The following is a 57,671-nucleotide window of genomic DNA, read 5'->3' as shown; positions in this document are numbered from 1 at the left end:
AAGAATATAGAGGAACTTATAAAGCTGTACTATATGCAGCCAATAAAAATATAAAACAATTTAAGGATTGGAGCGAGCTTTATGCTTCTTGGCTTGAGGCTAATTATAAAAATGAAAAGAGCGGACTTTACGGTTATAAAGGATATATAGAAACAAAGCCTAAAGTTATTACAGCACAATATAATTGTCCTATGGCTCCGGGTTCTGCAATTTATGTTAAGGGTGATTTTATGTCTGATGATACTCTTTTAAGATATGTTGAGCTTGGCGATGATATTTATATTGTTTATAATCCTGATATAAATACTAAAGGAAAGGATAGATATTTGATAGTTAATTCATCATTTTATTAAATTTTTATTAAATTGTTATAAATATGAATTTTTGAATCTTCAGCTATTTTTATAACTCCTAAAAATAATTAATATAAAAAACTAATGCATATTTATAGTATCTAATATGCATTAGTTTTATTATTTTTTTAACTAATAATTCTAAATACATTATTTTTTACAAATTTATAAATAATAAAAATTTTATGATAACTGCAATGCATAGAACTAATAATAAATACTGACAATAAAGAAAGATTAAATATTTTTTAATATTCATTAGTATTAATTATATATAAATTAAGTAGTGCATTAATATTATATTTTGATTTGTTTTTATACTTGCAAATATATTAGAAAAAATATTGACATAAGTATAAATTATTGATAATATGTTATAATATCAAAAAAATTAAAAAAATCAAGAGGTAATTAAAGAATGTTCACAGCTACATTATATGCACAAGGAGCTCAAAATCAGGCAGCAGGAAGCCCAATAGCTTCAATAGGTATGATGATTGCAATATTTGCTATATTTTATTTTTTATTAATAAGACCGCAAAAGCAGCAGCAGAAAAAACTTGCTCAAAGTATAGCTGATTTAAAGAAAGGCGATAAAATAGTAGTATCAGGCGGAATAATAGCTGAGTATGTTTCTGATAAGGAAGGGGGAAGAGTTGCAGTAGTTAAAGTCGGCGAAAATACTAAAATGGAAATAATAAAATCTTCTATATCAGCAGTTGTTACAGAAGAGATGTTAAATCCGCCTAAAAAAGAAGAAAAGAAAAAAGATGATAAAAAAGCTATAGAGGATAAAAATCAGATAAAAGAAGATTTAGAGAAAGCTCAGTCAGAAGATAAAAAGTAATGATTTTCATTTAAGAATTAATAAATAACAGGATAATATATATGAGTCATAATTTAAGATTAGCATTCATTATTATAGGGCTTGGCGTAATGGCTTGGTTTATTACTCCTACAGTAAGATGGTATTTTTTTACTCCTGAAGATAAAAAAGAGGAAAGTAATTTATCTTTAGATGAGATGATAGCTAGAGGATATACTAAAGAACAAATAGATAATATACAATCTCTTAAACGCTTAAGAGGAGAATCTGTAAATATGGGATTGGACTTGCAAGGCGGCATAAGAATAGTGCTTCAGGCTGATTTTGAAGAATATGCAGACAGACTTGAGAGAAATGCTGCATCTCTTAGTGCAGAAGAGAAAAATGATGCTATGGAAAGACTTATATCAAGACTTAGAGGCAGAATAGATCAGTTCGGAGTAAGCGAAGTTGGTATAAGAAAGCAGGGCGATGACAGAGTGGTAATTGAGCTTCCCGGTGCAAGAGATCCTGACAGAATAAAAAATGTGGTATTAAGTCAGGGAGCTTTAACATTTAATTTAGTTGATGAACAGGCTACAGCTTCTTTAACTACTAATGATATGCTTATGGGAGTTTTTACTAATACAGCTAAAGTGCCTGAATATGGAAAACAGCTTTATTTCTACAGTGAAAAAGATGATTTCGGAAGAAGAATAAGAGGTGCTCCTGTTATAGTTAATAAAGAACCTTCTCTTGAGGGAAATGCTTTGATTAATGCACAGGTAGGAGGAGGACAATTCGGAGAAGTTACTGTAGAGTTTGAGCTTAATAATGACGGTGCTCTTCAATTTGCTGAGGTTACTGCACAAAACAGAAATAGAATGCTTGCTATAGTTTTAGATGATAAAGTTATAAGTGCCCCTAATATTAATGATGAAATTAGAGGCGGAAGGGGAGTTATTACAGGAAGATTTAATTTAGAGGAAGCTCAGGATTTGGCTAGAATATTGAAAGAAGGTGCTTTGCCTATTAATGTAAGTATAGTAGAAGAAGAGGTTGTAGGTCAGTCTATAGGTGCTGACTCTGTTAAGTCTGGAGCTTCTGCTTTGCTTATGGCTGCTGTTTTGGTAGCTTTATTTATGATTTTGGTATACAGAGTTTCAGGAGTTTTAGCTTCCATTGCTATGCTTGTAAATATTGTACTTATTATAGCAGTATTATCTCCTTTAAGATTTACTTTAACTTTGCCCGGCATAGCAGGACTTATTCTTACTATAGGTATGGCTGTTGATGCTAATGTTATCATTTTCGAGCGTATAAAAGATGAATTAAAAATAAAATCTAATGCTGCTGATGCTATTATATCAGGTTATGACAGGGCATTTGCCACAATATTTGACTCTAATATTACTACCATTATAGTAGCTTTGATATTATGGATATTTGGAAGCGGTCCTGTACAAGGCTTTGCTATTACTTTGTTTTTTGGTATTTTGATAAACCTATTTACGGCTGTTTTCATTACCAGATATATTTATGAAGAACTTATAAGAACTAAAATAGTTAAAAAAGCAGGGTTCTTTTTTATATAATATAAGGATTGCATAAAATGAGTGAAAATATTAAAAAAGAAAATAATGATTTAACAAAAAATAAAATACCATTTGTTAAATTTATGCCTATTGCAGCTGTTATATCTTCTATACTATTTATAGCTTCTATATGTTTATTTATAAATAAGATAAGTACTAACAGTTTTAATATGGGCATTGATTTTGCAGGCGGTGTAGAGTTAAAAGTAAAGATAGATAATCCTGAAGTTATAAATATTGCAGATATAAGAACATTATACAGTAATTTCGGAGATGAAACTGTTAATATACAGGAATTGGAAGGCGAAGATAATATTAATGCTTTTCTGCTTAGATTCAAAGGCTCTAATGAAGAATCCGACAGAGCTATGAAGATACTTTATGATAAATATACTCAGCAAAAAGTTACTCTTATTGGAAGCAATATTATAAGCGGCGTAATTTCTGCTGATAATTTGAAATTGGCTTTTATACTGATAATTGTTTCTTGGGTTATAATTATGATTTATATTACTATAAGATTCAATTACAGATATGCATTTCCTGCTATAATCACATTGATACATAATGTAGTTATAGTATTCGGCATACTTTTATTCTTAAATAAAGAGTTTTCTGTACTTGTTTTATCATCAATGCTTACTTTAATAGGATATACGATTAATGATATAATCGTTGTATTTGACAGAATAAGAGAAAATGCTGATTCAAAAAAACCATTTAAAGAGATTGTTAATATCAGCTTAAATAATGTTGTAGGAAGAACCGTTATTACTAGTATATCTACGCTTTTAGCTGCTCTTGCCATAATGATATGGGGCGGATTTATACTTTATGATTTTGCATTTACATTCTTCTGCGGTGTTATTGTAGGTACTTATGCAAGCAACTTTATAGCAAGCGGGCTTTTAATATTATTTATGAAAACTAAAAAAGACTGAAAATTATAAATATAGAAATTTCTAAAGAGTATGTTTATGCATGCTCTTTTTATTTGCATTATTTTTTCATTTTGACAATATATTGATTTTAGTATATTATTTTTTACTATTATTATATTAAAAACAAAATAAATATTATATTAAAAACGGAATAAAAATTATGAATGATATACAAATACCAAATATTAGTATAAGCAATTTTAAATGCTTCAAAGAATTTTCTATTGATAGTTTTAAAAGATTTAATTTAATATTCGGCAAAAACAGTGTAGGAAAAAGCAATCTTTTAGAGGCATTATATTTATATTGCAATATGTATAGGAGTGATATAGTTTTATCTTAATGATTTAATTAATTTCTTAAGTACAATGTTTAAATGAAAATTTCATATAGGATTTATAATGACTGAAAAAATTAATAATTTAAAACAATACATAAATGAAAGTTTTCTTCTTACATTAACAAATAAAGGAATATATAACCGTTCTGTAAAAGATATTGATAATATTATAAATAATACTCCTGAAAAAATAAAACTAGAAGAGACTGACGGAAAAATAAAAGTAATAATAGAGGCAGGCGAAAAAATAGAAGTAATACTTAATGATGAAGATATAAAATCAAGTAAATGCTCCTGTCCTTCAAAGGATATTTGCAAGCATATTATAATGTCGCTTTTATATATAAAAAATATAGAAAGTTCGGCATCGGATAAAAAAGATAATGATAAAGCTGATAATGAATCAGAGAAAGATAATAATTTTGATGAAGTAAAAAATATTACTTATGATGATATAAAAAAACTCAGTACAAAAAGAAATTTTGAATATGCTTTGGATAGATTTTATGAAGATATTGAAGTGCTTATAAAAGAAGATGAAATGCTTGAAATTATCATACCTGAAGAAAATATCAATATTTATTTTCCAAAAAAAGACAGTATAAAAAACTCTGTATGCTATTGCAAAGATCCTTTATTATGTTCTCATAAGATAATAGCTATTTTAAAATATAAAAAAATGTATGGAACTTTAGAAGAGATAATAGAAGATGATAAGGAGATAGATGAAAATATATTAAAATTTTCAAAAGAGTTTATTGAAAATATTTTTGAAAAAGGATTTTATTCATGCAGTGAAAATGATTTTGATATAGCAGAACAGCTCAATATAAAACTTCAAGTAAAAAATATGCCTGAAATTGCTAAAATGTTCAGAAGTATTGCTGAAAGTATTAAATCTATGTTAAATAAAAAAGCATCTTTTAATAAATTATTTTCATTTGCTATACTTTCAAGACTTTATAATACAATAAAATATATAGAGAAATCAAAACTTGAAAATGATAATAAAATGGTAAAATTACTTACAGGAGAGATTAGAGGCAAATATATAAATAAAAGCAGAGCAGAATTAATAGGGCTTGGAGCTTATCCTTGGATTTCTTCTTCAGGATATTTAGGAGTGAGTTCTTATTTATATGATTTAAATACTAAGAAAATATCATTTTTCTCTTATGTTATGCCTACATTTTATGATAATGCTAAAACTTCTTATGATGATGTTAAAAGCAATTATACAAAAAAAATTCATTTTGAAAATAATGTATCTATAGAAGAAGTATCTAAGTATGAAATTAAATTTGTTAATTATAAAATAAATAATGAGGGAAGAATATCATCTAGTAAATTTACTTCTGTTTTTATGAATAAAAAAATAGATTATAATTTCTTGAAACAAATAAAAGATTCTAGAGATAATGAAGAATTATTTGCAAAAAGCTATGATGATATAATAAATATTGAGTTTCATTATAATTATTTTAGCAAAAATGAAAGAAGCAGAATTATTATAGCAAAATTTCAAAGAATAGATAATATTAATTTTAATAAAATAGAACAGACGCTTTATTTTGATATAGTTGATAACTTTGAAGAAAGCAATGAGGAAAGATTAACCTTAAATATAAAATATAATTATATTCACTCAAATGGTATTAAATATATAATGGATTATAAAAACTCTGATATTGATAAAGACAGATTTATGCTTATTGAAAAAAATAAATATTATATACGCCCTATAAGCATAATAAATATCAATGCTGTTATAAATATATTTTTTGAAGATTAATATAAATTTTATACTGCTTAATTTACTTATGTACAAATTCTCTAATCTTTTTAGCAGCTTCTTTTAATATAGGTATATCCTGAGTTAAGGCTATTCTAAAATAATTCTCGCTTCCGAAAGCAATGCCAGGCACTACTGCAACGCCTGTCTCATCTAATAATCTCATAGCAAAATCTAAAGAAGGTTCTTTTGAAAATTTTTCATATCCCACAAATAAATAGAATGCACCTCTAGGCTCTATAACATCAAAACCCAAATCAGTTAATTCTTTAGATAAGAAAAATGCCCTCTCTTTATAAATATCTCTGAACTCTTCTATTACAGGATATTTTTCTAAAGCATATTCTGCAATAGCACATGAAAGCGTTACCATACTTCCTACATTATTAAAGCTTGAATTAACTAAATATTTTCTCACATATTCAGGAGATATACTGTATCCTATTCTCCAGCCTGTCATAGAATGAGATTTTGAAAAGCCGTTAAGAATTATAACTTTATCTTTTATAGAAGGATAAGAAGCAAAAGAAGTAAATGGATAAAATGATATAGCAGAATATATTTCATCGGCTATTATAAATATATCTTTCTTCTCAAAATATTTTACAAGCTCGTCCATCTCATCTTTTTTCAGCATATATCCTGAAGGATTGCATGGATTACTAAAAAGTATAGCTTTAGTTTTATTTGTTATTACTTTTTCTATAGCTTCAGGCTTTATTACAAGATGATCATCTCTTGTATCCATAAATACAGTTTTGCCATAAGAAAGGTTAATAGACTGTTCATAAGGTGAGAAAAAAGGAGTAGGTACTATAACCTCATCATCTATATTTAAAATTGTTCTGAATATAGAAGAAATACCTTCCATAGAACCTATATGCATAGTAACATTATCGGCATTTATATTTGAATTATAATATTTATTATAATGATTAGCTACCAATTTTCTTATATGTTCGCTTCCGCCCGAATGCGTATATCCTAATGTATGAGTTTTAGCATATTCGCATCCGTATTCAATAAGTTCTTTAGGAGGCTTTAAATCAGGCTCTCCTATTGTAAGCATTATGGAATTTTCTTTTTTTTGTGCTTTTTCTGTAAGCTCTCTTATAAGCGAATAAGGTACTTTAAGTATATTTTTATTAAGCTCCATAATGATTCTCCGTAATTATAAATATTACAATAAATTATTATATACAATAATATTATATATAATAATTTTTATATTCTATCAAATATATTTTATTTGTCAATTTATAATTATTAAAAAATTGATATAATTTTTTTTAAAATATAGATTTTTAATATAATTCGTAGTTATTGCATTATGCTGTTTTTATAGTAATATACTAATGTAAAAAATTATGTTTATATATTATTATCTGGAAAATAGATTTAATAGAATTTGATTATTTAAAATTTAAAAGTAATTCCAATAATAATAATAAATTTATAAAAGAACAATTATATATATTAAAAATTTAATTTATAAAGAGAACTAAATAATGAAAAAAACAAATAAAGATAATAATAATTTTGAAGAACATTTTTCTGAAAGCATAAAAGAAAATATAATATTTTTTCCTATAAGACACCATTCTCCTGCATGCTCTTATCATTTAAAAAAAGTTTTTGATGATTTTAAGCCTGATGCTGTACTTATAGAAGGTCCGAGCGACTGTAATAATTTGATGAAATATATGATAGAAGAAGATACTAAAGCCCCTTTTTGTATTTATTCAAATTATATTGATAATAATAATTCTAAATATAGATGCTATTATCCTTTTTTGAATTATTCCCCTGAATTTACCGCTATAAAAGAATCTCTAAAAAATAATATACACTGCAGTTTTATAGATATGCCTTATGCTTTTATGATAGAAAATTCAATATCTGATGAAATAAATGATATAGATAATGATAATACAGATGATACAGATAATAATAAAGAAACATCTAAAAACAGACTGATATCAATATATGATAATGATGATAATAAATTTAATATTAATGCATATACAGTTGAGCTTACAAATAAGTCAGGGCTTAGAACTTTTTCTGAGCTTTGGGAGAGAGATTTTGAAATAAACGGAATATCTAAAGAAACTAAAGATTTTATAAGAAGTGTTTATGCTTTGGGCTATTATATGCGTTTGATAGAAGATGAAGATTTTGAAACTAGAAACAGAGAATATGTAATGGCTAAAAATATTTATGAAGCATTAAATAAGTACAGCAGAGTTTTAGCAGTTACAGGAAGTTTTCATACTAAAGGCATAATAGATAAATTAAAAGAAAATGAAAAAAATAATAAAATATTAGATAAAAAATATAAGAGTTTAAAAAAATATATTGCTTCAAATACTTCAAGCTATTTAATACCTTATTCATTTGAAGAGGCAGACAAAAGAAAAGGATATCAGGCAGGCATAGAGTTTCCAGCCTTTTATGATTTTGTTTACAGAGAGCTCGAAAAATATGAAGATAAAAATAATGATATAGGCAATACTTTTTTAAATGTAGTTATGTCATTTATAATAAAAGCTTCAAATATAGACAGACATAATCATAATGTAAGCATACCAGACTGCATTAATGCTTATTATATGGCTGTTAATCTTGCTAAGCTTCGTAAAAAAAAATCTGCAGGTGTTTATGAACTTATAGATGCCGCTAAAAGTGCATTCGTTAAAGGCGATATATATTTTGAAAATACAAATAATCTTGATTTGATGATGAGGCTTCTTTCAGGTATTGCAAACGGAAAGGTATCTTCAAAAAGTATTGTTCCTCCTGTTGTAATAGATTTTAGAAATAAATGCAGGGAATATAAAATAAAAATTGATAAGAAACAGGAAATAGAATCTGTACTTGATATAATAAAGGATAAAAATCATTTTGAAAAGAGTAAATTTTTTCATAAGATGCTTTTTTTAGATGCAGATTTCTGTAAATTAGAAAAAGGACCTGATTATGTGAATAAAATTAATAAGAACTTAGCACGCGAAGTTTGGAAATATGAATATAAAGCATCAGTTGAATCTTCTTTGATAGATAAATCTGTTTACGGAGTAACTATAGAAGAGCTTGCAGGAAATATTATAGCCGACAGACTTATAAATAATATAGATTCTAATGAAGTTTCAAAACTAATGATAGAAGCTAATGTTATGGGTATTTATAGTTTTTTTATAGATAATTATAAAAGAATAGAAGAAATTATATTAAATGACAATGATTTTGTAAGTTTATGTTTATGCTTAAATAATTTATCATATTTAACTAATATGGAGGCTATCAATGATAATTTATCTAAAGAAAGAAAATCTTTATTTGATAATTATGATATTATGCCTGCAGTTGAATCACTGTCTAAGCATACATTTATACTTGCTGTTGTTAATATGGAATCTATGAAAAATTTAGATGAAAAAGAAGCATTAAAAAATTCTCATTATATAAAGAACTTATATTCATTTACATTAGAAAATCCAAGCTTCTGCGATATAGACATATTTAATGATAAAATAGATTCAATGCTTGATAATACATTCGGAAGCTCTCATATATATGCCGTTTGTCTTTCTATTAAATATAAATCAGGAAGATTAAGCGGTGATGAGTTTTCTCATATAGTATCAAGTTTTTTAGAATCCTCAGACAGCGAAGATGCTTCATATTTTTTAAATGGCATACTTTTGGCGGCTAGGGATATATTATTTATTAATGACAGTATTATAAAAAGTATTGATAATATTATAAAAAAATTAGATGAAGACAAATTTATAGAAATTTTGCCGAATTTTAGATATGCATTTACAAATTTAAGTCCTATAGAAATAGAAAATTTATCTAAAACTATATTATATATGTATAATGCAGATGAAAATAAATTGCTTGTAAATTTTGATATGTCAGATATGTCAATAGAAGATATTAAAACAGCTTCTTATATAGATGAATCGGTTTTTGATTTGCTTGTAAAAATTTTATAAAAAATACGAAAATAAATATAAGAGGAACTATTTTTATATTTATTCGTCTAATTATTATTATTTTATTGTATACTATGATTTGATATTTTTAAGTTTATAATATTAAATAAATATTATAAATTATACAGGAGCAGATTTTGAAATTTTATTCTCGTTTGATTTTTGGTTTAATTTTGAGTTTTAATTTGAGTTTTAATTTGAGTTTACATTCGCAGGATACAAATTTTACAGAATATATAAATAGAACAAATGATAAAATATCTATAACATTAGAAGATGCTTTAATCATAGCTTTCGATTATGATAAAACATTAAAGCAGGCTGAATATGATGTTCGTATAGCACAGGTTCAAAAGGATGCATCATTTTCAGATTTATTTCTTCCTTCTTTAACTATAAGCGGCGGACTGAATTTATCTGAACCCAGAGAATACAGTATAAATAATACTTCAACAGGTATTTATTCAAGTCCTGATACTTGGAATGCTTCAGCATCATTATCAAAAACATTGTTCACAGGATTTAGAAATTGGAATACAGATAGGGCAAGAGATATTAATCTGCAGATGAAAAAAGATATATATTATGACGAAAGGCTTAATGTTGATTTAAATACAAAACTAAATTTTTATAATACTTTCGTAGCTCAGGAAAACTATAAAGTATATTTACAGCAGCAGCTTAATTACAGCAATAGAATGAGAGAAACTTATTTAAAATACAGAAACGGACAAGTATCAGAATATGAATATTTAAACTCAAAAGTACAGTATGAAAGTACAAAGCCTCAGGTTATAACATTAAGCAATCAGTATCAAAGTTTGAAATTAACATTTATAAGGCAAATAGGACTTACAAATGCGGGAGATGAAGTAGATTTAGTAGGAAGTATATTAGATGCCACCAATATATCATTACCTGATATACCTTTTAATGATCTGCTTACTATTATAATGAATAATAATATAGAATTAAAAAGTATGGGTAGCAATTTAAAAATGTTAGAGTATAATAGGAAAGTAGCAAGAAGCTATTTATGGCCCACATTATCAGCAAATGCTAATGTAGGAATAACAACTATAGATAAAATAAAAATGGAAAACGGCACATTCAAAAAAAATAGAGAAGGCGAGTTTAATTGGGGTGTAGGTTTTTCTCTTAATTATGCTCTTGATTCTCTTCTGCCTTTTTCTTCTACTGCTAAGGGAGCAGAAGAAATTGAGCTGAGTATAAGGCAGATGGAAATAAATTATGAACAGTTAAGGGATATTATAGAGATAAACAGCAGAGATTTGATTTCTACTGCAAAATCTCAGGCATTAAATTTAGAGTCGCAGGCTGAAAATGCAAGAACTGCAGCTTATGCTTTGCAAATGGCTCAAAGGCAGTATAGAGGCGGAACTATATCTACACTTGAAGTTAATGATGCTGAAATTACTTATTTGAATGCACAGCTTGCATATTTACAGGCTATATACGAATATTTTTCAAGCACTTTGCAAATATTAAAACTCTTAGGTGCTTAAATTAAGATTATTATAGGCAGATTAAGGAGATTATGATGATAAGAAAAAGATATATAATTATAAAAAAAATAGATATTAAATTTTTTTTAATTATTTTATTATTTATTTCTATTATATTTGTTTCATGTAAGAAAAAGCAGGAGGATTTAAAAAGAAAAGAGAATCCTATAAGCGTTTTAGTGGCAGCCCCTATAAAACAGCATTTAGATGAATATTTAGATCTTTCTGCTGAAATTAAAGCAATAAAAGAGGTAGAAATATCATCAGATGTACCCGGAAAAATAGCTAATATACTAAAATATGAAGGCAGTTTTGTAAATAAGGGAGATACTATAGCTTTAATTGACAGATTTGTAATAGGTGCTAATTATTCTTATGCTCCTGCAAGAACACCTATATCAGGTTATGTTACAACTACATATATGGCGGTAGGCTCTTCTATAGCAGCAGCTACACCCATAGCCAATGTTGCAGATATTAGTCAGTTAGAAGTTGAAATACAAGTTCCTGAACGATCTATTTCAGGCATAGTATTAGGACAGAAAGTTTTAATAAGAGTTCCTTCCGCTCCTAATAAAGAAATAGAAGCTGTTATAACAAAGAGAGATTATGCTGTTAATCCTTCTACCCGTACTTTAATGGTTAAGGCTTTAATAGATAATAGAGAAAAACTGCTTTTACCTGGAATGTTTTCTGATGTATCAATACTTTTAAACTCTGCTGATAATGTATTTGTTATACCAAATAGTGCTATGTTCAGCGATGATTTGGGAAAAAATTATATATATGTAGTAAAAGAAGATAATGCTGATAATATTCCTTCGGAAGTAAATACTGTAAACTCAAATACTGCAAGATATAGAGCATATACAAGAGAAGTTAATGTATTATTTACTTCCAAAGATAAAGTTGCATTAAGCAGCGGACTTGAAGAAGGAGAAGAAGTTGTTATGTTCGGACGCGAGTTTTTAAGAAACGGCTCATTAGTCAATAGAATAGAAAATGATCCTACAATTTTGGAATATATTACTCCGCCTAATGCATCTGCAGAAACTAATAATGCATTATCTTCAAAAGTTACTAATATAGAACAATCTAATACTGTACAATCAAAAAAACCAAGTACTTTATCATCAAAAACTAATGCTGCACAATCAAAACAGAATACTGCACAATCAAGCAGAAATAATAATGATTCTGCGGATAAAAAAGATAATACTGCCGAAAAACCTAAAAATAATAATACGCAAAATGCTTCTGACGGCACTTCTGATAATAGTATTTATTCAGTAGGCAGTTAATTTTAGGGAGTGATTATGAGAAGTTTTATTGAATTAATAGTAAAAAGACCTGTAGCAGTTTTTATGGGTATAGTTGCTGTTGTTATACTTGGAGCTGTTAGTTTATCTAGGCTTCCTGTTGACTTTCTGCCTGATTTGGAGCTTCCTTTTATAAGCATAAGAACTGAGTATAAAAATGCAGGTCCTGAGGAAGTTGAAAAATCTGTTTCTAAATTAATAGAAGGTGCTGTTTCATCTGTTAATAATATTAAAGAGGTAAGCTCATCTTCTAAACAAGAATGGTCTAGTGTTTTTGTTGAATTTAATTGGGGAAGTGATTTAGCTTCTGCCACAGCTGATATTAGAGAGGCTATAGATAGGATAAGAAAAGCTTTGCCTGATGATGCTGAAAGCCCTGCTGTTTATAAATTTTCTACTTCAAATATACCCGTTATGGATATATCCTTTTACGGTACTGAAAATTTATCCGCATTATATAATTTAGTTGATAATCAAATCATAACAAGTATAGAGCAGGTAGGCGGTGTAGCTATGGCTCAGATTAGAGGCGGACTTAAAACTCAGATTAAAGTTGATGTTGATATGAATAGGCTTCAGGCTTATGGGCTTGATATTAATTCTATAGTAAATACTTTGAATATGGAAAATCAGAATATATCAGGCGGAGAAACCTATGAGGGTGTTTATAAATATACTTTAAGAACTACAGGAGAGTTTAAAACGGTTGATGATATAGGAAATGTTGTTGTATCATTAAAAAATAATAATACTCCTGTAAGACTTAGAGAATTAGCTGTAATTTATGAAGGTTATGATGAGGACGGAGATATTATTAAGGTTAATGGAACGCCTGCTGTTACAATTTCTATAAATAAAGAATCAGGAGCTAATACTGTTGCCGTTTCCGATGCTATAAAAAAAAGGCTTGACAGTCTTAATTTACCCGGAGATATAAAATACGAAATATTATTTAATAGTGCTGATAATGTGAATAAGGCTATTAAAGGAGTGCTTGATACTGCTTGGCAGGGGGGATTATTTGCCGTTATAATACTTATGATTTATTTATGGAATGTAAGAACTGTAGCCATTATAGCTATATCTATCCCTATGTCTATTATTGTTACATTCACTTTGATGTATTTCTTTGGAACTACTTTAAATATTATATCTCTTTCAGGGCTGGTACTTGGCATAGGAATGATGGTTGATAACTCTATAGTAGTGCTTGAAAATATATTCTATTATAGAAATAATGGTTATGGTAAATATTCTTCTGCAATAGACGGTACTTCTACAGTTGCACTTGCTATATCTGCTTCTACACTTACTACAATAGCGGTATTTCTTCCTTTCCTCTTTGTTGAAGGTCAGACAGGACAGATGTTTAGAGACTTATGTATTACTGTTACAGTTTCTATGATAGCTTCTTTAGCTGTTGCTTTGACAATAGTGCCTATGCTTGGTGCAAGATTAATTACTACTAAAAAATCTAAATTTTTAAATCGTTTTGAAGTATTCTTTGATAAGCATTTTCATTCTAAAGTTAATTATGTATATGAAAAGATACTAAATTATTCTGTACATCATAAAAATAGAGTATTAATACCTGTTATAGTAATAGTATTTTCTATTATAACTATAGGATTAATATTTATAGGTAAAGAAGGCTTCCCAAAATCTGATGAAGGACAGTTAAAAGCAAGCATACAGATGCCTATAGGTACTAGAAAAGAGCAGACGGATTCTTTTGTAGATAGAATGAGATATGATATATCCCAATATATAGGTAAAGATTTAAGCAGGATTCAAACTAGAACAAGATCAGGTTCTGATGCCAATAAAGCAGATATAAGAGTTAAGCTTATAGATAAATCAGAAGGAAGAACTAAAGAAACAGAAAATTATGTTGAAGAAGTAAGAAAATTATTATCAGGATACCCAGCAAAAATAAATGTTGATAGTGTTGCAAGTATGAGCGGAGGCGGAGGAGGAGATTCAAGCGGTATAGATATAGATATAGTCGGCGAAGATTTAAATAGGGCAGGAGATTTAGCTAATAATGTAATAGCAGCATTGCAGGATGTTCCAGGACTTAGAGATGTTCGCTTAAAGAAAAATGATTCAAGCCCCGAATTAAATGTTAAAATAAACAGAGATTTAGCTTCAAAAATGGGAATAAATATAAATACTGTTGCTAATTCTATTAAAACCAGCTTCGGCGGTACTACAGCTACTAGAATGACGCCTGATAATTCAGATGTTACTGATATTGATGTTATAGTGAGATTAAATGAAAAAGACAGAATTAATATAGAAGATGTAAAAAGAATGCTTATTAATACGCCTAATGGTATGGTTCCTATTTCGGCTATCGCTTATGTTGATAAAGATTTTGCCCCTACTGAAATAGAAAGAAAAAATGACAGCAGAATAACATCTATTACAGCTTCAGGATATGGAAGACCTATGAATCAAATAATGGCGGATATTCAGTCTGCCATAAATGAAAAAGTATTTATACCTTCTGGTTTTACTATAATTTATTCAGGAGATTATGAAGATATGCAGGAGGCTTTCGGACAGCTTTTACAGGCATTATTATTAGCTTTAGTATTAGTTTATGCTATTATGGCTAGTCAGTTTGAATCATATATTGCACCTTTTGTAATAGCCCTTGCTATACCATTTGGTTTTGCAGGCTCTATTATACTGCTGCTTATCACAGGGCAGACTTTGAGTGTATACAGCGGAATAGGAGTTATAGTTCTTATTGGTATTGTAGTTAATAACGGCATTGTACTCATTGACTATATGAATCAGCTTATGCATGAAAAAAAGATTAACGGAGATGCTGCAGCTTTAATTGCAGGTCCTAGAAGATTAAGACCTGTACTTATGACTTCTCTTACTACTATATTAGGGCTGCTTCCTATGGCATTATCTAGCGGAGAGGGAAATGAAATGTATAAGCCTTTATCATTGGCAGTGCTTGGAGGATTGGCAGTTTCTACATTATTTACTCTTGTTATAGTACCTACTGTTTATGCTGCTATTAGAAACAGAATACCTATTAAAGATTATGATGCTAAGGATATTGCAAGCATTGAAACTTCTGCAGATATTGATGATGCTTTAAGTACGCATGGCAAATAAAATATAAAAGATAAAAAATTATATTATTAATACAGCTTTATTTTTGCTTTACGAAATATATTTTTTACTATATAATTTTACAAATTAAATTAGGTGTTCTAGTATGATAACAAAGAGAATAATACCCTGTTTGGATGTGAGAGACGGCAGAGTTGTAAAGGGTACTAATTTTGAAGGTTTAAAAGATGTTGATGATCCTGTAGAGCTTGCCAGATATTATAATAATATGCAGGCTGATGAGCTTGTATTTTATGATATTACAGCTTCTTATGAGGGCAGAAAACTATTTGTAAATGTACTTGAGAAAGTTGCAAATGAAATATTCATACCTCTTACAGTAGGCGGGGGAATAAATACTATAAAAGATTTTGATATGGTATTAAAATCAGGTGCTGATAAGGTAAGTGTAAATTCAGGTGCAATAAAAAATCCTAATTTGATAAGAGAAGCTGCTGAAAAATACGGTAATCAGTGCGTAGTTCTTTCTATAGATATAAAAAGAGTTAATGGAAAATATTCTGTATTTTCTAAAGGCGGCAGAGAGGATACAGGTATTGATGCTGTTAAATGGGCTGCAGATGGAGAAAAAAAAGGAGCAGGCGAACTTGTAATAAATAGTATAGATACAGACGGAGTAAAAAACGGTTTTGATATAGAACTTCTCAAAGAGATAGCTGATAATGTTTCTATACCTTTAATTGCTTCAGGAGGTGCGGGCAATATGGAGCATTTTAAAGATGTATTTCAGGTTAATGGTGTTGATGCGGGGCTTGCTGCTTCTATATTTCATTTTAAAGAAATTGATATAAAAGAATTAAAAGAGTATCTTCGTAAAAATAGTATTAAAGTAAGACTTTGATTTTTTTATACAGACTTTTTAAATTTGTGATATGATATAAATTAATTTTTAAATATATCATTTAATAAACTTTAATATTTTTATCTGAAATTATATTATTTAATTTATCTGAAGAAAAGCTTAATAATAAATTATTTTTATTAGAGTAATTATTAATAATATCACTAAATTCATTACAGTTTTCTATTATCATATTATGATTATAATGATTAGTAAATGTTTTTATTAAATCTAATCTATTTTTTATATTTGATAAATCATATTTTTTACTTATTTCGTTTATCTTAAACATAAAATCCATCAAAGGCATATTTTTTTTATCAGCATTTTCTAAATCAATATTTTTAAAATTATAATCTGATATGTATAAAGTACTTGATATATTTTTATTCAATAAAATTTTTAATATATTTTCTAATACTGTAATAAAAATATCTATTTTCCTGCTGAAAAAAAGTTTTGATGATAAACTTATACCTTCAAAACTGAAAATAATATTTATAATATTATCGTTTTCAAAGTTTGAATTAATATTAATTTCATAATTATAATTTGGTTTTAAATATATTTCTTCTATATCAATATCATTATGTTCTAAAAATATTTTTGATATAATTTTTTTCTTATTGGTATCAAGTATATCATTTATGAAGTTTATACATTCTATTATTGTGTTATTATCAATATTATTCTGATAATTATCATTTTCCATAATTCCGCTTATAATTTTGCTTATAGATAATAATTCATAATCATTGATTCTATAAAATTCAAAAAACATGCAGTTATTAATATACCAAATTAAATTGAGTAAATAATTATCATCATTTGAAAATATTGTAATAGGATATATATTAATTTCTTTTTCTTTTATATTATAATTATCTATTTTAAAATTTTTTATGCATATACTAATATTCATATTTTGATTTTTTATTTTTTGCTATAGTTAAAATCTTTATTTCCAAACTTTTTAATATACTTTCTATATTTTTGTAATCCAATTGAGGCACAAGCATATTTATCTTACTTATTATATTAGGACATTTTTCATTATTATGATTTTCTTTCCAGCCCAATATTTCTAAATTATGAACTTTTATTCCGAATCTGTCAAGCTCAGTTTCTATATCTATTTTATGAGAATGTTCAATTATATATGATATAGATTTCTTTTTATTTGATATATAGTATGGTATAAAGAATCTGTAAATAGATGTACTTAGAAATATGCATACACAGCCTATAGCAGATAATATCCATTGTCCTGAGCCTATAACTATGCCTAGACATGCTGTAACCCAAACTATGGCGGCAGTTGTTATTCCATGCAGCTTTCCTCTATTTTGTATAATCATACCTGCACCTAAAAAACCAATGCCTGAAACTATTTGTGCAGATATTCTATTATAATCAGGGGCAGTATATAGAAGTTTGCTTCCTAATCTTACCAATTCGGCATTTTCAAGCATTATAGTATGAGCAAAAACATCTTCATAGCATGATAAAATAGCAGCTCCCATACAAACAATACTAGTAGTTCTGCTTCCTATAGGTTTTTTATGATGTTCTCTTTCCCAGCCTATAAATATACCCATCATATACGCTAGGAGTATTCTTGTAGTTATTTCTATTATACTGTAATCTGCTAATGCATGTTTAATAGATTCTCTAATCATAAAAAATATATATCCAATTTTTACCGTATTTTTATATTATTATCGAAATTAAAATTAATTATAATAATTATTTTATTTAACTTATGTTTATTTTATAAATAATTGAAAAATATTTGCAAAAACATAATCGCTGTATTATAATATATCATCAAATAAAAAACATCATAATTTATCATTTTTTAATAAGGATATATTTTAATAAATGTCATACGCTGAAAAAATTAGAAATTTTTGTATTATAGCACATGTTGATCATGGCAAAAGCACATTAGCCGACAGAATAATAGAACATACAAAAGCAGTATCAAGCAGAGAAATGAAATCGCAAATATTGGATTCTATGGATATAGAAAGAGAAAGGGGAATAACAATAAAAAGTCAGGCAGTTAAATTATCTTATCAGGCTGAAAACGGAGAAGTTTATACTCTTAATCTGATTGATACGCCCGGACATGTTGACTTTAACTATGAAGTTTCGCGTTCTCTTGCTGCATGCGAGGGTGCTGTATTGGTAGTTGATGCGGCTCAGGGTGTTGAGGCTCAGACTATTTCTAATTTTTATTTGGCATTTGAGAATAATTTAGAGATTGTTCCTGTTATTAATAAAATAGATTTGCCTGCTGCGAATATTGAATTATGTAAAGAGCAGATGGAAAAAGAATTCGGAGTTAATAAAGAAGATATAGTTCTAGCAAGTGCAAAAAATGATATAGGTATAGATGAAATACTTGAAGCTATTGTTAAAATGATACCTGCTCCTAAAGACAATACTAGTAAAAAAACCAGAGGCTTGATATTTGATTCTTATTATGATCCTTTTCGCGGTGCTGTTATGATAGTGAGAATATTTGACGGTTCTATAAAGAAAAATGATAAACTTCTTTTAATGGAAACTAAAGCCGAATATGAAACAGAAGAATGCGGTACTCTTTTACTTGGACTTAAATCTGCAAATGAACTTAAAAGCGGAGATGTAGGCTATATTATAGCGGGCATTAAAAATATATCCGATATAAAAATAGGAGATACTATTACACTCAAAGAAAATCCTTCCGATGAGCCTTTGATAGGCTATAAAGAAGTACTTCCTATGGTATTTGCAGGAATATTCCCTGCCGAAGATGAAGATTATACAAACTTACAAAAGGCATTAGAAAAATTAAAATTAAATGATGCTTCTTTAATTTATGAGCCTGAGCGTTCTATTGCTTTGGGATTTGGATACAGATGCGGATTTTTGGGACTTTTACATTTGGAAATAGTACAGGAGAGGCTTGAAAGAGAGTTTAATCTTAATTTGGTAATAACAAGCCCTTCTGTAGAAGTAAAATTAAAACTCACAAACGGCGAAGAAAAAATTATTGACAATCCTGCTGATTTTCCGTCTGGGCAGTATATAGAAAAATGTTATGAACCTTTTATCAATGCATTAATAATAGTGCCTTCGGATTATTTAGGAAATATTATTTCGCTTTGTATTGATAGAAGAGGCACTCAAACTTCTTTAACTTATTTAGATGATAAAAGGGCAGAAATTAAATTTGATTTGCCTTTAATAGAAGTAGTATATGATTTCTATGATAAATTAAAATCTATTTCAAGAGGATATGCATCATTCGATTATGATTTTTCTGATTTCAGAGAAAGCCAAATAGAAAAAATAGATATATTAGTTCATGGCGAGGTAGTAGATGCATTATCATTTATGTCGCATAGAAGCAATGCTGAAGCGAGAGGCAGACAAATTATAGAAAAGTTAAAGCATCTTATTCCTAAGCATATGTTTCAGATACCATTACAGGCAGCTATAGGCGGAAGAATTATAGCCCGTGAGAATATAAGTGCATTAAGAAAAAATGTTACGGCAAAATGCTATGGAGGCGATATTACAAGAAAAAGAAAGCTTCTTGAAAAACAAAAAGAGGGTAAAAAGCGTATGAAGACTATTGGTAATGTTGAAATACCTCAGGATGCATTTATAAGTGTTCTTAAAACAGATGATAATAATAAATAGTAAGCATTATATTTTTGGGAATTATATGGAAATTAGAGTTTTAAAATATTTTTTGGCGGCTGTGAGAGAAGGAAATGTTACTAAAGCTGCAAAGTATCTTAATTTAACTCAGCCTAATCTTTCGCGTCAGATAAATATTTTGGAGAAAGATATAGGGCATAAACTTTTTTTTAGAAAGCATAATAATATAGTTCTTACTCCTGAAGGAATTTTATTAAAGAAAAGAGCCGAAGAAATAATTAATATGATAGATAAAACTAGGGCGGAATTTAATTTTACTGATAAAGTGATAGCAGGAGATATATTTATAGGAGCAGGAGAAACTTGGGCTATGAGTTTGATTGCTTCTGTTATGAAAGATATGCAAGAATGTTATCCTAATATAAAATATAATGTTCATAGCGGAAATTTTCAGGATATCACAGAGAAATTGGATAAAGGATTATTAGATTTCGGATTATTAATTGATCCTGCCGACTTATCTAAATATGATTATTTAAAAATACCTGCAAAAGATACTTGGGGATTAATTATGAGAAAAGATTCAATTCTTTCAAAAAAGAAAAATATAGTCAAAAATGATCTGCTTAATATACCTTTAATAATCTCAAGACAGGTAATTGAAACTGAAATACAGGATAATGATTTTTCAAGATGGTTTTCTGATACTTTTGATAAGCTTAATATAACAGCTACATATAATTTAATTTATAATGCATTAATTATGGTCAGAGAGGGTATGGGTTATGCTTTATGTTTGGATAAATTAATAGATAATATGAATAATCAAAATATTTGTTTTATACCTCTAAAGCCTAAATTAGAATCTGGTCTTAATATTGTATGGAAGAAAAATCAGGAGTTTTCAAGAGCTTCTAAAATATTTTTGGAAAGACTTACTGATAAATTTAATTCATAATATATGATAAAAAAATAATAAAATCTTTAGCCCTTTATGTTTTTTAATTTTATTAGTTATTTTTTTAATTCTTTATAGTTTAAACTAAAAATATAATGCCCGCCCCAATTTTATTTAAATTGCATTAAAAAAATTACCCAAGCATTAATAAATATAATACTTGGGTGAGGCTTAATTTATTAGTAATATTAAAAAATTATTTTAAATTACTTTAAATTGTTTTTGAAGAATTGAGATAATTTTTCAAAAGGAATTTTTTCCATATTATCATATAAATCAACATGATCAGCATCTTCTATTATTAAAAGTTCTTTTGGTTCTAATGCTTCTTTATAAACATCTTCGCTATAGTATCTTGAATGTGCTCTGTCTCCTGCTATTAAAAGTATAGGAGTAGGAGAAACATCTTTTATATTAGCCATTAAAGGGAAATTCCAAAATGACATAGGCATTGCAGCAATCCAAGAAGTAACAAAATTTACAGCTCTAGGATGATAAGCTCTTTTAGCATAATAATTATAGAATGCAGCAAATACAGGGTCAGCATTTTCTGGAAGTTCTTCAGGAACAGTCATTGCAGAAGCCATTAAATTATTGTTCTCATCAAAAAAATAAGGCTCATGATTACCTAAAGCATAAGTTTTATTTTCAGCATCTTTCCAACGCTGAGTGCTTAAATATTCTTTTATTTTTCTTCTTTGTTCAGGAGTGTAATAGTCCTGATGTCCTTTGCTCATATCCCTTGACATATCATACATTGAAAGTGCGGCAACGGCTTTTATTCTGGTATCAGTACCAGCTGCAGTAATAGCCATACCAGAGAGTCCGCAAATACCTATTGCACCGATGCGGTTTCTGTCTATAAATTCAAGTAATCCTAAATAATCTACAGCTGCACTGTAATCTTCAGTAAATATATCAGGCGAAGCAGTATTTCTTATATCTCCTCCGCTTTCACCTGTAAAAGAAGGATCAAATGCTAAACTTACAAATCCGTAAGAAGCCATTTCCTGAGCATATAATCCTGATGCCTGTTCTTTAACTGCCCCGAATGGTCCTGATATAACTATAGCAGGATTTTTATTTGAAGCATAGTTTTCAGGCAAATATAAATCTCCTGCAATTTCAATGCCGTATCTGTTTTTAAATCTCACTTTTTTCATTTCGATATTTGTGTAAATTTTGAAAACTCTTGTATCCATATTATCCCCTCCTTTATATTGATTGTTTTGTGATTGGTTATTATTACAAGATATTAAAAAAGTTAGAAGTAAAGATATTGATAATATTATTTTTTTCATTTTTATCTCCTTAATTAAAATATTTTTTATTTTTTTAATTTAATTTAAGTTCATTATATATATCGTATGATTTTTGCAGGAATGCCTCCTACTATTACATTAGAAGGCACATCTTTATTAATCAAAGCACCAGCAGCTATTATTGAATTATCTCCTATAGTTACGCCTCCAAGTATATTAGCTCCGGAACCTATCCATACATTATTTCCTATTGTTACTTTTGACGGATATGTTATGCTTCTCTCTTTTAAATCAATGCCGTGATTTAAAGTTGATATTATAACATTCATTCCTATAAATACATTATCCCCTATAGTTATTCCTCCTCTATCCTGAAATGAACATCCGCAGTTAAAAAATACATTCTTCCCTATTTTTATATTTCTTCCAAAATCTGTGTAAAAAGGCGGAAAGAGTGTAAAACTTTCATCTATTTTTTCATTTGTTAATTTTTCAAATAATTTTCTCACTTCATCTGCACTATGATATTTACTATTAATCTCTGTTGTTATTTTTATTGCATTTTGAGAGCATTCATATAAAAAGGGCGACAATTCTTTATCTTCGCTTGATATAGGATTATTTTCTTTGCAGTATCTTATAAACTCCTCTATATTCATTTTTTATTTTCTTCTCCTTTATTTTTTTATTTATTTGTATTTTACAGAAAAAATAAATTATATCAAATATTTATTTGTTATATAATTTTATGCTTAAAAAGTATAATATTGATTTTATAAGGTTTATTTACATATTTTTATAATATATATAAAGTTATATATAATTCATTGATTAATTCATAATTGTTTATATAATTGTATATTAAAAATGTTATAGGAGTTTTAATGAAATTAAAAAAAATAGAAAATGGATTTATTCCTATTAAAGAGTTAGAAAATAATAATTTTTTTATACCAAGTTATCAAAGAGGATATAGATGGGATAATGAAGTAAATGCTCTATTAGAAGATATAATAGATTTTATTAATTATAAAAAAAATGATAATGATTTTTATTCTCTACAGCCTATAGTTGTAAAAAAAGATGAAGATAAATATATTGTTATTGATGGTCAGCAGAGACTAACAACTATTTTTTTAATAATTAAATATATTGAAAATAAATCTTTCTTTTCAATAAAATACGAAACTAGAAAACAATCATCAGAGTTTTTAGACAATATAGAAAGTAAAAAAGAAGATGAGGCAAAAAATATTGATTTTTATTATTTTTTTCAGGCATATAAAAATATAAGAGACTTTTTTAGCAGTAAAGTAAATAAGAATGATTTTTATAATATATTACTTAATAACTGTAAAGTATTATGGTATGAAATAGCAGATGATGAAAAAGAAGAAGATGTTTTTATAAGACTGAATATAGGTAAAATCCCATTATTAGAGGAAGAGAATATTAAAGCATTATTTCTATCAAAAAGTAATGGTATTGAAAATATAGATGAAATAGCTGAAAAATGGTATGACGAAGAAAAAGAATTAAGGTATAATAATGATTACAGATATTGTGTGTTAAAAAAAATAGATGATAAATATATAACAAAAGAAGATAATACATTAAATGATGATTTTTTAAGGATTAGAGTATATCTTGAAGCTATAATGAACAATAAAAATGATTCCATATTTGAATATTTTTATAAGTTATATAAAGAAAATAAATTAAAAGAAACTTGGGAAAATTTAGAAAATTGTATAGACACATTAAACAGTTTTTCATCAAATCAAAACGGTATAGGTGAAGAAAGAAATATTTTCCATTATATTGGATTTCTTATATTAAATAATATAATGGATATTAATGATATTTATGAAAGATGGACAGAAGATCAAAATAAAATAAATTTTGCTTTATCCCTTAAAAAATCAATAGAAGATAATATTAGTTTATTTAAATCAATTAAAGACAATGATTTTGAAGAAGCTTTGCAGGAATTAAATTTTAATAATAAAAATCATAAAAAAATAATTTATAAAATACTTGTTTTATTTAATATAGCTTATTTATTAAAAGATAAGGGATCTCATAAATATTTTGAGTTTAATAGATTTCAATTAGAAAAGTGGAGTCTTGAACATATTTATGCTCAAAATTCAAAAAGTATAAAAGAAGATATAAAAAATAAAGATAATAAAAAAATTATTGCTTGGTTAAAAGAAGTAAGCGAATATTGTGATGAATTAAAACCAAAAATAGAAGAATTAATAACTAAAAAAAATCCATATAATGAGAAGATATTTGATGAAATAAATAATTATTTCAAAGATGAAGATTCTTTGAATGGTATAGGAAACTTATGTTTATTAGATAAGCAGTCAAATAGCGAGATAGGAAATAAAATATTTAGTAAAAAACGTAAAGATATAGAAAGATTAGGTCAGCAGGGAAAACTTATTCCAATATGTACTAAACTTGTATTTGAAAAATTTTTTTCAGATAATGTAGGAAATAAAAATTATTTTTTAAAAGAAGACAGAGAATATTATATAAAAGCTATTATTGAAAAATTGAAAATATTTTTCAAACAATAATCTAATTGGAGAAAAAATCATGAATATAAATAATTTAAAAAATTTATTAAGTGAATATAATGTTGTTATTCCTATACTTCAAAGAGATTATGTACAAGGTAAAAAATCAAAAATCATTATAGCTAAAGATTTTTTAAAAAATATTTTTGATGTTCTTGGCGGAAATAAAAATAAATTACATATAGATTTTATTTACGGATATTTAGAAGATAATAATTTTATACTTATAGATGGTCAGCAGAGAGTAACAACATTATGGCTTCTATATTTAATTATATATAAAATGAATAATGATTTTGATAATATAAAGAAATTATTATCTAAGTTTTCATACCGCATACGTGAAAGTTCATTTAAATTTTGCAAAAATCTTATAAATAAGGAATTAAAATTAAATATAAACCCAAAGGAATATATTTTAAATAGTACAGGCACTTTTGGAAAAACTGATGAATTAAATAATGATCCAACCATAAAAGCTATGCTTAACATGCTTGATTTAATCTATAATATGGTAAAAAATAAAGACAATGAAACTTTGCAAAAATATAAAAATAATTTAAATAATATTACTTTTTCTATTTTTAATATGGGTGAATATAATTTAGGAGAAGAATTATACATAAAAATGAATGCACGAGGAAAACAATTAAGTAAGTATGAAAATATTAAAGCATATATAGAAAACGATCAAAATTTAAAAGGCCATTATGATTTGCTTGCTAGCATAGATAATTTATGGAGTGATTATTTTTTTGATATAAATACAATAGATAAGTTTGATAATAGAGGGTTATCTTTTTTATATTATTCTGCTTTGTTCTTTCATATTGATTCAAATTTAAATAATGAAGATTTAATAAAATATTTAGACAGCAATATTGAAATTATGGATCATAGATTTTTTAGTATACTAGAATTATATAAAAATATTAAATTGCTTAATAATGCTATTGAAGTATTATACAAATATGAAGATATTTTAAATGTTAAGATGTTTGATAATATTGGCTTAAAAAATATATGCTATTTTTATGCTTTCTTATTTTTTATGAAAAAATTAAATATAGAAGATTTTTCTATTAATAATTTTAATAAAAATATATTTGATGATTATTACAGAGTATGCAGGCATTTTATAGAAAATCATAGATTGGATAAACCTGAACATATTAAAAGTTTTTATGATTTATTTGCTGATTTATCTAACGGACATGATGATATATATAATTATTTATCTAGTAAATCAAAGCCTAGTTCTTTTCATACAGAAATATATGAATTAGAAATAAGAAAATCTAAACTTATTTTAGAAAGCAGAAATGGCGGTGATAATTGGGAAGATATTTTAAATAAAACAAGCGATAATAGTTTTTTAGTAGGCTGGATAGGATTTCTATTAGATTTTAGTAAAAAAAATAATAATAATAATAAAGATTTTGATAAATTTATAAAGTATGCAAATCTAACAATTGAAATTATTGATAAAATAATAAAAGAAGATGGTTTTCTAAATTTATTTCAAAGAGCTTTATTAATTTTTAAAGATTATGGATTTTATTCTACAAATTATTATTATGGTAATGTACCTCAAGTAAGTGTATACAGAGACAGAGAAGCTTGGAATTGGCTTATGTCAGGGTATAAAAATGGTTTTGGAAATAAAAATTACTTAAAACAATTATTAGATAAAATAATTTCATATAAAGAAAATGATATTGCAAAATCATTAAAATCAATTATCAATGATACCAATTTAAAAAATAAATTATGGTTTGAATATTTATTGATAAAAGATAAAAATTTATTTGAATATATAGACAAAAAAGAGAAATTTCAAAAATGCGGAAGGATAAGAAAATATTGTGATGATGATAATAATGTTACAGATTGTCTGCTTCTTCCGACAGCTAAAGCTAAAAAAGACTCAATAGATTTACTGTCATATTCTTTCTATTTCTATATCAAAGATAAAGCAGAAGTTTCAGAGTTTAAAACTGATGTAGAATATGATAAATATGAAAAAAATAGGAATAAAAATTCTTATTTTAGTATCAAAGTTAATGGAAAAGATAAGGAAGTGATATGCGATAGTATTAATTCTATAATAAAAATAGGCACTAAAAAATATGATATAAATTTACAAATGGGTTCTGATATTTTTAAAGAATTTGATAAAGTATTAAAAGAATCAAAGTTAATAAAATAATTTTAATGAATTTGCTTTTTTCTTTCTTTTGTATAATACTATATTCTATAGCATTTATTTTGTTTATGTTATATTGATAAAAAATCATTTTAAGGATTTGCGATGATAGAAAATTTCATACCTAATAAAAAAGTTTTTGTATTTGATACGAATGTTATACTCCATGATTTTAAATCTATATTTTCTTTTGAAGAAACAAATATAGTTATACCTATTACAGTTTTAGAAGAAGTTGATAAGTTTAAAAAAGGAAATGATACTATTAATTTTAATGCCAGAGAGTTTATAAGAGAGCTTGATGTTATAGCAGAAAAAAATGAAGAGAGAAACGGCACTAAAGATATATTTAAGAAAGGGGCTTTGCTTGACAATAAAAGTAAAGTATTTATAGATGTTAATAATGAAGAGAGAAATGAGTTTAGAAAAATATTTGCATTAAATATACCAGACCATAAAATACTTTCCTGTGCTTATAATATAAAATGTGAAAATCAAAGGGTAATTCTCATAACTAAAGATATTAATATGAGAATGAAGGCAAGAAGTTTAGGAATAGATACTCAGGATTATAATACTGATAAGATAGAAAAATTATCTTCTCTTTTTACAGGTATAGAAAGCATATCAGGAGATAATGCTGAAATTTATATAAAAGAGCTTAAAGAGAATAATGAAATAGCAGTAAAGGGAGAGCATTCTATTTATCCTAATACATATTTCTGCTATAGAGTTAAAGAAGAAGATGAGGCAGTTATAGGAAAATATAAAGAAAATACTAATTCAATAGTTTCTGTTGATACTAATATAAATGCTTATGGAATAAAGCCGAGAAATGAAGAGCAGGCTATGGCTTTAGATGTTTTGCTTGATAATAATATACCTTTAGTTACAATAATGGGTAAAGCTGGAACAGGTAAAACACTTTTAGCATTGGCTGCAGCTTTAGCAAAAAGAAGAGAGTATAGACAAATATTACTTGCCCGTCCTGTTGTGGCACTTTCAAATAAAGATTTGGGTTTTCTTCCGGGTGATGTTAATAGCAAATTAGACCCTTATATGCAGCCTTTATTTGATAATCTTTCGGTTATACAGCATATTCATTCTGATGACAGTGATGAAAGTAAAAATATAAAGAAGATGCTTGAAAATGAAAAGATAGTAATTTCTCCTTTGGCATATATTAGAGGAAGAAGTTTGAACAAAATTTATTTTATAGTAGATGAGGCGCAAAACTTAACTCCTCATGAGATAAAAACTATAATAACAAGGGCTGGAGAAGGTACAAAAATAGTTTTCACAGGAGATATTAATCAGATAGATACCCCTTATTTAGATAAGAGAAATAACGGACTTACTTATTTAATAGACAGAACGAAGGGAGAGATTTTAAGCGGTACTGTAACACTTGAAAAAGGAGAGCGTTCCAAACTTGCTGAGCTTGCCGCTAATGTATTATAAAAATTAAATCTGTAATTTGTATATTGACAAAACTTATAATCAATGATATAATGCTTGCATTAGAATTTAATTTTAATATTTTTTAGACACAAGCAGCAATTCGCTTTGGTACTCAAAGAAGGTTCGACTCCTTTAGCCATTTTTTAATGGTGTGCTTGACGTGTCTAGTTTTTTATTCATTTAATTCTATGCTTATTTTTAATAGGCATAGAATATTTTTTATTATAGGTGTAAAATTTTATGTCATTTTTAAATTTGCTTAAAAATTCTTTTAATAAAACTTATACGCAAAATTTTGCTGATACTAATATTTCATCATTAAGCGGTATTATAGATTTATTTGCTGTTATGGGAGCAAGCAGATTAAAAAGAGATGATGAATTATTAAAATATTTTATAAATGCTTGGAGAGAAAATCCTGAATTAACAGCTAAATCTATAATGTATTTAAGAGATATAAGAAAAGGCATAGGAGAGAGAGAAGTTTTTAGAAAATATATCAATATTATGATTAGACAAAATCATACACTTACTGCAATAGAAATATTAAAAACTATACCAGAACTTGGAAGATGGGACGATATTATTTATATATGGCATAAAAATAGAGAAAATAAAAATATTTCTGAGTTTACAAAAAATATAATATTAAAACAATTAGATAAAGATAAATCTTCTGATAAAGTTTCGCTTCTTGCTAAATGGCTTCCAAGCGAAAATACTTCATCAAAAAAGACTAGAGAAATAGCAAAAGAATTAATAAAACTTTTGAATATGGAGAGTAAAGAATATAGGAAAACTTTATCAGCTTTGAGAAAGAAAATAAAATTAATAGAAAATAATTTAAGAGAAAAAGATTATACTTTCAATTATTCTTCTGTACCTTCGCTTGCTATGAGAAAATACTCAAAAGCATTTATTAGAAATGATAAAGAGAGATATGATAAGTTTTTTGAAGATTTAAAAGCAGGAAAAGTAAAATTAAATACTAGTACATTAACTCCTTTTGATTGTTTAAGAGAAATTTTACATTGTTCTGAAGATGATAAACAGTCAAGAAGAGAAGAATTCGATTTAACTTGGAAGAATCTTCCTAATCTATTTGGCAATGATAATTTAAATGCAATAGTAGCATGCGATGTGTCTGGAAGTATGGAAATGTCTTTAAATGGCGAGCCTTTAATATGTTCTGTGGCTTTGGCAATATATATAGCACAGCTTAATAAAGGAGCATTTCATAATCATTTTATAGATTTCTGCGGGGATTCTAAAATGCATGATATATCAAATATAAATAATATTGTCGATATTGTTGATTATGTTTTAAGATCATCTGATGATATGAGTACAGATATAGATTCTGTATTTAATGCTCTATTAAAAACAGCTGTAAAAAATAAAGTGCCTCAGGAAGAGCTTCCAAAATATATAATAATAATATCTGATATGGAGTTTAATTATTGTAATAGCGAAAATAAAACTAATTTTAATCATTGGAAAAAATCATTTAATAAAAAGAATTATAAACTCCCTACAATAATTTTTTGGAATGTAAACTCATCAAGTATAATAATGCCTGCCTTAAAAAATGATAATGTTTTATTCGTTTCAGGAAGAAGTCAGAATATTATAAAAAATATAATCAATATAGATAAATACAATTTAACAAATCAAGATGAGATATCTATGCTTTTAATACATGATAGTTTGAAAGACTATAATATAGAAATAAAAGATTAATATTTTATTATTTTTTAAAACAAAAAATTAAAACTTGATAAATATAGTTTGAATTATATAATATTTGCAGTTAAAAATTATTGGAAAATATTATGTCAGAGAATATTCGCTGGAAACAGAGATTTAACAATTTTGAAAAAGCATTTAATTTATTAAAAAGTGTATTTGAAGAAAGAGAAATAAATAAATTATCATTATTGGAGCAGGAAGGAGTTGTTCAAAGATTTGAATATACTTATGAATTAGCTTGGAAAACTTTGAAAGATTATTTAGAATATAATGGAAGTTTAAATAATATAGATATATCGCCTAGAAATATTTTTAAAGAAGCATATTCATCTAATATTATTAAAAGTCAAGATGAATATATTGATATGATGTTAAGCCGTAATTTACTTTTTTATACTTATGATTTTATTAAGTTCAGAGAAATTATTATTAAGATAGAAAATAATTATTTGAAAATATTAAATGAATTATATAGTTTCTTTTTAGATAGAATAAATGATTAAAGGTATAAATATTAATGCTTGATGAAAAGATAAAAAAAGGTATAAAAAATATATGCAGTTCTTATGAAAATATAGAGAAGGTTATACTGTTTGGTTCTAGGGCAATGGATAAAGAAAAATATAATTCTGATATAGATTTGGCTGTAGTCGGAGAATTTGATTTACTCTTTTGCGAAAGATTAAAAGAAGAATTATCATATCTTCCCACTCTTTTAAAATTCGATGTGATTTCTTATAATGAAATAGAAAATCAAGAATTAATAAATGATATAAAAAATTATGGAAAAACTATTTATAAAAAAGAATATTAATTATATTTTTCAAGAAGTGAAACTATATCCTTATAATCTTGTTCTTTTGCCATATCAAGTGCAGTTTTACCATATCCATTAGTTACAGAAGTATCAGCATTATTTTCTAAAAGTATTTTTGCAGATTCAAAGCGATTAAAATTAGCAGCCATCATCAAAGCAGTTATTCCAAAATCAGTGGCATAATTAATATCAGCATTATTTTCTAATAACATATTTATTATATTAGTATTTCCTTTATAAGCGGCATTCATTAAAGGAGTAGGAGATATATCGGTATGTTCATTTTCTATTTTTGCAACTGTATTAGCATCAGCTCCTTTTTCAAGCAGCAATTTTACCATATCTTCATTATCAAAATTAACAGCATAAATTAAAGCATTTATATCGTTATCATCTCTAGCCTCAATATCAGCATTTTTTTCAATTAAAAGCTCTGTTATAGTAATATCATGCAGAATAGCACTAGCCGTAAGAGGAGTAAAACCTGTAAGTTCTGCAGCTAAATTAACATCGGCTCCTAAATCTATAAGTTTAAGAGCAAGTTCTCTATCATGCATAAGTATAGCTTCTATTAACGGAGTAGAATATCCTAAAGCTAAATTAACATCTGCATTATTTTCTAATAAATAATTTATGATATCAGTTTGCTTATATTTTATAGCTTGTATTAAAATTGTTGACTTAAAATATTCGTCTATATCTAAATTATAATTAACATCTATTATTTTTGATTCAATTAATTGTTTTATTGTTTTAAAATCTCCTTCTTTTATAAAATCTATAATTTCCTCATCTGTATATGATGAATAATAATCTTTTATTTCTTCTATTTCATTTGTATTTATTTCATTTGTATTTATTAAGGCTTTATTTGTATTATTATCTGATTTTTTAGTATTGTCAGAGCATGATAAAATTATGCATAAGAAAATTATAACAATTAAAAAATGTTTCATAATTAAATATATCCAATAATCAATTTTTTATTATTATATTATAAAAATATATTTTTTCAATATTAAATATTTATATAAAAAATATAATCCATTTAAAAATAATATACTCGCATACCCTACTTGTATTTTTTATAAAAATGAATTATAATCGTATTGTTAGATTAGTTTAACATTTAAATTTATAATTTCAAGAGGTTTTTTATATATATGAAAATGACATTAAAGATAGGAGGCATGCATTGTGCTGCATGTTCTAGGGCAGTAGAAAGAGCATTAAAAAAAACAGACGGTATTGAAGAAGCCAATGTAAATATAGCTACAGAAAAAGCAGTATTTAATTATGATGAGAAGAAACTAAAATATAATGATATAGTAAATGTTGTAGTAAAGGCAGGATATCAGGTTCTAGGTAAGGAAGAAGATGCCAATGAGAGAAAAGCAAAAGAAATAAAAGAGCAGAAAATAAGACTTATAGTATCAGCTGTATTTTCTATACCATTATTTTATATATCAATGGCGCCTATGATAAGTTTTATTAAATTTCCTATACCTAATTTTTTAGTGCATCATATTAATCCTCAGGTTTTTTCTATAACGGCAATACTTTTATGCATACCTGTTATGATATCAGGATATAAATTTTATTCTTTAGGTTTTCCTGCACTTTTTAGAGGTTCGCCTAATATGGACTCGCTTGTTGCTATAGGGACAGCAGCGGCATTTAGTTATAGTATTTATTCTACTATTTTGGCATTTATGGGACTTAATCCTTATGGAGAAAATCTTTATTATGAGTCAGCTGCTGTAATAATCACATTAGTACAGTTTGGAAAATATTTAGAAGCTAGAAGCAAAGGAAAAACAGGAGAAGCTATAAAAAAGCTTATGGGACTTCAGCCTAAAACTGCGGTTATAATAGAAGACGGAGAAGAAAAGGAGATAAAAATTTCTGATGTAAAAGTCGGCGATATAATATTAGTTCGCCCCGGAGAAAAGATTCCTGTTGATGGCGAAATTATAGAGGGATACAGCAGCGTTGATGAATCAATGCTTACAGGCGAAAGTATGCCTGTTGAAAAAACGGTTGGAGATAAGGCTATAGGTGCTTCTATTAATAAAACAGGAAGTTTCAAATTTAAAGCTGAAAAGGTTGGTTCAGATACAGCATTAGCACAGATTATAAAACTTGTAGAAGATGCTCAGGGTTCAAAAGCACCTATTGCACATATTGCAGATATTGTATCTTCATATTTTGTTCCTGCTGTAATAACTATAGCTTTGATATCTGGCATAGCTTGGTTTATAGCTATTCATAATTTTGTGTTTTCCTTGACTGTATTTGTATCGGTATTAGTTATAGCATGTCCTTGTGCTTTGGGGCTTGCCACTCCTACTGCTATAATGGTTGGAACAGGAAAAGGTGCAGAGCTTGGCATACTTTTTAAAAATGCTGAGGCTTTGGAAGTTTCTCAAAAAATAAATGCTGTAATGTTTGATAAGACAGGTACTCTTACAGAAGGAAAGCCTTATGTTACTGATATTATTTCTGATGATAAAGATAAACTTTTGCTTATAGCGGCAAGTGCTGAAAACGGAAGCGAACATCCTTTGGGTGAGGCTATTGTAAGAGAGGCTAAAGAAAAAAATATAAAACTTCTTAATATAGAAAATTTCAAAGCTATAGCTGGTTTCGGAATAGAAGCATTTATTGATAATAAAAAAGTTTTGATGGGCAATGATAAGCTTATGAATAGAGAAAATATCAATATAGAACAATATAATAATAGTATGGATAAACTCTCAAAAGAAGGAAAAACTCCTATGTATATTGCCTATAATAATGAGCTTTTGGGCATTATAGCATGTGCTGACAGACTGAAAAAAGAAAGCATTGAAGCCATTAAAAGACTTCATAAACTTGGAATAAAAACTGCTATGATAACAGGAGATAATAAAAATACTGCAGGTTCAGTTGCTAGGGAGGCAGGCATTGATATTGTATTTGCTGAGGTTCTGCCTGAAGATAAATCTAATGAAGTGAAAAAACTTCAAAATGAAGGTTTTATCACTGCTATGGTAGGCGACGGCATAAATGATGCTCCTGCTTTAACTCAGTCTAATGTCGGTATTGCCATTGGAAGCGGTACTGATGTTGCTATTGAAAGTGCTGATATAGTATTAGTAAAATCAAATACTAATGATGTTGTAACTGCTATAGAATTAAGCAAGGCTGTTATGAGGGATATAAAACAAAATTTGTTTTGGGCTTTTTGCTATAATGTTATAGGCATACCGATTGCAGCAGGAGTTTTGCATATATTCAGAGAGCCTTTAATATCTTCTTCTATAGGACATTTTTTAACAGCTATTATGGGAAAAGATTTGCTTTTAAATCCTATATTTGCCGCTCTTGCTATGAGCTTAAGTTCTGTTTCTGTTGTTGCTAATGCTTTGAGACTTAACTTTTTTAAGCCTAGTAAATAATATTCTAATTATATTATTATAATATAAATTTTAATTATCTTAATTTAAAATGCCGCAGTATTATATTTCTTTTTATTATATTTTTCTTAATTATATTTCTTTGTACTGCGGTAATTTTTATAGTATTTAATTGCTATTGACAGATATATTTTAAAAATATATAATCATCACTATTAATTTTTTCATTTATCAAAAATAAAGTTGTGTATCTTATATAAATTAATAAATAAAATTTCAGGATAATAAATGATAGCTTTAGAAAATGTCAGTAAGATATTTAAAACTGCAAAAAATGAATATCTTAATGCAGTTAATAATGTATCTTTAAAAATAGAGAAAGGAGAAATATACGGAATAATAGGATTTTCAGGTGCTGGTAAATCCACTTTAGTAAGATGCATCAATCTGCTTGAAAGACCTACTTCAGGAAAGGTTTATTTAGATAATGCCGAATTAACCTCTTTAACTCCAAGTCAGTTAAGACAAACTAGAAAAAAAATAGGAATGATATTTCAGCAGTTTAATTTATTTGCTTCAAGAACAGTATTTAAAAATGTAGCATATCCTTTAAAATACGGAGGGCTTTCAAAAAAAGAAATAGAAAGAAAAGTAATGTCTTTGCTTGAGCTTGTTGATATAAAAGAAAAGGCTTATGTTTATCCTTCTCAATTAAGCGGAGGACAAAAACAGAGAGTAGCAATTGCAAGGGCTTTGGCAAATGATCCTAAAATATTATTATGCGATGAAGCTACAAGTGCATTAGACCCTCAGACAACATCTTCTATATTAAGATTATTGAAAAAGCTAAATGAAGAGCTTGGGCTTACTATAGTAGTAATAACGCATGAAATGAATGTAGTTAAAGAATTATGTCATAGGGTTGCTGTTATGAATAACGGCAATTTAATAGAAGAAGGAAATATATTTGAAGTATTTTCTCATCCTAAAAATCAAATTACTCAGGACTTTATAGATACTACTTCTAATATATCAAAAATATATACTCTTGTTGAAGAAAAACATAATATAACTAACTTAAAAATAGGCGAATGTATAGTTAGATTAAAATATAAAAAAGAAAGCGTAGGCGAGGCTTTAGTTTCTCATATTTCCAGAAAGTTTAATGTCGATGTTAATATAATATTCGGAAATGTTGAGCTTATTGATGAAAGTCTGCTTGGAGGACTTGTTGTTATACTTCATGAAAAAGAAAGAGGAGGAATAACAAGTGCAATAGATTTTCTTAGAAAACAAAATATTGATGTAGAGGTGATAACAGATGCTAGATATTCTGAATAATTTAATGCCTAATGTTATGGCAGATTTGCCAAGACTTTATCAAAGTATAATACAGACTTTTACTATGCTTTTTTTATCAGGTATAATATCTTTTTTTATCGGAGGTTTTTTAGGAATACTTTTAATAGTTACTAAGAGGTTTGGAATAATGGAAAATATAATAGTATATGAAGTTTTGAGTAAGATTATTAATTTTTTTAGAGCCATACCTTTTATAATACTTCTTGCTATGCTTGTGCCTCTTACAAGATTTATAATGGGTACTGCTATAGGCGTAAAAGGTGCTATTATACCATTGATATTCGGTACGGTACCTTTTTTTGCAAGACAGATAGAAAGTGCATTATCCGAAGTTAATTCAGGACTTATAGAGGCTGCTCAGTCTATGGGCTCATCTCCTACAGCCATTATTTTCAGAGTATATTTAAAAGAAAGCATAGCCCCTATAGCTAGGGGAACTACTATTACGGCTATAAGCTTAATAGGACTTACTGCTATGGCTGGTGCTGTAGGTGCCGGCGGGCTTGGTACTTATGCTATACAGTCTGGTTATTATAGAAATAAATTAGATATTATATATGTATCTGTAATACTTCTTGTAATACTTGTTGGCATTATACAGGCTATAGGAAATTTTATAGTAAAAAAAGCTTCTCATTAATTTTAATTTTTTATAAAAGGAATTTTAATTTATGAATATAATAAAAAAAAGAAAAGTTGTTTTAATAGGTGCAGGACATGTAGGCTCTCATGCAGGATATGCTTTAGCTTCTCAGGGTTTGACTGAAGAGATAATTTATATTGATATAGATGAAAAGAAAGCATTTTCTCAGGCTTTGGATATATTTGATTCTACAGTTTATCTTTCTCATAGAACGGAAGTAAAAGCAGGCTCTTATAAAGATATTGATGATGCTGATATAATGGTTATATGTGCAGGACCTCTTCCTAATATGAATCAAACTAGAATGGATACTTTAGGCACTACTATAGAGATTATGAAAGATATAGTAAGCAATATTAAAAAGACAAAATTTGAAGGCATAATAATTAATATATCTAATCCTGCAGATGTTATAACTCATTATATTCAAAATAAATTAAATTATGATACTAAAAGAATAATATCTACAAGCACAACATTAGATTCAGCGAGACTGAGAAGGGCTTTATCCGAAGCTCTCAATGTTGATCAAAAATCTGTATATGCTTATGCTTTGGGAGAGCATGGAGAAAGCCAAATGGTTGCTTGGTCTGCGGTTACTATAGCTGGAAAGCCTTTATTTGAGCTTATGAAAGAAAAAGAAAAATATTCAAAACTTGATTTAAATGAATTAGCTTCTAAAGGAAGAAGAGGAGGCTGGGATATTTTAGAGGGTAAAGGTTCTACAGAGTTCGGAATAGGTGCTTCTTTAGCCGAAGTTGTAAAAGCTATTATTTGCGATGAGCATAGAGTACTTCCTGTATCAGTTTATCTGAATGGCGAATACGGACAAAATGATGTTTATGCTTCAGTTCCTGCTGTGCTTGGAAGAGGCGGAGTTGAAGAGATAATTGAAATTAATATGAATGAAGATGAGAAAAAATTATTTAATGCGTCTTGCAGCATTATGAAGAAAAACTATGAATTATCTTTAACTATGTGATTATAATTAATGACATATGATAATAATTAATAAGAGGAAACATTATGAAAAAAACGATTTTATTTTTTTTACTGTCAATAATACTTTTTATATCCTGCTCAAATAGAGATAAAAATATTAATATTGTTAAAGTGGGATATATAGGAGAGTCTGACAGAATTATTTGGGAAGAAGTTAAAAGACAGGTTTCTAATGATAATATTAAAATAGAATTAATATCTTTCGGAGATTATCTGCTTCCTAATCAGGCTTTGGATAATGGCGATATTGATTTGAATAATTTTCAGCATTATGCTTTTTTTAATAATGAAGTTGAAACTAAAGGTTATGAATTAACTGCCATAGCTGATACTTGTCTTGCTGCTATGAATATATATTCTGATAATATAACAAATATCAGTCAGTTAAAAAATGGAGATAAAATAGCTATACCTAATGATCCTTCTAATGGAGCAAGAGCTTTAAAGGTTTTAGAGGCTGCGGGAATTATAAAATTAAAAGATAAATCTATACAAAATCCTGTTATAAAAGATATAATAGAAAACTCTTTAAATATAGAATTAATTGAAGCTGATGCGGGAAGCATATATAGTATTCTTCCTGATGTTGCCTGTGCTGTTATTAATTGTAATTTTGCCTTAAATTTCGGACTTAATCCTGATACCGATTCTATATTCAAAGATAACCCTCTTAATTATAATGATAAAAATTATATAAATCTTATAGCTTCAAGAACTAAAGATAAAGATAATCCAATATATAAGAAAATAACAGAGGCTTATCAATCTGATGAAGTTAAAAAAATTTATAATAAAGATTTTAAAGGGGCTTATATAGCTGTTTGGTAATTTTTTATAATAAGTTTTAAAGTTAATTATTATTGATAATATTAAATATTTATTATAAAATAATATATAAAATACAAAAAAGGATTTTGTAATGAAAAGAATATTGTTTATATTTACTTTAATGCTTGCGGTTTTGTCTTGTTCTAATAATTCTCAAAAAAATATTGTTGTAAAAATAGGGCATGTAGGCGAATCAGATAGAATGATATGGAAGCCTGTTATAGAAAAACTTGCTAAAGAAAATATCAAAGTAGAATTAGTATCTTTTTCTGATTATACTATTCCTAATCAGGCTTTAAATGACGGAGAAATTGATTTAAATGCTTTTCAGCATCATGCATATTTAAACAATGAAGTACAAAATAAAAAATATGATATAACTGCTATTGCTGATACTTATATATCTACTATGAATATTTATTCTGATAATATAGCAGATGTTAAGGAATTAAAAAACGGAGATAAAATAGCTATACCTAATGATCCTGCTAACGGCGGAAGAGCTTTAAAAGTTCTTGAGGCTGCCGGCATTATTAAAGTAAAGCCTGAATCAGAAGATTCTCCAAGCATAAGCGATATAATAGAAAATTCTTTAAATATAGAATTAATTGAAGTTGATGCAGGAAGCATATACAGTCTTCTTCCAGATGTTGCCTGTGCTGTTATTAATTGTAATTATGCTATAGATTTCGGACTTAATCCCAAAGCAGATGCTATATTTAAAGATAATCCTTCTATTTACAGCGGAAAATCTTTTATTAATTTAATAGCTGCAAGAACTGAGGATAAGGATAATGAATTATATAAAAAAATAGTTTCTTCTTATCAGTCTGCTGATGTAGAAAAAGTATATAATGAAGATTTTAAAGGGGCTTATTTGCCTGCTTGGAAATAAAAAATAATAAAATAAATAAAAAAATTAAGGAGATAAAAAATGAAAAAAATTTTATTATTAACATTATCTATTGTATTTGTTTTAACTGCATTATCATGTTCTTCAAATTCTTCTAGTAATAATGTAGTAAAAGTAGGATTTGCAGGAGAATCAGACTATCAAATTTGGGATCCTATAGTAGCTAAATTAGCTGAAGAGAATATCAAAGTAGAACTAGTATCTTTTTCTGATTATACTATACCTAATCAGGCTTTAAATGACGGCGAAATTGATTTGAATGCTTTTCAGCACTATGCATACTTTGATGATGAAGTACAAAATAAAGGATATGATTTAACTGCTATTGCTGATACTTATATATCTGCTATGAATATTTATTCTACTAATATTACTGATGTTAAAGAATTAAAAAGCGGGGATAAAATAGCTATACCTAATGATCCTTCTAATGGCGGAAGAGCTTTAAAAGTTCTTGAGGCTGCTGGTATTATTAAAGTAAAGCCTGAAGCAGGAGATACTCCTAGCGTAAGCGATATAATAGAAAATCCTTTAAATGTCCAAATAGTAGAAATGGATGCAGGTGCTATTTACGGAGTGCTTCCTGATGTTGCTTGTGCTGTTATCAATGGAAATTATGCTATAGATTTCGGACTTAATCCCGGTTCTGATTATATATTTAGAGATGATCCTTCTATTTACAGCGGAAAATCTTTTGTTAATTTAATAGCTGCAAGAACTAAAGATAAAGATAATGAATTATATAAAAAAGTTGTAGCTGCTTATCAATCTGAGATAGTAGAAAAAGTTTATAATGAAAACTTTTTAGGTTCTTATCTTCCAACTTGGAAATAAAAAATAAAAATAAAAAAATCATTATAATAAAGCCTTGTATATTTTATACAGGGCTTTTTTTATTACTTAAAAAATCAAAAATTAAAGTTTAATTCTATTATTTATTTTTATATAAAATTTTTAAAACTATTTATTATTTAGAGCTGCTGCAGATTTTAAATGCTTTATTTCTATACTCACCATTATAATAGTAACGATTAAAGCTGATCCGTCTGCAATAGGACCTGCATACATTATGCCGTCTATACCGAATATTCTAGGAAGTATCAAAATAAGAGGTATAAGAAATAAAGTCTGTCTAGTTACAGCAAGAAATGCACCTTTGAATGCTTTTCCTAAAGAACTGAAAAATGTTCCTGTAACAGGCTGAGCTGCATTAATTATCATAAGCATCATAAATATTCTCATATATTTTTCAGAAAATTGAAAATAAAGCTCGCTTCCTTCTCCGAATATTCCTATAATCTGTCTTGGCATTAATTGAAATAGTAAAAAGGCAATAAATGTTATAATGGTTGTTATTGTTAATGTGAGTTTATATGTGTCAATAACTCTTTTATAATTTTTAGCTCCGTAATTAAATCCTATTATAGGCTGACTGCCTTGAGAAGCTCCTATTATAAAAGCCATTACAAGCATATTAACTTTTGCTACTATTCCTGAAACAGCCAAAGGTATATTTCCTCCGTATATGGAATTGCCTCCATAATATTTTAATGCATTATTCATAACTATTTGAAGTATCATCATAGATAAATTGCTGAATCCTGCAGAAGCTCCTAATGCAAATATTTTAAATATTGATTTGTATTCTGGTATGAAGCTTTGTTTTTCAAATTTAATATTTTTGAATTTAAATATATAAGAAAAAGCTATGAAGAAAGATACATATTGTCCTATTACTGTGGCAAGAGCAGCACCTTCAATGCCCATTTTAAATACAAATATAAATAACGGATCTAAAATAATATTAATAACAGCCCCGCTTAAAACTGATATCATAGAATATTGAGGACTTCCGTCTGCTCTTATAGTATAGCTCATAACCATAGAAAATATATAAGCCGTAAATCCGTATAAAGTTATATCCGTATATGAAACAGCATAATTCAAAACTTCTTCTGTAGAACCGAAAATAATCATAAGCTTTGTATTAAATATTTTTACTGCTATTGATAATAATATTCCGAAAACAAATGATAAAGTAATGCTGTTTCCTATAATAACAGATGCATGCTTATTATTGCCCTGCCCTAATAATATGCTGTAAAGCGAAGCTCCTCCAACTCCTAAAAATAATGATATAAAAATACAAATAGTTGTAAGCGGAAAAGCTACATTAGTTGCAGCATTTCCATTAATTCCTACTCCGTGCCCTATGAATATTTGATCTGATATATTATAAAGCGAGCCTACAAGCATTGATATGATACTTGGGGCACCGTATTTGAAAAGAAGTTTATGTATTTTTTCATAGTATAAAGGATTAGATTCAACAGACATATTCATATCCAATAGATATATTAAATAACTTTATCAATTATAAAGTATATTTATTTTATTTTCAATTATTTTGATTATTTTATTATTTGTAAATGAGAATTAGTTTTTCTACATAATTTAAAAATTTATTTATTTTTTAAAAGTGAGTGTTGTGTTATATTTATAATAATGATATAATAATAGTATATGATTAATTGTTATAATAATGCTACTCTAGGCTTAATCTCAAGTCAAGTCAAGTCAAGTCAAGTCAAGTCAAGTCAAGTCTAATTCTTAAAAAAGACTTTTTACATTTACCTATTTTCTTTTATAGGCTTAGTTTGCTTTCCATTTGGTTTGAAAATGGCGTATTAGTCAATTTTATGGAAAAAAGAGGATATATTTTATTAATAGATATTGGTTCTGATATACTTTTTATACCTAGCAGTAATAAAAAAAATTTGGAGTTTGTATGAATAAAGCTGTACTTTTTGTTATATTTAATCGTTATGATAAAGCAAAAATTGTTTTTGAGCAAATAAGAAAAGCTAAGCCTCCTCGTTTATATGTAGTTGCTGACGGACCAAGAGAAAATAATAAAGATGATATTATAAATTGTAAAAAAACTAGGGAAATAATTAAAGAAGTTGATTGGCAATGTGATGTTAAAACATTATTCAGAGAAAAAAATATGCAATGCGGTCCTTCTTTGACAGGGGGTATAAGCTGGGCTTTTGAATATGAAGAAGATTTAATAATACTTGAAGATGATTGTGTTGCTGAGGAAGCATTTTTTTATTTCTGTGAAAGTTTATTAGATTATTATAAAGATAATGAACAAATAATGTCTATAAGCGGAGTAAACAGCGGTAATTATAAATCAGAAACAGCTTCTTATTCATTTTTTTCTATGATGTCAGGTATATGGGGATGGGCTACTTGGAAAAGAGTATGGAAAAATTATAAATTTTATATAAGAGATATATATCCTCCTGAAGATGTTTATAAAAAATTAAATGAATTATTTGATGATAGTAATATAATAAATTTTTGGATGCATATATATGATTTATCCAGTGAAGGAAAAGCACTATATGAATGGAGTTATCAATTGCATTTTCAAATTATAATGAATAATGGACTTAGTATATTACCGAATGAAAATTATGTTATTAATATAGGTACTCCTGAATGCGTAAAAAATCCTAAAAAAATAAAAGAATTATTAGATAATAGACAGTATCATAATATACCAAATACTTTTATTCACCCTGAAATAAAAAGATCAAAATATGCAGACTATATTATTGCAAGGGCAGTTGGTGATGAATATATAAGAATATGCAATAATAATATTGTAGAGTCTATGAATTATATTATAGAAACTATAATATGGTTTATTCCGACAAAATTTTTTAGAAATAAATTAAGAGATTTTTTTAGAAAAAAAGTACCATTATATAAATAAACTTTCTCAATATATATAAATTGTTTTGTTAAAAAGTTAATATTTAAAATGTTAAAACTAATGATATGGGCAAATATATAATATAAATTATTAAATAATATTAAATGATTATATAGTAAAAAACATTTGCTTTATTGTAAAAAAATATTTTTTATTCTTAATAAAATATAAATTTGTGTAAAAAAAATTGACATATAGAGATAAATATATTATAATGTAAATATGATTAATAATAAATTTACATTTTGTTTACATTTTATTTATAAAGGATATTTTATGAAAAAGATAGTTTTAAAAACAGCAGCTATTTTATCAATATCAGGAGGAATATTATTATCTCAGTACTATGATCCGTATTATTATCAGAATAATTATAATAATCAGCAGTATAATAATAATACGGCAGAGAATAATCTTTCTGTAAATAATTATAATTATTATGAAGGGTTTATGAAAATGCTTGCAGCTGAGGCTAATAATCCTAATAGTATTTATTATAATCCTTCATTTTTTAATCAGTACAATAATGCTCAGGTAAATAATGCAAACCCTTATGAATATGTAATAGATGCTATGAATTTCGCATATCAAAATTATAATTATAATCAAAATCAAAATTATAGCCAAAATAATAATCAAAATCATTATAATACAGAAAATTATTATAATAATAATTCTTATAAATATAATAATAATCAGAACAATAGTCAAAATTATGCAAATCCCTATAAAGAATTAATGAATATGCTTGAAAGAGAATCAAAAAATCCAAACAGCCCTTATTACAGTCCTAATACAGAGAATTATAATAGCGGGTATTATAATAATGAAAATAATTATGCATATTATAATGATGCTGCAAATTCTTATTATAATTATAATAGCCAAAATTATAATGGCGGATATGACGGATATTATAATAATGAAAATGACTATGCATATTATAATAATACTGCCAATCCTTATGAACTAGCGGCTGAAGAATTAATAAAAGCAGCTGAAGAATTGACTAAAAAAGCTAATCATTCAAAGTATAATAATACTCCTAAAGATAATAATGCTGAGAAAAATAATACATCAAAGAATTTCTATACTCCTTTTAAAGTTCCTGAGAAAGTTTTTAGCACAATAAGAGAAGTATATCCGAATGTTGAGATATTAGATATATCAATGCATAATATAGGAATATATGAAGTGAAGTTAGCTAATACGGCAGTGCTTCATATAGATAGAAAAGGAAAATTACTTTATAAAAACGCTAATTAATATTTTATAATCCTGCATTATATTATATTTTTTTAATTTTAATGATTTAATTATTTACTGAAAATAAAAAAAATTGTATACTGCTTACTAGTAAATAATTAATTAGGACTTATTATGTCAGAAATACCTTATGAAAAAATAGTAAATGAAGATTATATAGGAAAAGAAATTAATCCTATAAATCAGCAGGAAATTTATAAATTAGCACAGCAGTACAGCAGCGATATTATAAAAGATTTCAAAGATGAAGGCATTAATTTGCTTATAGTTGATCCTCAAAGAGATTTTATAGATATAGAAAAAGGTGCATTACCTGTAAAAAATGCGGCAGATGATTTAAAAAGGATAATAAGATTTATATATGATAATATAAGCAGACTTTCAAGTATTTATGTTACATTGGATACTCATAGATACGATTCTATATTTCACTCTATTATGTGGAGAGATTATAATAATAATCCTATACCTCCTTTTACAGAAATAACTTTAGAAAAGATAGAAAATGATGAAATAATAGCCGTTTATGATGAAGATATACAAATAGATTATATAAAAAAACTGAAACAGCAAAACAGTCAGAATTTAATGATATGGCCCTATCATTGTATATATGGCTCTGACGGCTGGCTTATAGATAAACAGCTTTCCAATATGCTTTTATTTTTTGAGGCTTCTAGAAAAAATTATGTTAATAAAATATTAAAGGGGCAGGATAATTTTAGCGAGATGTACGGAGTTATAAGACCTGAAGTTCGTACAGAATATACAAAGGAATATGATATATCTTGGGTTTATGATATAGGAAATGCTGATAAAATATATATATGCGGAGAGGCTAAAGATTACTGCGTATATGAAAGCGTAAAGCAGTTTTGCGAGGTATACTGCAATGATAGAGATGTTACAGAAACTATAAATGTGATGATGAACTGCAGCAGTGCTATAGGCGACAATGAAGAATGTGATAAGAAATATGAAGAGCTTTCTAAAGAACATGGCATAAAATTAATTAATATATAAATAAAAAAGTATAATAATTACTATTGCTTTTTTTTATTATTATGCTATAATGCTAACACTTAAAATTAAGTTTCTGCGGGCGTCGTATAATGGTTATTACCTTAGACTTCCAATCTAAAGATGACGGTTCGATTCCGTTCGCCCGCTTATTAAAATTTCTAATCAGTATTTTTTATATAATTAAATAAAAATTATTCTATGTATTTTTGAAATAGTCTATAAAAAACTTTATCTTATAATTAAAGTATTTATAATATATCTTGCTTTGAATATTCTATAAAAATGTTTCTTTTGTAAAAAGTTTTCTGCTTCAATTTACAAATTTCAAAATTATACTTTATGCTATTACAGTTTATACTGCTTATGTTATACCTTATAATAAAAATATAAAAATTTTATTTATTCACTCTATTATAATCGCCATTATAGGAATATCAGGTATTTTAACTTGAGAATATTGCAGAAACTTCTAAAAAGATACTATCTTCAATCTAATATAATAATGGCAGCTGTTTGATTATACTCTGCTTTAACTTTATTATTTAAAAAATAGATTTATATATTATAAAATAAAAAAGCCCTCTTAAAAATTAAATCTTTTTTAAGAAAGCTTTCATAAGTTATCGGATTATTATATTATATTGTTTTATAATATAAATTTCAAGGCTCTAAGCACCTCATAATAGTCATTATTTTCAAAAATTACAGAAGTATCATTAATTTTTTTTGCTCCAGGGTAAAATGACGCTTTATGTGCATAGCCATGTTCTTTATAGTATATTTCCAATTTGAAATGATTAGGAAGCTTCAATAATCTGCCTTTAAAATCCTGCATTAATGCTTCTTTAGTTTTTTCTCTAATCATTTTTATCATCAAATTAGGAGAATAATTAATAGTTGAATACCCTATGCCCTCTTTAACAGGAAGCGTAATTAGGTTTGGATGATTAGGATTCATTTTCAAAGCCTCTTCGCATAAACCTTTATCTCCTGATAAAAATACCGTAGGTACTTTCCTATAAGATGCTGCATAGCTGAAAAACATAAACTCGCTTGCTAATACTTCATTAAGCTTTATATAAACATTTCTATTATTCATAGTATGAGAAAGCGGATTATTTCCTATAGAAGCAGCATTATGATACCCTATAAACATTACAGCATCAAAACTCTCATCAATACCTTCTATCATAGAATAAGGGTCTCCGCTCCAGCCTCTATGTATTTTCACATTTTCAGGCAAAGCAGTTTGATCTATATTCATAGCACTGTCATGAGCATCTTTCACAAATATTTCTTTAGCCCCAGCATTAGCAGCACCTTCGCAGGCGGCTTTTACCTCCTTAGTCATCTGCAAAGCATTTTCTTTATAAGTTAAGCTTCCCTCATCTGTATCAGCCCATTTTGTTGTTGTAGTAATTCCCTCTATATCAGCACTAATAAAAACTTTCATTATAATTTCCTTTAATATTTTTATGATAAGAATTATATTTATTTTTTATAAGTTTAATTTAACTTCATCTTCTCCCTCATAACAATATCTGCAGACACATTTATATATATCATCTCCAATTACAACTCTGTCAATGTCTTTAATTATTCTCTTTGAATATATGCCTTTTCTTCCGCAGCCGCATTTTCCGAAAACTTTAGTATGAACATCAATCAAATCTTCTTCGATTAATGCAGATACAGTTTCCCAATAATTTCTTTTATAATCCATATCTAAAGAAGCTATAAAGAAATTAATACTGCGGTTTTTTTTACTGCATATTTTTATAAGAGATATAAAAATTTCAGCATCATTAAAAAAACAAAATTCATCTATTCCTATAATATCATATTTTGAAATATAATTATAAATATTTTCTATATCTATTCCAATATTATTTTCAATTTCTTCTTCTGTTATTATATCTATTCTTTTATCTAAGTAAACATTTTTATCTCGGCAGAAATATCCTCTGAAAGAAATTTTAGGATATATGAATAATATTTTTATATCTTTATTTTCCATCAAAAGATAATCTAATGTTTTAATTAAATATTTTGATTTTCCTGCAAACATAGGACCTGTAATTAGATGATTCATAAAATTCCAATATTTTTAAGTGAATTAGAATATTATATCATTTAAATGTATATATATCAAATCAAAATTATTATATAGAAGTTTTGATGCTTATATATAACAATATTTTTTAATTTTAATTTTTTGTCTGTATTTTTTTATAGAAATAGTTTATTATTTAGTTATAAAGTTTTAGGAGTGAGTTATGACATATTATGAAGCGGCAAAAAAAGTTTTGGAGCAAAGCGATGTTCCTATGAATTTAAATGAAATATGGAAAAAGGCTTGCGAGCTTAATTATGATAAGGAAATAGAAGAAACAGGCAAGAAAAAGAATGCAAATTTTCAAATGAGCAAAACACCTAGTTATAGTTTAAGTTCTAGTATATATATGGATATAAAATATAATCCAGATACTACAATATTTGTTAAAGTTGGCAGAGGAAAATTTTTCCTAAAAGATAAAATAAATAACTCTAATCAGAATTTAATAAATGAAATTAATAATTTAAGTGAAGAAGAAGATACAGATGAAATTGTTAATAGTACAATGACAAATAAAAAAATATTAGAAGAAGATTTGCATGCACCTCTTACAAAATATTTATATTCAATGAAAATATATTCTAAAACTATAAATGCTAATGCTACAAATGTTAGCTTAAAAGGCAAAATGAAATGGGGAACTCCTGATATAGCTGCTGTTACATTCAAAGATTATATTAATAAATCAGTTTTGGAATTATTTAATCATATAAATTTAGCAACTACAGAGATTTATGCTTATGAATTAAAATTAAAACTTACACTTGGAAGTTTAACAGAGTATTATTTTCAGGCATTATCAAATTCAGGCTGGGCTAATGAGGCTTGGCTTGTTGCTATGGAAATAGATGAAAGTGATTATGAATTAATGGAAGAAATAAAAAGATTAAATCAGTCTTTCGGAGTAGGAATAATAAAATTAAACTATGATAATCCCGAAGATTCTGAGATATTATTTTCTGCCGAAAAAAGAAATTATTTAGATATAGATACTATGCATAAACTTTGCGATAACAGACAGTTTCAGGATTTTATCAATGATGTTAATGAAATATTAGAAGCTAAAGATAAATCAAAAAATCATATAATATCAAGTTTGATAAATAACGGAAGATTTAATAACCCTAATTAAAGTATAATAAAAAAATTATATAATGTATTTAATACTTAAATTGCTTTTTAGCTTTGATTAAATTATAAAAAATATATGCAGTTCTTTTTTATTAAAATACTGTATTGTTTAATTTTTATTTATGAATTATAAAAATAATAAATAGATATATTGTATTACTTTCCTGCATCCATTCCCGTAAGAGATTTTTCTATACTGTCATCAGTATTATCGGAATCATTTTTATCTTCGCCTATAACAGATTTAGCAAGTTTTTTTATTTTCTCGCTTGCAGATGAATCGGCTAATTTTTTTATTGCTTCATACATATTTCCTGTCGGTGCAGATTCCTTATATAAATTAAGTATTTCTATGGTGATTGCTTCTGAATTATCATTTTTAAGTCTATAAAGAAGAAGCTCCTCTATTTCAGCCTCATATTTATAATCATTTAAAGCCTTAATAGCATAAAGCCTTACAGAATCGCTGTCATTTTTAGCCGCTTCTATTATATCTTTTTTTACATCTCCATAAGCACTGTAATTAGGAAGTATGTATATTACTCTGGCAGTAACTTCAGGCAAATCTTCGGCAAGTAGTTTTTGAAGTATATTATAATTTTCATCGCTGGGATAAGCCCCCAAAGCCACAACTCCCATATAACGAACTAAAGCAGGTTCTCCCGTATTCTGTGCAGCATTCCTGCATATATCTTCGCCTTTAGGGTTTTTAGTTTCGCTAAAATATCTTAATATTTCAACTTTTGTAGATGATCCTATAGTATTATCTGCATACTGCTCTAATAAATAATCAGCAGCAGCCTCAGATTTTATAGCCCCTAAAGCATTTATCATACTATCTAATACAAGCCCTGATGCATTCGTAATCTCTGCCATTATAGGAGCTTCATATTGAATATCAGGATAAATAGAGCATAAATAATAAGCATCTTTTCTTACGCTGTCATTTTCATCTTTAATAGCATATTCTATTATTATTTTTGCATTATCATTTTTATTCTGCTTAAAGAAATTTATAATCTCGCTTTTTACTCTATTATTCATCTCTTCAGGATAATGATTTGCAATCATTAAAATATCAGCTTCATTTTTTGTTCTTTTTATTTTTGATATAGCAGCTATTTTTTGGGTAGGAGTACCGTATTTAAAAGTCTTTTCATATTCATCAGCACTTTCTGAAAAAGCTTTATAATTAATCAAAATAATAGATAATAAAATGCATAATATTACATTTCTCATAGATAAAAATTTCCTTGAAGTTTATAATAAAAATCTTATTCAATATTAAAATAATAAATAAGATTTAAATTTTTATAAAAAAAATTAATTCTTCTGATATGTAGTTTCCTTTCTTACATCCAAACCAGAAATATATGTATTATACTTTACCATATCATCATTATTTCCTATAATAACAAATTCATATCTCCTAAGTTCATCTTGAGTAGGATATTCTGGGGCAGCTTCTCCTAAAGGGCTTTCTATAACTCTTTGCGGAGAAACTCCTTTATTTAATAAATAATTCCTTCCGTTTTTAGCCCTTACAACAGATAAATTATAATTATAAGGATAAGCCTTTCCTCTATTGCTGGTATGAGCTTCCAAAACAATATTTACATTAGGATTTTTTTCCAAGAACTCTATAACCTGTGCAAAAGATATATCTGCAGTAGGTGGCATATTAGTTTCTACAAATTTAAATATTATTTTAGGAGTAGTTTCTAATATTTTTCCTCTGTCAGTATATCTTATAGAAGTATTATCAGGAAGAATATAAAGCTTTTTATTTTCAGAAACTTCTGTTTTAATATTTTCTTCTGCAGAGATAGGCTCATCTGCTATAACTACATCTTCAGGAACAGTGCTTTTAGGAGTAGTTTTACATGCCATTACAAATATCAATAAACTAAAAATAAATAAAAGTTTTTTCATTATTTTACTTAAAACCTCAGCATTAATTTGTTTCTTTATTAATGTCGACAGTTTTAGCAAAATCGTTATATTTTTTCAAATCCTCTTCGTCCATTATGATAATAAATTCGCTTCTTCTATTTTCTTTAAGAGTAGGATATTCAGGCAAAGCCTCGCCGAATGCATTTTTTAATAATTTGCTGTTTTCCGCTCCCAATTTTATTATATAGTTGAAACTTTTATCAGATCTTCTTTGAGATAATCCGTAATTGTACAAAGCAGGACCGTCTTTACTTGAATTACCTTCTACCATTATTCTTATATCAGGATTATTATTTATTATCTGATGTACTAAATTATATGCTTCCTTATAGCTTCCTATCTCTAATGTATTATCAAATGCAAATTTTACCTCGTATGTATCTCCTTTTTTTCCAATATCTGTTTTGGATTTAGGATCATACAAAACTAATACTTTTCCTCTTGGAGTTTCTCTTATACTAGCTCCGTCAGGCAGATTCAAGCTCTTAGTAGTCTGATTATTACCTTCTGTTGTCTGAAATCCTGCACCTTTTTCAGGTCCTGTAGCTACAGGTGCACTTTTACAAGATATTATAAAAATAATAATTAAACATATAATTAAAAATATTTTTTTCATAATTATTTCCTTTCTATTTTCTTTAAAATAAAATTAAAAATCATATTTATATATTAAAACAATTAACATAATATGTTGGTAAAAATATTATTATTATGATTTGATATATAAAAGTTTGAAAATAATAATAAAAAAGCGAGCCGAAGCACATAGATAATTTATTATCGATGTAGTTAAAGCGATGCCTACCAACACCGTAGCGGACTTCGTCGGCACACAGTAGCGGCAATAATAAGTAATTAATTATATTCTTAATTAGAAGATTTACTGTATATGCATTCAAATGTATCTCCCAGATTGTTATTTTTGGCTGCTGAATTGTATATTTTGCATAAAATACTGCTTTTTCTTATGAAATTAAAGCCGAATATATCGCAGAATCTATTATAATAAATGCTTTGATTTTCTAAATTTATGCATTTTAATGAATATTTAGACATAAGTATATTTAAAGATTTTGGATTAGCTTCAAATGCATGATCTGAAGGCACTATAGAAAAATAGTTTTTATTAAATCTGCCGCTAAGTCCGTTTCCATTAGGAGTAGCAAAAGCTAAAATGCCTTCATCTTTAAGAGAATATATTATACGCTCTAAAATATCTTCAAAATTATATATATGCTCTGCAACATACCAAGCAGTTATTATATCATACTCTTTTTCTTTATAATTAAAATCAAGCAAAGAACAATTATGAACATTAAGATTAAGAGTATTAATGCAGTAATCTGAAGCATATTCGCTTATTTCTATTCCTTCCGTTTCATATCCGTATTCTCTTGCCTCTTTAAGAAAAAAACCCATAGCACTTCCTATATCAAGTATTTTTCCATAAGGCTTTATTTTTTTTATTTTTTCAAGTCTTCTTTTAGCTAAAGCACTTAAATTACTGCTGTCCTCCTCATAAGTTTTGCCGTACTGATTCTTATAATCTTCTATAAAATATTTTGATGAATAATCTGTAAATGGAGGAAGAAAATATTTTCTAAATAAAGTACTGCATTTCTTACACTTATACAAATTAGATTCTAAATTTCTATTTTTCATTTCTATATTTGAGTTCCTGCAAAAAGGACATTTTATATTTTTAAAATCTTTAATATTATCTATTATTATTTTTATACGCTCTAAAGATTTTTCTGTATTAATCATTATGCCTTTTTTTCTATAGGAAGAGGAAGCCATACTATCATTAAATAGAAATTCCTTTAATTTTAATACAGCTAAATCAGTATCTATATCCTTAAAAAATCCTAAATTAAAAAACAATTCCTTTTGACTTTCTCCCAAATCATTATGATATTTTGTAGGTGAAAGCAAAATAACAGGTATTGAAGATTCTAAGCATTCAAAAGCAGTAAGTCCGAAATATGTTATAACAGCACTATAAGGATTTATAAATATATCTTTGCTGAAACTTTTATAGATTATATTATCATATTCGCTTTCTTTTTCTTCATCTATCAAAACAAAATTTTTATCTTTTATTTTGCTTATGATTTCAAGAGCTTTATCTTTAAGTTCATTATTAAAACCCAAATAAAGTAAAATAGGGGCATCAGAATCATATTTAGGCTTTATATTAGAATTCAGTATGGTAGTTATAAAAGGCTTTATATTAACCTCTTTAGAATTATCCAAATTCGGAAGCATTTCTATAACTATATCAGCAAAATACCTCTCATTGCCTGCACTATCTATTATTATAACACAGCTTATTTTTTTTAATTCTATTATATATTTTGATTCTACTTCCCTGCTGTCTACTATTATCAAATACGGATTTAAATTTTTTATTTCAGCATATTTACAGGTTTTTATAGTATTATCTTTAAATAATGCACTATTGTTGTTGATAGAAGAAAATATAAAATTATAATATTCTTTCAATCTCTCTGATATAAATTTCATACGGGTAATATGTCCGAATCCGTATATTGTTCCTATATCTGTTATTATACATATGTCCTGCATAAATATTTAATTATTCAAAGTATCCTATAAAAAATTATTAAGTATTATATAATAAAAAAATATAATTACAAATATTCTAATTTCTTTTATAATTATTAAGAATATCATATATTTCTTTTAATTCATTTGAATTTTCATTGCTTTTAAGATAAACAAATGCATCATCTCCATTATTGTCAGTATCATCAATATTAATATTATTTTTAAGAAGCTCATTAACAATATCTTTTGGCATACATTAAAGCATTAACTCCGTTATTAGCTTTATCATTAATATCTGCATTATATTTTAGAATAAGTTTTAAAATGTCGGCATTATCATAATTGCATGAATATATTAAAGGACTAAACCCTTCATTATCTTTTGTATTAACATAAGCATTATATTCTAATAATAATTTAATAATATTAATTCTTTTATAAAAAACTGCTGTAAGAAGTGCATCAAATCCCTGTTTATTTTTAATATTTAAATCAGCATTATTTTTTAATAAAATTTCAGCAATATCATAATGCCCGTAAAAAGAAGAAAATATCAAAGCAGTCCAATTTTCTTTTGTCTGTAAATTAATCAAAGCATTATTTTTTATTAATTCCTCAGCAATATTCAATCTGTTAAATATAGAAGCAAATCCTTCATTATCAGTTTTATTTATATCTATATTTTTATTCAAATATTTTTTTAATAATATTAAATCTCCGCTTTTTGCCGCATCAAAAAATTCTTTCATTTTTTAGCTATTTTACCTATAAAAAATTTTTTTATAAATCTGTATTCCAATTGGAAGATTGTATCATAATATCAATATCATTATAAGCTTTAGATAACTTATCAAATTCATTCTGTATTTCTTTTACATTAATTAACACAGTCATTTTATTTTCATTTTTTGCCTCTCTGTAGCTTTTACTATTAACTTCTTTTAATATAGTTTTATAAATATCCATTTCTCTGCTTAGCTTATCTCTTATATTAATAGCCTCTGATATTGATACTCCTATTTCTAATTTTGCTGAATGCTCTTTATTATTTATTTTCATAATCAAGTCTGATAATTCATTATTTACTTCTATATATTCTTTAATCAAATCATTAGGCTCTTCATTATTTTCATTATCTTCATTTATTAAAATATTGTTTTTTACTCTTTTCTTCAAGTTATCTATTTTTTTTATATATTCATCTTTTTTTAATAATGCTTCTCCTAGTTTCATAAATATTTTCCTTAAATTAAAATTTTGACATAAATTATCTTTATAGTATTATATATCTATAAGGCTAAAATATGAATATACTATCAAAGTTAATAATAATATTTTCTGCATTTTTTATATGCGGCTGTCTTAATTTCAGTACAGGATCATTATCATTTATAGACAATAGTGGAATAGACAGCAAATATTACGGAACTTATGACGGTTCAATTACTATAAAAGAAAATTATAATGTGAATTCTCAGGCTTCTGCTAATGTAGTAGTAGGAAGCGGAAGTGCTTTGAGTATAAAAATTAGCGGAAGTCTTATAAATTTTTATAATACTGCTTATAAAGAAAATATAATAAAAGTTTCTGATAATGTATATAAGTTTTCTATATCATCATCTGGTATAAGATATGATTTTACATTATCATTTAGCTATTCAATGATGAATTTATATTATGTTTCAGCAAATAATACAATAGGTGAAGGAAATTTAACAAAGATTAGATAATGAAAAATTAGTCTTCTGTTAAATCCGTTTCAACATTAGAAATTTTTTCTAGTATTTCTTCATAGCTCATTTTTGCTAAAGGGCTGTCGCTTCCGCAGGCTATATAGAGATCATTAAATCTTTTCATACTTTTATCAACTAATATATCTATATTTTTATCTATACCGAAAGGGCATACTCCTCCGAATGTAAAGCCTGTTAATTTGAAAGTATCTTCTGCATTTGCAAAGCTGGTTTTACAATTAAAATATGCACGCATTTTTTTAGAAGATATTTTTTTATCTCCTGAAGCTATAATCATAGCAAAGTTTTCTCTTTTTGAAGGTTTTACTAATATGGATTTAGCTACCTGTCCTCTCTCTATATTAAGAGTTTTCGCAGCATCATCAACTGTTTTTGTAACTCCTGCCTCTTCAAATTCTCTATATTCTATATTAAGCTCTTTTAAAGCATTAAGTACTTTTTCATTCATACTATATCCTATTTATAATTAAAAATTAAGAGATTCATAATTATTTGTTTTAGCATATTCTAATAAACTTAAAATTCTTTCTTTGCATCCTCCGCAGCCTGCAGAAGCCTGAGTTTTTTCTATTACTTCTTCCAATGCTGTAAGCTTATTATCAGCTATTATTTTATATGCATCTCTATATGATACATTTTTACAATAGCATAAAGTTTTATCATAATTAATTGAAGTTTGATTTTTTAAATACTCTAAATTATATTCCATTTATATACCTCATATTCAATTTATATACCTCAAATTTTATTTAAATATATTATAATAAATAAAATAGATAATAACCATAGATATGTTTTTTTATATAATAAAAATTATATATAAATATAATAACTTTTTCAATACCATTAATTCTATTATTTTAATAATGTATTAATAGTATACTTTTAAACAATATTTAATATTGAGTTTTTTATTTTTTATATTATAATATGTCATGCTCTATAAAAAGGCAGTAATATAAAATCAGTTCAGTAATTCTAAAATATTATTTTCTAATAATTACATAATATTTTATATTGTTTATAATCTTTATGCAGATAAATTTCAATTTTTTAAAAAAGGACGGATAATTTTATGAAAAAAATTATATTATGTTTTATTTTTGTTTTATTATCAGCTGCATATTTTTACCCTCAAAATATAAGCTTGAAAAGTTTGTCAGGTAAATATGAATGTGTTAATGGAAATATAGAAAGCGAAATAGAAATTAACTTTATAGGAGATAATAAATTTTATATAGAAGGCTTTGCTGTTTCTGATGCAGGCGGGCATAATTATGGTATTATAGAAAAAAGTTTAGCGTATTATGACAGAAGACGAAATAAAATAGTATATAATGAATATGAATATGAGTTATATATAAGTATTATATCTATGAACCATTTGTATATTATAGATAATGCCATAAGCAAATCTTATTTTGGTATGGGAATAAGCTTTGAAGGACTCTATAATAGAGCTGATTAGTGTACAAAAAACATAAATAGGTAAAAAAATGAAAGAATTTTTTATAAGCAAATTTCAATTATTAACTGCATTTATGAGTGATCATCCTGTTATTGTTTTATTATTATAGTCTTGATGATTATAGGTTCAATTATAAAAAGTATTAAATTAGTAAATAAAGATGAAGAAATAGAGAAAAAAGAAAAATACATAATATCACTATTTTCTTTTTTAGGAGAATATATAAGCGGAATATATGTAAATACATCTATTATGTATATAATAACATTAATACATAAAGAAGAAAAATGTTTTTATATTGACTGTATTAATAATAATTATAATAGAGTACTTCATAGCTTTGAACTATAAAGAAGATGTAGATATTAGCGGAAATTATAAAATATATTTTTCTGTAAAAGTATAAAATGATGAAAAGCATATTATTCAAATCTTGATAAAAAACAATAAATAAAAAAGTTTTTATTTTTCTATTGACAATGACAATAACAGAATATAATATAATTTATAATATAAAAAATATTTGTACTTGGACTATATTATGTGCAGTAATTTAGAAAAAAATACAAATTCTTCTAATTCTATTAAACCTGCTTGGTATACAATGTTTTTTTCTTTTTTTTATATAGGGCTTGTTACCATAGGTGGCGGGCTTGCTATGCTTCCTATTATGGAAGAAGAGTTTGTAAATAAAAGAAAGTTTTTAACTAAAGATGAAATTATAGATATATTTGCCATTGCTCAAAGCATACCAGGTGTAATAGCAGTTAATTCTTCTCTTCTTACAGGTTTTAAAATAGCAGGTATATTCGGAGGAATAATGGCGGGTATTGGGGTTATGACGCCTTCATTTATAATTATACTTATGATAGCCCCAATATTTGAGAGATTTCAAAATACTTTATATGTTAATAAGGCTTTTTTAGGCATCAGAGGTGCTATTGCAGGGCTTATACTTTTATCAGCTTTTGGTATGGGAAAGCAGGTGATAAAAAATAAATTTACTGCTGCAATTTTTATACTGAGTTTTGTACTTGTAGTATTTTTACATTTTAATGTTATATATGTTCTTCTTATTTCGGCTGCAATAGGCTG

At 26.6% G+C, this 57,671-nt stretch carries 52 protein-coding genes and 1 tRNA gene (2 of these 53 cut by a window edge); 35 read left to right on the top strand and 18 right to left on the bottom strand.

What is annotated here, in order from left to right; translation table 11 throughout:
• The 6 genes from QZ288_RS00560 to QZ288_RS00535 all read left to right on the top strand — a co-directional run.
• Positions 1-353 carry the 3' portion of a DUF2268 domain-containing putative Zn-dependent protease gene (locus QZ288_RS00560; protein ID WP_295153845.1) on the top strand. Its footprint begins 811 nt before the window's first position, so the window shows 353 of its 1,164 coding nt (coding positions 812-1,164); the start codon falls outside the window, past its left edge; the stop codon is at positions 351-353.
• Between the two features lie 418 nt (positions 354-771).
• Positions 772-1,200, top strand: coding sequence for a preprotein translocase subunit YajC (gene yajC / locus QZ288_RS00555; protein WP_295153843.1), 429 nt, complete (start codon positions 772-774; stop codon positions 1,198-1,200).
• 41 nt (positions 1,201-1,241) lie between these two features.
• Positions 1,242-2,753, top strand: a complete 1,512-nt coding sequence (gene secD / locus QZ288_RS00550) for a protein translocase subunit SecD (RefSeq protein ID WP_295153841.1) — start codon at positions 1,242-1,244, stop codon at positions 2,751-2,753.
• Positions 2,754-2,770: 17 nt separating this feature from the next.
• The gene (gene secF, locus QZ288_RS00545) at positions 2,771-3,694 is read left to right on the top strand and encodes a protein translocase subunit SecF (protein ID WP_295153839.1); all 924 of its coding nucleotides are present in this window, start codon (positions 2,771-2,773) and stop codon (positions 3,692-3,694) included.
• A 160-nt stretch (positions 3,695-3,854) separates the two neighbouring features.
• Positions 3,855-4,037 (top strand): AAA family ATPase, encoded by a 183-nt coding sequence (locus QZ288_RS00540; protein WP_295153837.1) that lies wholly within the window; start codon positions 3,855-3,857, stop codon positions 4,035-4,037.
• Positions 4,038-4,095: 58 nt separating this feature from the next.
• Positions 4,096-5,826 carry an SWIM zinc finger family protein gene (locus QZ288_RS00535; RefSeq protein ID WP_295153835.1) on the top strand — a complete coding sequence of 577 codons (1,731 nt, stop codon included), beginning with the start codon at positions 4,096-4,098 and terminating at the stop codon, positions 5,824-5,826.
• Positions 5,827-5,848: 22 nt separating this feature from the next.
• Here QZ288_RS00535 and QZ288_RS00530 read toward each other — a convergent pair whose 3' ends face one another.
• Positions 5,849-6,982, bottom strand: coding sequence for a pyridoxal phosphate-dependent aminotransferase (locus QZ288_RS00530; protein ID WP_295153833.1), 1,134 nt, complete (start codon positions 6,980-6,982; stop codon positions 5,849-5,851).
• A gap of 352 nt (positions 6,983-7,334) precedes the next feature.
• On the opposite strand from QZ288_RS00530, the gene QZ288_RS00525 reads away from it, so the two are divergent.
• The 5 genes from QZ288_RS00525 (at position 7,335) to hisF (ending at position 16,669) form a co-directional block, all read left to right on the top strand.
• Positions 7,335-9,827, top strand: a complete 2,493-nt coding sequence (locus QZ288_RS00525) for a DUF5682 family protein (RefSeq protein WP_295153831.1) — start codon at positions 7,335-7,337, stop codon at positions 9,825-9,827.
• Between the two features lie 137 nt (positions 9,828-9,964).
• A complete protein-coding gene (locus tag QZ288_RS00520; RefSeq protein ID WP_295153829.1) occupies positions 9,965-11,353 on the top strand; it encodes a TolC family protein in 1,389 nt (462 codons plus the stop codon).
• Between the two features lie 35 nt (positions 11,354-11,388).
• Complete coding sequence (locus QZ288_RS00515) at positions 11,389-12,654, top strand: efflux RND transporter periplasmic adaptor subunit (protein ID WP_295153827.1); 1,266 nt, start codon at positions 11,389-11,391, stop codon at positions 12,652-12,654.
• Between the two features lie 15 nt (positions 12,655-12,669).
• A complete protein-coding gene (locus QZ288_RS00510) occupies positions 12,670-15,810 on the top strand; it encodes an efflux RND transporter permease subunit (RefSeq protein ID WP_295153825.1) in 3,141 nt (1,046 codons plus the stop codon).
• Positions 15,811-15,913: 103 nt separating this feature from the next.
• The gene (gene hisF, locus QZ288_RS00505; protein WP_295153823.1) at positions 15,914-16,669 is read left to right on the top strand and encodes an imidazole glycerol phosphate synthase subunit HisF; all 756 of its coding nucleotides are present in this window, start codon (positions 15,914-15,916) and stop codon (positions 16,667-16,669) included.
• Between the two features lie 61 nt (positions 16,670-16,730).
• Here the strand turns inward: hisF and QZ288_RS00500 are convergent, their stop codons facing one another.
• On the bottom strand, positions 16,731-17,591 hold the full coding sequence (locus tag QZ288_RS00500) for a hypothetical protein (RefSeq protein ID WP_295153821.1): 861 nt from the start codon (positions 17,589-17,591) through the stop codon (positions 16,731-16,733).
• The gene (locus QZ288_RS00495) at positions 17,581-18,348 is read right to left on the bottom strand and encodes an MgtC/SapB family protein (RefSeq protein WP_295153819.1); all 768 of its coding nucleotides are present in this window, start codon (positions 18,346-18,348) and stop codon (positions 17,581-17,583) included. Before QZ288_RS00495 ends, QZ288_RS00500 begins: the two co-directional genes overlap by 11 nt.
• A 202-nt stretch (positions 18,349-18,550) precedes the next feature.
• On the opposite strand from QZ288_RS00495, the gene lepA reads away from it, so the two are divergent.
• A complete protein-coding gene (gene lepA / locus QZ288_RS00490; RefSeq protein ID WP_295153817.1) occupies positions 18,551-20,362 on the top strand; it encodes a translation elongation factor 4 in 1,812 nt (603 codons plus the stop codon).
• A gap of 25 nt (positions 20,363-20,387) precedes the next feature.
• Positions 20,388-21,281, top strand: coding sequence for a LysR family transcriptional regulator (locus tag QZ288_RS00485; protein WP_295153815.1), 894 nt, complete (start codon positions 20,388-20,390; stop codon positions 21,279-21,281).
• Between the two features lie 206 nt (positions 21,282-21,487).
• On the opposite strand, the gene QZ288_RS00480 is transcribed toward QZ288_RS00485, so the two are convergent.
• Positions 21,488-22,582, bottom strand: a complete 1,095-nt coding sequence (locus QZ288_RS00480; protein ID WP_295153813.1) for an alpha/beta hydrolase — start codon at positions 22,580-22,582, stop codon at positions 21,488-21,490.
• A 53-nt stretch (positions 22,583-22,635) separates the two neighbouring features.
• Positions 22,636-23,202 (bottom strand): DapH/DapD/GlmU-related protein, encoded by a 567-nt coding sequence (locus tag QZ288_RS00475; protein ID WP_295153811.1) that lies wholly within the window; start codon positions 23,200-23,202, stop codon positions 22,636-22,638.
• A gap of 225 nt (positions 23,203-23,427) precedes the next feature.
• Here QZ288_RS00475 and QZ288_RS00470 point away from each other — a divergent pair, with 225 nt between their 5' ends.
• The 6 genes from QZ288_RS00470 to QZ288_RS00445 all read left to right on the top strand — a co-directional run bounded on the left by QZ288_RS00470 (position 23,428) and on the right by QZ288_RS00445 (position 31,361).
• Positions 23,428-25,131: a DUF262 domain-containing protein gene (locus QZ288_RS00470; protein ID WP_295153809.1), complete on the top strand. Its 1,704-nt coding sequence runs from the start codon at positions 23,428-23,430 to the stop codon at positions 25,129-25,131.
• A gap of 19 nt (positions 25,132-25,150) precedes the next feature.
• On the top strand, positions 25,151-27,340 hold the full coding sequence (locus tag QZ288_RS00465; protein WP_295153808.1) for a DUF262 domain-containing protein: 2,190 nt from the start codon (positions 25,151-25,153) through the stop codon (positions 27,338-27,340).
• Positions 27,341-27,442: 102 nt separating this feature from the next.
• Positions 27,443-28,798, top strand: coding sequence for a PhoH family protein (locus QZ288_RS00460; RefSeq protein WP_295153806.1), 1,356 nt, complete (start codon positions 27,443-27,445; stop codon positions 28,796-28,798).
• A gap of 240 nt (positions 28,799-29,038) precedes the next feature.
• Positions 29,039-30,538: a DUF2828 family protein gene (locus QZ288_RS00455; RefSeq protein WP_295153804.1), complete on the top strand. Its 1,500-nt coding sequence runs from the start codon at positions 29,039-29,041 to the stop codon at positions 30,536-30,538.
• A gap of 92 nt (positions 30,539-30,630) precedes the next feature.
• The gene (locus QZ288_RS00450) at positions 30,631-31,050 is read left to right on the top strand and encodes an HI0074 family nucleotidyltransferase substrate-binding subunit (RefSeq protein ID WP_295153802.1); all 420 of its coding nucleotides are present in this window, start codon (positions 30,631-30,633) and stop codon (positions 31,048-31,050) included.
• 14 nt (positions 31,051-31,064) lie between these two features.
• On the top strand, positions 31,065-31,361 hold the full coding sequence (locus QZ288_RS00445; RefSeq protein ID WP_295153800.1) for a nucleotidyltransferase domain-containing protein: 297 nt from the start codon (positions 31,065-31,067) through the stop codon (positions 31,359-31,361).
• Here the strand turns inward: QZ288_RS00445 and QZ288_RS00440 are convergent.
• Positions 31,358-32,320, bottom strand: coding sequence for an ankyrin repeat domain-containing protein (locus QZ288_RS00440; RefSeq protein ID WP_295153798.1), 963 nt, complete (start codon positions 32,318-32,320; stop codon positions 31,358-31,360). The two genes, QZ288_RS00445 and QZ288_RS00440, sit on opposite strands and share 4 nt — an antisense overlap.
• A gap of 207 nt (positions 32,321-32,527) precedes the next feature.
• Here QZ288_RS00440 and QZ288_RS00435 point away from each other — a divergent pair, with 207 nt between their 5' ends.
• The 7 genes from QZ288_RS00435 to QZ288_RS00405 all read left to right on the top strand — a co-directional run bounded on the left by QZ288_RS00435 (position 32,528) and on the right by QZ288_RS00405 (position 40,344).
• Positions 32,528-34,804 (top strand): heavy metal translocating P-type ATPase, encoded by a 2,277-nt coding sequence (locus tag QZ288_RS00435; RefSeq protein WP_295153796.1) that lies wholly within the window; start codon positions 32,528-32,530, stop codon positions 34,802-34,804.
• 246 nt (positions 34,805-35,050) lie between these two features.
• The gene (locus tag QZ288_RS00430; RefSeq protein WP_295153794.1) at positions 35,051-36,103 is read left to right on the top strand and encodes an ATP-binding cassette domain-containing protein; all 1,053 of its coding nucleotides are present in this window, start codon (positions 35,051-35,053) and stop codon (positions 36,101-36,103) included.
• Entirely contained in the window at positions 36,084-36,764 is a 681-nt protein-coding gene (locus QZ288_RS00425) for a methionine ABC transporter permease (protein ID WP_295153792.1), read from the top strand. The genes QZ288_RS00430 and QZ288_RS00425 overlap by 20 nt, the downstream gene beginning before the upstream one ends.
• Positions 36,765-36,795: 31 nt before the next feature.
• Positions 36,796-37,749, top strand: coding sequence for an L-lactate dehydrogenase (locus tag QZ288_RS00420; RefSeq protein WP_295153790.1), 954 nt, complete (start codon positions 36,796-36,798; stop codon positions 37,747-37,749).
• A 44-nt stretch (positions 37,750-37,793) separates the two neighbouring features.
• Complete coding sequence (locus QZ288_RS00415; protein WP_295153788.1) at positions 37,794-38,597, top strand: MetQ/NlpA family ABC transporter substrate-binding protein; 804 nt, start codon at positions 37,794-37,796, stop codon at positions 38,595-38,597.
• Between the two features lie 91 nt (positions 38,598-38,688).
• On the top strand, positions 38,689-39,492 hold the full coding sequence (locus QZ288_RS00410; RefSeq protein WP_295153786.1) for a MetQ/NlpA family ABC transporter substrate-binding protein: 804 nt from the start codon (positions 38,689-38,691) through the stop codon (positions 39,490-39,492).
• A gap of 39 nt (positions 39,493-39,531) precedes the next feature.
• Positions 39,532-40,344 (top strand): MetQ/NlpA family ABC transporter substrate-binding protein, encoded by an 813-nt coding sequence (locus QZ288_RS00405; protein ID WP_295153784.1) that lies wholly within the window; start codon positions 39,532-39,534, stop codon positions 40,342-40,344.
• 126 nt (positions 40,345-40,470) lie between these two features.
• Here QZ288_RS00405 and QZ288_RS00400 read toward each other — a convergent pair whose 3' ends face one another.
• On the bottom strand, positions 40,471-41,853 hold the full coding sequence (locus tag QZ288_RS00400; RefSeq protein ID WP_295153782.1) for an MATE family efflux transporter: 1,383 nt from the start codon (positions 41,851-41,853) through the stop codon (positions 40,471-40,473).
• Positions 41,854-42,298: 445 nt separating this feature from the next.
• Between QZ288_RS00400 and QZ288_RS00395 the strand changes: the two genes are divergently transcribed.
• The 4 genes from QZ288_RS00395 to QZ288_RS00380 all read left to right on the top strand — a co-directional run bounded on the left by QZ288_RS00395 (position 42,299) and on the right by QZ288_RS00380 (position 45,730).
• A complete protein-coding gene (locus tag QZ288_RS00395; RefSeq protein WP_295153780.1) occupies positions 42,299-43,294 on the top strand; it encodes a glyocosyltransferase in 996 nt (331 codons plus the stop codon).
• A gap of 276 nt (positions 43,295-43,570) precedes the next feature.
• Positions 43,571-44,560: a hypothetical protein gene (locus QZ288_RS00390; protein ID WP_295153778.1), complete on the top strand. Its 990-nt coding sequence runs from the start codon at positions 43,571-43,573 to the stop codon at positions 44,558-44,560.
• 111 nt (positions 44,561-44,671) lie between these two features.
• Positions 44,672-45,583, top strand: a complete 912-nt coding sequence (locus QZ288_RS00385; RefSeq protein WP_295153927.1) for a nicotinamidase — start codon at positions 44,672-44,674, stop codon at positions 45,581-45,583.
• Between the two features lie 75 nt (positions 45,584-45,658).
• Positions 45,659-45,730 (top strand) — tRNA-Gly (locus QZ288_RS00380).
• A gap of 499 nt (positions 45,731-46,229) precedes the next feature.
• Here the strand turns inward: QZ288_RS00380 and QZ288_RS00375 are convergent.
• The gene (locus tag QZ288_RS00375; RefSeq protein WP_295153775.1) at positions 46,230-47,036 is read right to left on the bottom strand and encodes a M55 family metallopeptidase; all 807 of its coding nucleotides are present in this window, start codon (positions 47,034-47,036) and stop codon (positions 46,230-46,232) included.
• A gap of 45 nt (positions 47,037-47,081) precedes the next feature.
• Positions 47,082-47,675: a thymidine kinase gene (locus QZ288_RS00370; RefSeq protein WP_295153773.1), complete on the bottom strand. Its 594-nt coding sequence runs from the start codon at positions 47,673-47,675 to the stop codon at positions 47,082-47,084.
• Between the two features lie 184 nt (positions 47,676-47,859).
• Here QZ288_RS00370 and QZ288_RS00365 point away from each other — a divergent pair, with 184 nt between their 5' ends.
• Positions 47,860-48,831: an HTH domain-containing protein gene (locus tag QZ288_RS00365; protein WP_295153771.1), complete on the top strand. Its 972-nt coding sequence runs from the start codon at positions 47,860-47,862 to the stop codon at positions 48,829-48,831.
• Positions 48,832-48,986: 155 nt separating this feature from the next.
• On the opposite strand, the gene QZ288_RS00360 is transcribed toward QZ288_RS00365, so the two are convergent.
• The 7 genes from QZ288_RS00360 to QZ288_RS00330 all read right to left on the bottom strand — a co-directional run bounded on the left by QZ288_RS00360 (position 48,987) and on the right by QZ288_RS00330 (position 54,587).
• A complete protein-coding gene (locus QZ288_RS00360; RefSeq protein ID WP_295153770.1) occupies positions 48,987-50,069 on the bottom strand; it encodes a HEAT repeat domain-containing protein in 1,083 nt (360 codons plus the stop codon).
• An 84-nt stretch (positions 50,070-50,153) separates the two neighbouring features.
• Positions 50,154-50,762 (bottom strand): OmpA family protein, encoded by a 609-nt coding sequence (locus QZ288_RS00355; protein ID WP_295153768.1) that lies wholly within the window; start codon positions 50,760-50,762, stop codon positions 50,154-50,156.
• A gap of 22 nt (positions 50,763-50,784) precedes the next feature.
• Positions 50,785-51,399 carry an OmpA family protein gene (locus QZ288_RS00350; protein ID WP_295153766.1) on the bottom strand — a complete coding sequence of 205 codons (615 nt, stop codon included), beginning with the start codon at positions 51,397-51,399 and terminating at the stop codon, positions 50,785-50,787.
• A 251-nt stretch (positions 51,400-51,650) separates the two neighbouring features.
• Complete coding sequence (locus QZ288_RS00345) at positions 51,651-53,372, bottom strand: methyltransferase domain-containing protein (protein WP_295153764.1); 1,722 nt, start codon at positions 53,370-53,372, stop codon at positions 51,651-51,653.
• A gap of 76 nt (positions 53,373-53,448) precedes the next feature.
• Positions 53,449-53,607, bottom strand: coding sequence for a hypothetical protein (locus QZ288_RS00340; RefSeq protein WP_295153762.1), 159 nt, complete (start codon positions 53,605-53,607; stop codon positions 53,449-53,451).
• Positions 53,588-54,103 carry an ankyrin repeat domain-containing protein gene (locus tag QZ288_RS00335; protein ID WP_295153760.1) on the bottom strand — a complete coding sequence of 172 codons (516 nt, stop codon included), beginning with the start codon at positions 54,101-54,103 and terminating at the stop codon, positions 53,588-53,590. The genes QZ288_RS00340 and QZ288_RS00335 overlap by 20 nt, the downstream gene beginning before the upstream one ends.
• A gap of 31 nt (positions 54,104-54,134) precedes the next feature.
• Positions 54,135-54,587: a DIP1984 family protein gene (locus QZ288_RS00330; protein WP_295153758.1), complete on the bottom strand. Its 453-nt coding sequence runs from the start codon at positions 54,585-54,587 to the stop codon at positions 54,135-54,137.
• Positions 54,588-54,658: 71 nt separating this feature from the next.
• Between QZ288_RS00330 and QZ288_RS00325 the strand changes: the two genes are divergently transcribed.
• A complete protein-coding gene (locus tag QZ288_RS00325; RefSeq protein WP_295153756.1) occupies positions 54,659-55,084 on the top strand; it encodes a hypothetical protein in 426 nt (141 codons plus the stop codon).
• A gap of 7 nt (positions 55,085-55,091) precedes the next feature.
• Here the strand turns inward: QZ288_RS00325 and QZ288_RS00320 are convergent, their stop codons facing one another.
• Together QZ288_RS00320 and QZ288_RS00315 are read right to left on the bottom strand one after the other, a co-directional pair.
• Positions 55,092-55,556: a YbaK/EbsC family protein gene (locus QZ288_RS00320; RefSeq protein WP_295153754.1), complete on the bottom strand. Its 465-nt coding sequence runs from the start codon at positions 55,554-55,556 to the stop codon at positions 55,092-55,094.
• Positions 55,557-55,574: 18 nt separating this feature from the next.
• Positions 55,575-55,817: a (2Fe-2S)-binding protein gene (locus QZ288_RS00315; protein WP_295153751.1), complete on the bottom strand. Its 243-nt coding sequence runs from the start codon at positions 55,815-55,817 to the stop codon at positions 55,575-55,577.
• 366 nt (positions 55,818-56,183) lie between these two features.
• Here QZ288_RS00315 and QZ288_RS00310 point away from each other — a divergent pair, with 366 nt between their 5' ends.
• The 3 genes from QZ288_RS00310 to QZ288_RS00300 form a co-directional block, all read left to right on the top strand.
• A complete protein-coding gene (locus tag QZ288_RS00310) occupies positions 56,184-56,576 on the top strand; it encodes a hypothetical protein (RefSeq protein ID WP_295153749.1) in 393 nt (130 codons plus the stop codon).
• A gap of 114 nt (positions 56,577-56,690) precedes the next feature.
• Positions 56,691-56,927: a hypothetical protein gene (locus QZ288_RS00305; RefSeq protein WP_295153747.1), complete on the top strand. Its 237-nt coding sequence runs from the start codon at positions 56,691-56,693 to the stop codon at positions 56,925-56,927.
• A gap of 190 nt (positions 56,928-57,117) precedes the next feature.
• On the top strand, positions 57,118-57,671 hold the 5' portion of the coding sequence (locus tag QZ288_RS00300) for a chromate transporter (RefSeq protein WP_295153745.1). Its footprint extends 49 nt past the window's final position; the window shows 554 of its 603 coding nt (coding positions 1-554); the start codon lies at positions 57,118-57,120; the stop codon falls past the right edge of the window.

This window comes from uncultured Brachyspira sp. (genome assembly GCF_910578695.1).
Lineage (GTDB): Bacteria > Spirochaetota > Brachyspiria > Brachyspirales > Brachyspiraceae > Brachyspira.
Note: the sequence above shows the minus strand (reverse complement) of the source record. Positions and strands in the feature narration are given on the sequence as shown.

Coding starts and splice junctions, on each gene's coding strand:
- yajC (WP_295153843.1), top strand. CDS start 772: ATGTTCACAGCTACATTATATGCACAAGGAGCTCAAAATCAGGCAGCA.
- secD (WP_295153841.1), top strand. CDS start 1,242: ATGAGTCATAATTTAAGATTAGCATTCATTATTATAGGGCTTGGCGTA.
- secF (WP_295153839.1), top strand. CDS start 2,771: ATGAGTGAAAATATTAAAAAAGAAAATAATGATTTAACAAAAAATAAA.
- QZ288_RS00540 (WP_295153837.1), top strand. CDS start 3,855: ATGAATGATATACAAATACCAAATATTAGTATAAGCAATTTTAAATGC.
- QZ288_RS00535 (WP_295153835.1), top strand. CDS start 4,096: ATGACTGAAAAAATTAATAATTTAAAACAATACATAAATGAAAGTTTT.
- QZ288_RS00530 (WP_295153833.1), bottom strand. CDS start 6,982: ATGGAGCTTAATAAAAATATACTTAAAGTACCTTATTCGCTTATAAGA.
- QZ288_RS00525 (WP_295153831.1), top strand. CDS start 7,335: ATGAAAAAAACAAATAAAGATAATAATAATTTTGAAGAACATTTTTCT.
- QZ288_RS00515 (WP_295153827.1), top strand. CDS start 11,389: ATGATAAGAAAAAGATATATAATTATAAAAAAAATAGATATTAAATTT.
- QZ288_RS00510 (WP_295153825.1), top strand. CDS start 12,670: ATGAGAAGTTTTATTGAATTAATAGTAAAAAGACCTGTAGCAGTTTTT.
- hisF (WP_295153823.1), top strand. CDS start 15,914: ATGATAACAAAGAGAATAATACCCTGTTTGGATGTGAGAGACGGCAGA.
- QZ288_RS00500 (WP_295153821.1), bottom strand. CDS start 17,591: ATGAATATTAGTATATGCATAAAAAATTTTAAAATAGATAATTATAAT.
- QZ288_RS00495 (WP_295153819.1), bottom strand. CDS start 18,348: ATGATTAGAGAATCTATTAAACATGCATTAGCAGATTACAGTATAATA.
- lepA (WP_295153817.1), top strand. CDS start 18,551: ATGTCATACGCTGAAAAAATTAGAAATTTTTGTATTATAGCACATGTT.
- QZ288_RS00485 (WP_295153815.1), top strand. CDS start 20,388: ATGGAAATTAGAGTTTTAAAATATTTTTTGGCGGCTGTGAGAGAAGGA.
- QZ288_RS00480 (WP_295153813.1), bottom strand. CDS start 22,582: ATGAAAAAAATAATATTATCAATATCTTTACTTCTAACTTTTTTAATA.
- QZ288_RS00475 (WP_295153811.1), bottom strand. CDS start 23,202: ATGAATATAGAGGAGTTTATAAGATACTGCAAAGAAAATAATCCTATA.
- QZ288_RS00470 (WP_295153809.1), top strand. CDS start 23,428: ATGAAATTAAAAAAAATAGAAAATGGATTTATTCCTATTAAAGAGTTA.
- QZ288_RS00465 (WP_295153808.1), top strand. CDS start 25,151: ATGAATATAAATAATTTAAAAAATTTATTAAGTGAATATAATGTTGTT.
- QZ288_RS00460 (WP_295153806.1), top strand. CDS start 27,443: ATGATAGAAAATTTCATACCTAATAAAAAAGTTTTTGTATTTGATACG.
- QZ288_RS00455 (WP_295153804.1), top strand. CDS start 29,039: ATGTCATTTTTAAATTTGCTTAAAAATTCTTTTAATAAAACTTATACG.
- QZ288_RS00450 (WP_295153802.1), top strand. CDS start 30,631: ATGTCAGAGAATATTCGCTGGAAACAGAGATTTAACAATTTTGAAAAA.
- QZ288_RS00445 (WP_295153800.1), top strand. CDS start 31,065: ATGCTTGATGAAAAGATAAAAAAAGGTATAAAAAATATATGCAGTTCT.
- QZ288_RS00440 (WP_295153798.1), bottom strand. CDS start 32,320: ATGAAACATTTTTTAATTGTTATAATTTTCTTATGCATAATTTTATCA.
- QZ288_RS00435 (WP_295153796.1), top strand. CDS start 32,528: ATGAAAATGACATTAAAGATAGGAGGCATGCATTGTGCTGCATGTTCT.
- QZ288_RS00430 (WP_295153794.1), top strand. CDS start 35,051: ATGATAGCTTTAGAAAATGTCAGTAAGATATTTAAAACTGCAAAAAAT.
- QZ288_RS00425 (WP_295153792.1), top strand. CDS start 36,084: ATGCTAGATATTCTGAATAATTTAATGCCTAATGTTATGGCAGATTTG.
- QZ288_RS00420 (WP_295153790.1), top strand. CDS start 36,796: ATGAATATAATAAAAAAAAGAAAAGTTGTTTTAATAGGTGCAGGACAT.
- QZ288_RS00415 (WP_295153788.1), top strand. CDS start 37,794: ATGAAAAAAACGATTTTATTTTTTTTACTGTCAATAATACTTTTTATA.
- QZ288_RS00410 (WP_295153786.1), top strand. CDS start 38,689: ATGAAAAGAATATTGTTTATATTTACTTTAATGCTTGCGGTTTTGTCT.
- QZ288_RS00405 (WP_295153784.1), top strand. CDS start 39,532: ATGAAAAAAATTTTATTATTAACATTATCTATTGTATTTGTTTTAACT.
- QZ288_RS00400 (WP_295153782.1), bottom strand. CDS start 41,853: ATGAATATGTCTGTTGAATCTAATCCTTTATACTATGAAAAAATACAT.
- QZ288_RS00395 (WP_295153780.1), top strand. CDS start 42,299: ATGAATAAAGCTGTACTTTTTGTTATATTTAATCGTTATGATAAAGCA.
- QZ288_RS00390 (WP_295153778.1), top strand. CDS start 43,571: ATGAAAAAGATAGTTTTAAAAACAGCAGCTATTTTATCAATATCAGGA.
- QZ288_RS00375 (WP_295153775.1), bottom strand. CDS start 47,036: ATGAAAGTTTTTATTAGTGCTGATATAGAGGGAATTACTACAACAACA.
- QZ288_RS00370 (WP_295153773.1), bottom strand. CDS start 47,675: ATGAATCATCTAATTACAGGTCCTATGTTTGCAGGAAAATCAAAATAT.
- QZ288_RS00365 (WP_295153771.1), top strand. CDS start 47,860: ATGACATATTATGAAGCGGCAAAAAAAGTTTTGGAGCAAAGCGATGTT.
- QZ288_RS00360 (WP_295153770.1), bottom strand. CDS start 50,069: ATGAGAAATGTAATATTATGCATTTTATTATCTATTATTTTGATTAAT.
- QZ288_RS00355 (WP_295153768.1), bottom strand. CDS start 50,762: ATGAAAAAACTTTTATTTATTTTTAGTTTATTGATATTTGTAATGGCA.
- QZ288_RS00350 (WP_295153766.1), bottom strand. CDS start 51,399: ATGAAAAAAATATTTTTAATTATATGTTTAATTATTATTTTTATAATA.
- QZ288_RS00345 (WP_295153764.1), bottom strand. CDS start 53,372: ATGCAGGACATATGTATAATAACAGATATAGGAACAATATACGGATTC.
- QZ288_RS00340 (WP_295153762.1), bottom strand. CDS start 53,607: ATGCCAAAAGATATTGTTAATGAGCTTCTTAAAAATAATATTAATATT.
- QZ288_RS00335 (WP_295153760.1), bottom strand. CDS start 54,103: ATGAAAGAATTTTTTGATGCGGCAAAAAGCGGAGATTTAATATTATTA.
- QZ288_RS00330 (WP_295153758.1), bottom strand. CDS start 54,587: ATGAAACTAGGAGAAGCATTATTAAAAAAAGATGAATATATAAAAAAA.
- QZ288_RS00325 (WP_295153756.1), top strand. CDS start 54,659: ATGAATATACTATCAAAGTTAATAATAATATTTTCTGCATTTTTTATA.
- QZ288_RS00320 (WP_295153754.1), bottom strand. CDS start 55,556: ATGAATGAAAAAGTACTTAATGCTTTAAAAGAGCTTAATATAGAATAT.
- QZ288_RS00315 (WP_295153751.1), bottom strand. CDS start 55,817: ATGGAATATAATTTAGAGTATTTAAAAAATCAAACTTCAATTAATTAT.
- QZ288_RS00310 (WP_295153749.1), top strand. CDS start 56,184: ATGAAAAAAATTATATTATGTTTTATTTTTGTTTTATTATCAGCTGCA.
- QZ288_RS00305 (WP_295153747.1), top strand. CDS start 56,691: ATGATTATAGGTTCAATTATAAAAAGTATTAAATTAGTAAATAAAGAT.